The sequence below is a fragment of the Stenotrophomonas sp. NPDC078853 genome, from assembly GCF_044901215.1.
GTDB classification, from domain to species: Bacteria; Pseudomonadota; Gammaproteobacteria; order Xanthomonadales; family Xanthomonadaceae; genus Stenotrophomonas; species Stenotrophomonas lacuserhaii.
The window spans coordinates 57,672-113,953 of sequence record NZ_JBJDOQ010000014.1; the positions used below are offsets into that span (position 1 = coordinate 57,672).

At 66.3% G+C, this 56,282-nt stretch carries 53 protein-coding genes (2 of these 53 cut by a window edge); 19 read left to right on the top strand and 34 right to left on the bottom strand.

Annotation, left to right across the window (positions count from 1 at the left end; translation table 11 throughout):
* The 3 genes from mreD to ACI2JH_RS14440 all read right to left on the bottom strand — a co-directional run.
* Positions 1-468: the 5' portion of a rod shape-determining protein MreD gene (mreD, locus tag ACI2JH_RS14430; RefSeq protein WP_101098910.1), read on the bottom strand. 18 nt of this gene lie to the left of the window's left edge; the window shows 468 of its 486 coding nt (coding positions 1-468); the start codon lies at positions 466-468; its stop codon lies beyond the left edge, outside the window.
* Positions 465-1,424, bottom strand: coding sequence for a rod shape-determining protein MreC (gene mreC / locus ACI2JH_RS14435; RefSeq protein WP_404736550.1), 960 nt, complete (start codon positions 1,422-1,424; stop codon positions 465-467). The genes mreD and mreC overlap by 4 nt, the downstream gene beginning before the upstream one ends.
* Positions 1,425-1,542: 118 nt before the next feature.
* Positions 1,543-2,589 carry a rod shape-determining protein gene (locus ACI2JH_RS14440; RefSeq protein ID WP_057509333.1) on the bottom strand — a complete coding sequence of 349 codons (1,047 nt, stop codon included), beginning with the start codon at positions 2,587-2,589 and terminating at the stop codon, positions 1,543-1,545.
* Positions 2,590-2,959: 370 nt separating this feature from the next.
* On the opposite strand from ACI2JH_RS14440, the gene ACI2JH_RS14445 reads away from it, so the two are divergent.
* A complete protein-coding gene (locus ACI2JH_RS14445) occupies positions 2,960-3,898 on the top strand; it encodes a carbohydrate kinase family protein (protein WP_101098908.1) in 939 nt (312 codons plus the stop codon).
* Between the two features lie 85 nt (positions 3,899-3,983).
* On the opposite strand, the gene ACI2JH_RS14450 is transcribed toward ACI2JH_RS14445, so the two are convergent.
* The 3 genes from ACI2JH_RS14450 to ACI2JH_RS14460 form a co-directional block, all read right to left on the bottom strand.
* Positions 3,984-4,607, bottom strand: a complete 624-nt coding sequence (locus ACI2JH_RS14450) for an HAD family hydrolase (RefSeq protein ID WP_404736551.1) — start codon at positions 4,605-4,607, stop codon at positions 3,984-3,986.
* The gene (locus tag ACI2JH_RS14455; protein ID WP_404736552.1) at positions 4,604-5,332 is read right to left on the bottom strand and encodes a hypothetical protein; all 729 of its coding nucleotides are present in this window, start codon (positions 5,330-5,332) and stop codon (positions 4,604-4,606) included. The genes ACI2JH_RS14450 and ACI2JH_RS14455 overlap by 4 nt, the downstream gene beginning before the upstream one ends.
* A 176-nt stretch (positions 5,333-5,508) precedes the next feature.
* The gene (locus tag ACI2JH_RS14460) at positions 5,509-6,564 is read right to left on the bottom strand and encodes an MBL fold metallo-hydrolase (protein ID WP_404736553.1); all 1,056 of its coding nucleotides are present in this window, start codon (positions 6,562-6,564) and stop codon (positions 5,509-5,511) included.
* Positions 6,565-6,694: 130 nt separating this feature from the next.
* Here ACI2JH_RS14460 and ACI2JH_RS14465 point away from each other — a divergent pair, with 130 nt between their 5' ends.
* Positions 6,695-7,318, top strand: coding sequence for a TetR/AcrR family transcriptional regulator (locus tag ACI2JH_RS14465; RefSeq protein WP_404736554.1), 624 nt, complete (start codon positions 6,695-6,697; stop codon positions 7,316-7,318).
* A 250-nt stretch (positions 7,319-7,568) separates the two neighbouring features.
* Here ACI2JH_RS14465 and ACI2JH_RS14470 read toward each other — a convergent pair whose 3' ends face one another.
* Together ACI2JH_RS14470 and ubiE are read right to left on the bottom strand one after the other, a co-directional pair.
* On the bottom strand, positions 7,569-9,500 hold the full coding sequence (locus tag ACI2JH_RS14470) for a M1 family metallopeptidase (RefSeq protein ID WP_404736555.1): 1,932 nt from the start codon (positions 9,498-9,500) through the stop codon (positions 7,569-7,571).
* A 184-nt stretch (positions 9,501-9,684) separates the two neighbouring features.
* Positions 9,685-10,446, bottom strand: a complete 762-nt coding sequence (ubiE, locus tag ACI2JH_RS14475; protein ID WP_101098903.1) for a bifunctional demethylmenaquinone methyltransferase/2-methoxy-6-polyprenyl-1,4-benzoquinol methylase UbiE — start codon at positions 10,444-10,446, stop codon at positions 9,685-9,687.
* 76 nt (positions 10,447-10,522) lie between these two features.
* Here ubiE and ACI2JH_RS14480 point away from each other — a divergent pair, with 76 nt between their 5' ends.
* From ACI2JH_RS14480 to ACI2JH_RS14490, 3 genes are all read left to right on the top strand, one after another.
* Positions 10,523-10,975, top strand: a complete 453-nt coding sequence (locus tag ACI2JH_RS14480; protein WP_101098902.1) for a nucleoside deaminase — start codon at positions 10,523-10,525, stop codon at positions 10,973-10,975.
* Between the two features lie 172 nt (positions 10,976-11,147).
* Positions 11,148-11,474 carry a hypothetical protein gene (locus ACI2JH_RS14485; protein WP_042615015.1) on the top strand — a complete coding sequence of 109 codons (327 nt, stop codon included), beginning with the start codon at positions 11,148-11,150 and terminating at the stop codon, positions 11,472-11,474.
* A gap of 93 nt (positions 11,475-11,567) precedes the next feature.
* The gene (locus ACI2JH_RS14490; RefSeq protein WP_404736556.1) at positions 11,568-11,978 is read left to right on the top strand and encodes a low affinity iron permease family protein; all 411 of its coding nucleotides are present in this window, start codon (positions 11,568-11,570) and stop codon (positions 11,976-11,978) included.
* Between the two features lie 146 nt (positions 11,979-12,124).
* Here the strand turns inward: ACI2JH_RS14490 and ACI2JH_RS14495 are convergent, their stop codons facing one another.
* The 3 genes from ACI2JH_RS14495 to smeD are packed head-to-tail and all read right to left on the bottom strand — an operon-like array spanning position 12,125 to position 17,898.
* Complete coding sequence (locus ACI2JH_RS14495; protein ID WP_319277293.1) at positions 12,125-13,513, bottom strand: efflux transporter outer membrane subunit; 1,389 nt, start codon at positions 13,511-13,513, stop codon at positions 12,125-12,127.
* Entirely contained in the window at positions 13,510-16,656 is a 3,147-nt protein-coding gene (gene smeE / locus ACI2JH_RS14500) for a multidrug efflux RND transporter permease subunit SmeE (protein ID WP_404736557.1), read from the bottom strand. Before smeE ends, ACI2JH_RS14495 begins: the two co-directional genes overlap by 4 nt.
* Before the next feature lie 12 nt (positions 16,657-16,668).
* Positions 16,669-17,898, bottom strand: coding sequence for a multidrug efflux RND transporter periplasmic adaptor subunit SmeD (smeD, locus tag ACI2JH_RS14505; protein WP_349999389.1), 1,230 nt, complete (start codon positions 17,896-17,898; stop codon positions 16,669-16,671).
* A 178-nt stretch (positions 17,899-18,076) separates the two neighbouring features.
* Between smeD and ACI2JH_RS14510 the strand changes: the two genes are divergently transcribed.
* Entirely contained in the window at positions 18,077-18,727 is a 651-nt protein-coding gene (locus ACI2JH_RS14510; RefSeq protein ID WP_101098897.1) for a TetR family transcriptional regulator, read from the top strand.
* Between the two features lie 68 nt (positions 18,728-18,795).
* Here the strand turns inward: ACI2JH_RS14510 and ACI2JH_RS14515 are convergent, their stop codons facing one another.
* The 14 genes from ACI2JH_RS14515 to ACI2JH_RS14580 all read right to left on the bottom strand — a co-directional run bounded on the left by ACI2JH_RS14515 (position 18,796) and on the right by ACI2JH_RS14580 (position 32,375).
* A complete protein-coding gene (locus tag ACI2JH_RS14515; protein ID WP_404736558.1) occupies positions 18,796-21,366 on the bottom strand; it encodes a fimbria/pilus outer membrane usher protein in 2,571 nt (856 codons plus the stop codon).
* 103 nt (positions 21,367-21,469) lie between these two features.
* Positions 21,470-22,216, bottom strand: coding sequence for a molecular chaperone (locus ACI2JH_RS14520; protein ID WP_182657343.1), 747 nt, complete (start codon positions 22,214-22,216; stop codon positions 21,470-21,472).
* 79 nt (positions 22,217-22,295) lie between these two features.
* On the bottom strand, positions 22,296-22,838 hold the full coding sequence (locus ACI2JH_RS14525) for a fimbrial protein (protein ID WP_182657344.1): 543 nt from the start codon (positions 22,836-22,838) through the stop codon (positions 22,296-22,298).
* Positions 22,839-23,113: 275 nt separating this feature from the next.
* On the bottom strand, positions 23,114-23,665 hold the full coding sequence (locus tag ACI2JH_RS14530) for a fimbrial protein (RefSeq protein ID WP_182657345.1): 552 nt from the start codon (positions 23,663-23,665) through the stop codon (positions 23,114-23,116).
* Positions 23,666-23,996: 331 nt separating this feature from the next.
* Positions 23,997-25,370 (bottom strand): ATP-dependent protease ATPase subunit HslU, encoded by a 1,374-nt coding sequence (gene hslU / locus ACI2JH_RS14535; RefSeq protein ID WP_101098891.1) that lies wholly within the window; start codon positions 25,368-25,370, stop codon positions 23,997-23,999.
* Positions 25,371-25,452: 82 nt separating this feature from the next.
* Positions 25,453-26,004, bottom strand: coding sequence for an ATP-dependent protease subunit HslV (gene hslV, locus ACI2JH_RS14540; RefSeq protein WP_182657346.1), 552 nt, complete (start codon positions 26,002-26,004; stop codon positions 25,453-25,455).
* 106 nt (positions 26,005-26,110) lie between these two features.
* Positions 26,111-26,374, bottom strand: a complete 264-nt coding sequence (locus tag ACI2JH_RS14545) for a fimbrial protein (protein WP_404736559.1) — start codon at positions 26,372-26,374, stop codon at positions 26,111-26,113.
* 38 nt (positions 26,375-26,412) lie between these two features.
* On the bottom strand, positions 26,413-26,718 hold the full coding sequence (locus tag ACI2JH_RS14550) for a hypothetical protein (RefSeq protein WP_404736560.1): 306 nt from the start codon (positions 26,716-26,718) through the stop codon (positions 26,413-26,415).
* 168 nt (positions 26,719-26,886) lie between these two features.
* Positions 26,887-27,807: a tyrosine recombinase XerC gene (xerC, locus tag ACI2JH_RS14555; protein ID WP_269801227.1), complete on the bottom strand. Its 921-nt coding sequence runs from the start codon at positions 27,805-27,807 to the stop codon at positions 26,887-26,889.
* Positions 27,808-27,812: 5 nt separating this feature from the next.
* On the bottom strand, positions 27,813-28,484 hold the full coding sequence (locus tag ACI2JH_RS14560) for a DUF484 family protein (RefSeq protein ID WP_101098889.1): 672 nt from the start codon (positions 28,482-28,484) through the stop codon (positions 27,813-27,815).
* Positions 28,481-29,293 carry a diaminopimelate epimerase gene (gene dapF / locus ACI2JH_RS14565; RefSeq protein WP_182657374.1) on the bottom strand — a complete coding sequence of 271 codons (813 nt, stop codon included), beginning with the start codon at positions 29,291-29,293 and terminating at the stop codon, positions 28,481-28,483. The genes ACI2JH_RS14560 and dapF overlap by 4 nt, the downstream gene beginning before the upstream one ends.
* Before the next feature lie 73 nt (positions 29,294-29,366).
* Entirely contained in the window at positions 29,367-29,645 is a 279-nt protein-coding gene (locus ACI2JH_RS14570; RefSeq protein ID WP_349999396.1) for a lipoprotein, read from the bottom strand.
* Between the two features lie 65 nt (positions 29,646-29,710).
* The gene (locus ACI2JH_RS14575) at positions 29,711-30,136 is read right to left on the bottom strand and encodes a YbaN family protein (protein WP_404736561.1); all 426 of its coding nucleotides are present in this window, start codon (positions 30,134-30,136) and stop codon (positions 29,711-29,713) included.
* Between the two features lie 127 nt (positions 30,137-30,263).
* Positions 30,264-32,375: a S9 family peptidase gene (locus ACI2JH_RS14580; protein WP_404736562.1), complete on the bottom strand. Its 2,112-nt coding sequence runs from the start codon at positions 32,373-32,375 to the stop codon at positions 30,264-30,266.
* A gap of 101 nt (positions 32,376-32,476) precedes the next feature.
* Between ACI2JH_RS14580 and ACI2JH_RS14585 the strand changes: the two genes are divergently transcribed.
* Positions 32,477-33,679, top strand: a complete 1,203-nt coding sequence (locus ACI2JH_RS14585; protein WP_404736571.1) for a pyridoxal phosphate-dependent aminotransferase — start codon at positions 32,477-32,479, stop codon at positions 33,677-33,679.
* Positions 33,680-33,736: 57 nt separating this feature from the next.
* On the opposite strand, the gene ACI2JH_RS14590 is transcribed toward ACI2JH_RS14585, so the two are convergent.
* Both ACI2JH_RS14590 and ACI2JH_RS14595 read right to left on the bottom strand, forming a co-directional pair.
* Positions 33,737-35,839 (bottom strand): prolyl oligopeptidase family protein, encoded by a 2,103-nt coding sequence (locus ACI2JH_RS14590; protein ID WP_404736563.1) that lies wholly within the window; start codon positions 35,837-35,839, stop codon positions 33,737-33,739.
* 69 nt (positions 35,840-35,908) lie between these two features.
* The gene (locus ACI2JH_RS14595; protein ID WP_101098884.1) at positions 35,909-36,187 is read right to left on the bottom strand and encodes a hypothetical protein; all 279 of its coding nucleotides are present in this window, start codon (positions 36,185-36,187) and stop codon (positions 35,909-35,911) included.
* Between the two features lie 218 nt (positions 36,188-36,405).
* On the opposite strand from ACI2JH_RS14595, the gene ACI2JH_RS14600 reads away from it, so the two are divergent.
* Positions 36,406-36,954, top strand: coding sequence for a lipocalin family protein (locus ACI2JH_RS14600; RefSeq protein WP_404736572.1), 549 nt, complete (start codon positions 36,406-36,408; stop codon positions 36,952-36,954).
* 38 nt (positions 36,955-36,992) lie between these two features.
* Here ACI2JH_RS14600 and ACI2JH_RS14605 read toward each other — a convergent pair whose 3' ends face one another.
* From ACI2JH_RS14605 to ACI2JH_RS14615, 3 genes are all read right to left on the bottom strand, one after another.
* A complete protein-coding gene (locus tag ACI2JH_RS14605; RefSeq protein ID WP_101098882.1) occupies positions 36,993-37,682 on the bottom strand; it encodes a methionine ABC transporter permease in 690 nt (229 codons plus the stop codon).
* Positions 37,679-38,686 carry a methionine ABC transporter ATP-binding protein gene (locus tag ACI2JH_RS14610; protein WP_101098881.1) on the bottom strand — a complete coding sequence of 336 codons (1,008 nt, stop codon included), beginning with the start codon at positions 38,684-38,686 and terminating at the stop codon, positions 37,679-37,681. The genes ACI2JH_RS14605 and ACI2JH_RS14610 overlap by 4 nt, the downstream gene beginning before the upstream one ends.
* Before the next feature lie 336 nt (positions 38,687-39,022).
* On the bottom strand, positions 39,023-39,919 hold the full coding sequence (locus tag ACI2JH_RS14615; RefSeq protein WP_404736564.1) for a DMT family transporter: 897 nt from the start codon (positions 39,917-39,919) through the stop codon (positions 39,023-39,025).
* A gap of 79 nt (positions 39,920-39,998) precedes the next feature.
* Here ACI2JH_RS14615 and ACI2JH_RS14620 point away from each other — a divergent pair, with 79 nt between their 5' ends.
* From ACI2JH_RS14620 to ACI2JH_RS14630, 3 genes are read left to right on the top strand one after another with little or no spacing between them, the layout of a single operon-like run.
* Complete coding sequence (locus ACI2JH_RS14620; RefSeq protein ID WP_057508881.1) at positions 39,999-40,481, top strand: YajQ family cyclic di-GMP-binding protein; 483 nt, start codon at positions 39,999-40,001, stop codon at positions 40,479-40,481.
* A 34-nt stretch (positions 40,482-40,515) separates the two neighbouring features.
* The gene (locus tag ACI2JH_RS14625; protein ID WP_101098879.1) at positions 40,516-41,097 is read left to right on the top strand and encodes a DUF1415 domain-containing protein; all 582 of its coding nucleotides are present in this window, start codon (positions 40,516-40,518) and stop codon (positions 41,095-41,097) included.
* Positions 41,094-41,897 carry an SDR family oxidoreductase gene (locus tag ACI2JH_RS14630; RefSeq protein ID WP_404736565.1) on the top strand — a complete coding sequence of 268 codons (804 nt, stop codon included), beginning with the start codon at positions 41,094-41,096 and terminating at the stop codon, positions 41,895-41,897. Before ACI2JH_RS14625 ends, ACI2JH_RS14630 begins: the two co-directional genes overlap by 4 nt.
* Positions 41,898-41,909: 12 nt before the next feature.
* Here ACI2JH_RS14630 and ACI2JH_RS14635 read toward each other — a convergent pair whose 3' ends face one another.
* Positions 41,910-43,943 (bottom strand): M3 family metallopeptidase, encoded by a 2,034-nt coding sequence (locus tag ACI2JH_RS14635; RefSeq protein ID WP_404736566.1) that lies wholly within the window; start codon positions 43,941-43,943, stop codon positions 41,910-41,912.
* Positions 43,944-44,021: 78 nt separating this feature from the next.
* Entirely contained in the window at positions 44,022-45,131 is a 1,110-nt protein-coding gene (locus ACI2JH_RS14640) for a PLP-dependent cysteine synthase family protein (protein WP_182657355.1), read from the bottom strand.
* A 119-nt stretch (positions 45,132-45,250) separates the two neighbouring features.
* Here ACI2JH_RS14640 and gloA point away from each other — a divergent pair, with 119 nt between their 5' ends.
* Both gloA and ACI2JH_RS14650 read left to right on the top strand, forming a co-directional pair.
* Positions 45,251-45,769: a lactoylglutathione lyase gene (gloA, locus tag ACI2JH_RS14645; RefSeq protein ID WP_101098876.1), complete on the top strand. Its 519-nt coding sequence runs from the start codon at positions 45,251-45,253 to the stop codon at positions 45,767-45,769.
* A 97-nt stretch (positions 45,770-45,866) separates the two neighbouring features.
* Positions 45,867-46,295: a VOC family protein gene (locus ACI2JH_RS14650; protein WP_101098875.1), complete on the top strand. Its 429-nt coding sequence runs from the start codon at positions 45,867-45,869 to the stop codon at positions 46,293-46,295.
* A gap of 69 nt (positions 46,296-46,364) precedes the next feature.
* Here ACI2JH_RS14650 and ACI2JH_RS14655 read toward each other — a convergent pair whose 3' ends face one another.
* Entirely contained in the window at positions 46,365-46,796 is a 432-nt protein-coding gene (locus ACI2JH_RS14655; protein ID WP_101098874.1) for a CBS domain-containing protein, read from the bottom strand.
* A gap of 492 nt (positions 46,797-47,288) precedes the next feature.
* Between ACI2JH_RS14655 and ACI2JH_RS14660 the strand changes: the two genes are divergently transcribed.
* Positions 47,289-48,410 carry an NADH:flavin oxidoreductase/NADH oxidase gene (locus ACI2JH_RS14660; RefSeq protein ID WP_404736567.1) on the top strand — a complete coding sequence of 374 codons (1,122 nt, stop codon included), beginning with the start codon at positions 47,289-47,291 and terminating at the stop codon, positions 48,408-48,410.
* Positions 48,411-48,842: 432 nt separating this feature from the next.
* On the opposite strand, the gene glmS is transcribed toward ACI2JH_RS14660, so the two are convergent.
* Positions 48,843-50,681, bottom strand: a complete 1,839-nt coding sequence (glmS, locus tag ACI2JH_RS14665; RefSeq protein WP_101101194.1) for a glutamine--fructose-6-phosphate transaminase (isomerizing) — start codon at positions 50,679-50,681, stop codon at positions 48,843-48,845.
* A gap of 204 nt (positions 50,682-50,885) precedes the next feature.
* On the opposite strand from glmS, the gene ACI2JH_RS14670 reads away from it, so the two are divergent.
* The 5 genes from ACI2JH_RS14670 to ACI2JH_RS14690 form a co-directional block, all read left to right on the top strand.
* Positions 50,886-52,163, top strand: coding sequence for an efflux RND transporter periplasmic adaptor subunit (locus ACI2JH_RS14670; protein WP_042614583.1), 1,278 nt, complete (start codon positions 50,886-50,888; stop codon positions 52,161-52,163).
* Positions 52,164-52,193: 30 nt separating this feature from the next.
* Entirely contained in the window at positions 52,194-52,910 is a 717-nt protein-coding gene (locus ACI2JH_RS14675) for an ABC transporter ATP-binding protein (protein ID WP_042614582.1), read from the top strand.
* Between the two features lie 8 nt (positions 52,911-52,918).
* Positions 52,919-54,223 (top strand): ABC transporter permease, encoded by a 1,305-nt coding sequence (locus ACI2JH_RS14680; RefSeq protein WP_101101196.1) that lies wholly within the window; start codon positions 52,919-52,921, stop codon positions 54,221-54,223.
* A gap of 21 nt (positions 54,224-54,244) precedes the next feature.
* A complete protein-coding gene (locus ACI2JH_RS14685; protein ID WP_101101198.1) occupies positions 54,245-55,459 on the top strand; it encodes an ABC transporter permease in 1,215 nt (404 codons plus the stop codon).
* A 111-nt stretch (positions 55,460-55,570) separates the two neighbouring features.
* Positions 55,571-56,282: the 5' portion of a sigma-54-dependent transcriptional regulator gene (locus ACI2JH_RS14690; protein ID WP_404736568.1), read on the top strand. The gene runs 632 nt beyond the window's last position; 712 of the gene's 1,344 nt are visible here — the first part of the coding sequence; it begins with the start codon at positions 55,571-55,573; its stop codon lies off the right edge, out of view.

Consider the following 56,282-nt stretch of genomic DNA (forward strand, 5'->3'; position numbering starts at 1 on the left):
GAAGCGCACTGCATCCAGCAGCACGAACACCAGCGGCCACAGCGCCATGCCCAGCAGCGGTGCCCACCAGTAGGCCCACGGCAGGGTGGGTTCGCCCACCACCACGTGCACCACGGCACTGACGATGCGGTCGTTGAACAGCAGGCCGCCGATGGCGAGGATCTGCTGGGACATCGGGAAGAAGCGGATGCGGGCGCGGAAGCGCTGCAGGATGAAGGCCATGATCACCAGCCGCAGCGCCTGTTCGCCGAGCACGCCGCCGTACAGGAAATCGGCGATCACGCCGGTGGCGAACGCTACGCCCAGGCCTACCCGGTCGGGGGCTTCGATCACCCAGTAGGCCAGCACCAACGCCAGCCAGTAGGGACGCAGCGGCTGCAGCAGCGCCGGCAGCGGCAACAGCCCCAGCAGCAGCGCCACCACCAGGCTGAGCGGCAGCACCCAGCGGTTGTCACGCAGGCGGCTCACGGTCGCAACCCGGTGGGTTCACGCCGAGCATGGCTCGGCGCTACCGGAGCCGCGGCCGCTTCGGTGGGTGACGGCCGCTGGTCCTCACGCGTGGTGGGTAGTGACGGCGGGATCCGGATCGGCGAGCCCGGCCGCAGCAACAACACATCGCGACCGCGATCCAACGCCGCGGCGGGCTTCAGCTCACCCACCAGGAAGGCATGCGTGTCATCGGGGCGCAGCGCAGCGATGCTGCCCACCGGGAAACCGACCGGGAACCGCCCGCCCAGCCCGGAGGTGACGATCTCATCGCCCACTTCCACGCCCGCACTCAGCGGAATATCGCGCAGTTCAAGCGTATCGCCGCGCCCATAGACGATCAGGCGCACGCCGTTGCGCGCCACCGTCACCGGCACCGCATGGTCCGGGTCGGTCAGCAGCAGCACGGTGGAGGTACTGGCGGTCACGCTGATCACCTGCCCCATCAGCCCGCCGGCATCGATCACCGCCTGGCCCACGTGCACGCCTTCGCGGCTGCCGGCAGCCAGCACCAGGCGCTGCTTCACCGGATCCAGGTCGATATCCAGGATCGGCGCCAACTGCACGTCCAGCCCGCTGCGCTCGGCCACGTTCAACAGTTCGCGCAGCTGCGCGTTGTCCAGCGCGGCGGTCTGCAGGCGGGTCAGCCGCGCATTGGCGATCAGCAGGTTGTTGCGCAACTGGCGGTTCTCGGCCACCAGCTGGCCATGGCTGGCTGCGTTGTCACGCACCTGGTTGCCCAGGCGCCCGGGCAGGCCGGCCAGGTTCCAGGCCGGCTGCACCAGCACGTTGGCCTGGTCACGCAGGCGCGCAAGCCAGCCGGCCTGGTCGTCCAGCACGATCAGGGTGATCGCCAGCACCAGGTAAGCCAGCAGCCGCAGCGGGCTGGCGGCATCGCCGGAGCGGGAAGCAATGGGGGGTCCGGCGTAGGGCGGCACGATGCAGCTTCAGCTAGGAATCAGATGGGAAACACGACGGCGCCCTGCCGGTGCCGGCCCGCCGCGAAGGCGGGCCGCACCCCGGAAGGGCGCGGCGCTCACGTAATGCCGGGGAGACTTACTCCGGCGCAAAGAACTCGTTGCCGTGCATGTCCACCAGCTCCAGCGCACGACCGCCACCGCGGGCCACGCAGGTCAGCGGATCGTCGGCCACCTGCACGTGCAGGCCGGTTTCTTCGGAGATCAGGCGATCCATGTCACGCAGCAGGGCGCCACCACCGGTGAGCACGATACCGCGCTCGGCGACGTCGGCGCACAGTTCCGGCGGGGTCTGTTCCAGCGCCAGCTTGACCGCGCTGACGATGCCGGACAGCGGCTCGTGCAGGGCTTCGAGCACCTCGTTGGAGGTGATCTTGATCATCTTCGGCACGCCCTCGGCGAGGTTGCGGCCGGAGATCTCCATCTCGATCACCTGCGCCTGCGGGTAAGCGCAGCCGAGCTCCACCTTGATCCGCTCGGCGGTGGCTTCACCGATCAGCATGCCGTGGTTGCGGCGCACGTAGTTGGTGATGGATTCATCGAAGCGGTCACCGCCGATGCGCACCGAAGCCGAATAGACGATGCCGTTGAGCGAGATCACCGCCACTTCGGTGGTGCCGCCGCCGATATCGATGACCATCGAACCGCGGGCCTCGGTCACCGGCATGCCAGCACCGATTGCCGCGGCCATCGGCTCTTCGATCAGGAACACGTCGCGCGCACCGGCCTCTTCGGCCGACTCCTTGATCGCGCGGCGCTCCACCTGGGTCGAACCGGCCGGCACGCAGACCAGCACGCGCGGGCTCGGGCGCAGGAAGCGCGACTTGTGCACCTTCTTGATGAAGTGCTTCAGCATCGCCTCGGTGTAGGTGAAATCGGCGATGACGCCATCCTTCATCGGGCGGATGGTGGTGATGTGGCCGGGGGTACGGCCGAGCATCTGCTTGGCTTCGGCGCCGACGGCAGCCACCGAGCGGGTGCCACCGATGGCACGGTCCTGGCGCACGGCGACCACGGACGGCTCGTTCAGCACGATTCCCTGTCCGCGCACATAGATGAGGGTGTTGGCCGTGCCCAGGTCGATGGACAGGTCATTGGAGAACATGCCGCGGAGTTTCTTCAACATCGAGGTGGTGATCCTGAGGGGTGCGCAATTCCGGCCTGGAATGGGGAATCGTGGGCAAAATTTAGACAGACAAGCCTAACAACCCGCCCCCCTGCGGGCAAGGATATTTCCAGCCGGACCCGCGTATTCACTAGCTTTCGGCACGATTGGTACAGGTTGGGCGGCGATCCCGCCCGCCAGCGGCACCGCGCCCCGGCCGGCGTGCCCGATACCCGTCCCGGCACCGGTCCATGACAGTCCCGGCACAGCCCGGCGCTACCCTTCGGCGGCGCCAGCCGGTAACCTTTGCGCCGTCGGGCGCCCATGGGCGCCGTTTGCTTGCCCACCGCCGCGGCCAGCACTCCACTCATTCCCGCATAGGCTTACATCGATGTCCGCTTTGATCTGTGGTTCTCTTGCCTTTGACACCATCATGGTGTTCCCGGACCAGTTCAAGAACCACATCCTGCCGGACAAAGTGCACATCCTGAACGTCTCGTTCCTGGTGCCGCGCATGCGTCGCGAGTTCGGCGGCTGCGCCGGCAACATCGCCTACAACCTGCACCTGCTGGGCGGCCACCCGATCCCGATGGGCACGGTGGGCACCGATTTCGGCCCGTACCGCGAGCATTTCGATGCACTGGGCATCGACCTTTCGCGCGTGCGCGTGATCGAAGAACTGTTCACCCCGCAGGCCTTCATCACCACCGACCACGACAACAACCAGATCACCGCCTTCCACCCGGGCGCGATGATGCGTTCGTATGAAAACCACGTGCGCGACGTACCGGGCGTGAGCCTTGGCCTGGTCGGTCCGGACGGCCGCGAAGGCATGATCCAGAACGCACTGGAATTCCACGAGGACGGCGTTCCCTTCATCTTCGATCCCGGCCAGGCGATGCCGCTGTTCAATGGCCCGGAGCTGCGCACTTTCATCGAACAGGCCGACTACGTGGTGGTCAACGACTACGAGTCCAACCTCCTGCAGGAGCGCACCGGCTGGGACGAGAAGGAAATCGTCAGCCGGGTGCAGGCGTACATCACCACCCGCGGTCCGAAGGGTGCGGTCATCCACACCCCGGAGAAAAGCTACGACATTCCGCCGGCGCACGAGCGCCGCGTAGTCGACCCCACCGGCTGTGGCGATGCGTTCCGCGCCGGCCTGATCTACGGCATCCAGAAGGGCTTCGACTGGCTGACCATCGGCCGCATGGGCAACCTGATGGGCGCGCTGAAGGTCGAGCACCCGGGCACCCAGAACCAGCGCTTCACCTTCGATGAGTTCAACGAACAGTTCAAGCAGCAGTTCGGTTACGCACTGAACGTCTGACCGCGCAGGGTGGTAGCACCGAGCCATCTCGGCGGAATGCCCGAAGCGCCGCTGCGCTCGCCGAGCATGGCTCGGCGCTACCGCGTCACCTTTCCAGCGCGGCCTGCAACGCGCGGCAATCGGCGAAGCGCCAATCGGCCATGCCGGGCCACGGATCACCGGGCGTATTGACCAGCACGGTATGCGTGCCGGCGGCACGCCCTGCGGCCAGGTCCATCCGATGGTCACCCACCATCACCGCCTGCGTGGCGGCGATGCCCCACCGCTCCAGGAAATAATGCAGGCCATCCGGTGCCGGCTTCGGGGCGACCTCGTCGCGACCGATGATGTCCGCATCCTGGAAAAGATCGCCCAGCCCGATCGCATCCAGGGTCAGCTTGGCCACCGCGTGGTCGTTGCGGGTCAGGATGCCCAGCCTGCTTCCCTGCCCGGCCAGCGCGCGCAGCAGATCCACGGCACCCTCCGCCGCTACGGCGGCCTCGGCCAGCACGCGCTCGTGCTCGAACAACCACGCACGTTTGGCATGGGCTTCATCGGCCGGCAGCGCCGCCAGGTGGGCGATGATGTCTTCGTCCATGGCGATGTCCAGCGCGCGCTTGATGGCCGGGAAGTCGTGCACCGCGACGGTCAGCGTGCCATCCATGTCGAATACCCAGTGCCGCAGTCCGTCCAGTCCCGGCTGTACAGCCGGCACCGCGCGCGCACTCATTTCCATGGCATCTGGCTGGCATCCACGCCGCCGGTTTCGAACACCACGGTGCGCGTGCCACCGGCCTTCACCGGAAACTCGATGCTGATCGCCTGTGCCTGCCGCGCCAGCTTCCACAGCGCCGCGTGGTCGGTGATGAACATGGCGATCGCCTCGTCCGTATCCGGGCGCCACGCGGCCATCGCGCGCGGCTTGCCGCCGTCCACGCTCACCTGCACCCGGCAGCCGCCGGGACAGCGGAAATCGCCTGCCTGCAGCACCAGATAGGCGTGCTGTTTCCACTGCGGATGGTCGCGGAACACCAACTGCACCGGCTTTGGACCGCTGCCGTCGACATCCACGCGCTCCTTGCCGTAAATCGACGCGGAGCGCTGGGTTCCCTTGGTGCCAACCGGGATCTGGTTGTACTGCCACAGGCCCTGCATGCGGCGCAGGTTGCGCGCCTGGTCCGACTGCGCCTTGACGTCGGCAAAGCCCGGTTCGATCCGCGCCGCCGCTGCGGTGCCCTTGTAGATGTCCAGCAGCGAGCCGCCATGCATGCGGGCACGCTCCCAGTCCTTGGCCGCCACGGAGGTGTCGTACTGCCGGGCTACCTCGTCGGCCTTGGCTTCCTTCTGCGCCTGCACGGCCGCTTCGGCTGCCTGCTGCGCCTGGCGTTCGGCTTCGGGATCGCTGCAGGCGGCCAGGGACAATGCGCAGGCAGCGGCGAGGATCAGGTGTTTCATCGCGGATTCCGGGGTGATGGCGTGGCTATACAGTACCTGCCAAGAGCGTGACGACCAACGGTCGTCACCCACCAAGACCAACGGTCGTCACCCACCAAGACCAACCGTCGTCACCCACCACGACCAAAGGTCACCCACCACGACCAAGCGTCGTCACCCACCACGGGGCACGGTCGTTACCGGGAAGGGGCCGTGGCCTCGCCAACCTGGCGCCACCAGTGCGTGGAGGGCGCGGGGGCGCCGATATCCAGCGGTTCGCCCATCTGCGGGGCGGTCAGGGTGACGCCGCGTTCGGCCGCCAGCGCAGTGATGCGCTCGAAGGGTTCGGTCCACGGATGCAGGGCCAGATCGAAGGTGCCGTTGTGGATGGGCATCATCACCGCTCCACGTACGTCCAAGTGGGCCTGCAGGCTCTGCTCGGGCTGCATGTGCACGTCCGGCCACTGCGCATCGTAGGCGCCGGTCTCGATCATGGTCAGGTCGAACGGGCCGTAGCGCTCGCCGATGCGGGCAAAGCCATCGAAGTAGCCAGTGTCACCGCTGAAGAAGATGCGGGTATGCCCGGTGTCGATCACCCACGAGGCCCACAGCGTGCGGTTGCCGTCGGCCAGGGTGCGCCCGGAAAAATGCTGGGCCGGGGTCGCGACGATCTTCAGGCCTTCCACGCGGGTGTCCTGCCACCAGTCCAACTGCACCACCTTCGCCACCGGCACGCCCCACCCGATCAAACGGTCACCCACGCCGAGCGCGGTGACGAAGTGCTGCACCTTCGGCGCGAGCGCGAGGATGGCTGCGTGGTCCAGGTGATCGTAGTGGTCGTGGGAGATGATCACGCCGGTGATGGACGGCAGTTCGTCGATGCTCAACGGCGGGGCGTGGAAGCGCTTCGGGCCCATGAAAGACATCGGCGAGGCACGCTCGGCGAACACCGGGTCGGTCAGCCAGAAATGGCCGTCCAGCTTCATCAGCATCGTCGAGTGCCCCAGCCGCCACAGGCTGTCATCGGGCGCTTCGAGCAGGGCCTGGCGGGTCAGCGCCTGCACCGGGATCGGCGCCAGCGGACTGGCATCGGCCGGCTTGTCGAACAGGAACTTCCACATCACGCCCAGCGTGCCGACGAAGCCGAGCGCGCTCTTGCCGACGGGATTGTGGAAGCGCCCGTCGCCGAACTGCGGCGACTGGTCATAGGCGGCAGCCGGGCGGGCACCGCAGGTCAACAGGCCAATGGACATGGGGATCAACACCGTAGAAAGAAGGAGAAGGCGCGGCAGGCGGCGGGTCATTCGGGCTTGCCCTTAAAAGTACACTGGCGAGTCTATTTCCATTTCAGGAAAAGTAAACTGAACGGTGTAAAATAGCCCGATGAGTGCCGATATCCGCCCTACCCGCCAGACCGACCGCAAGCGCGCCGCGATCCTGTCCGCCGCCGTTGCCGAGTTCCGCAGCTTCGGTTTCGCGGCCACCAGCATGGACCGCATCGCCGCTGTTGCGGGAGTTTCAAAGCGTACGGTGTACAACCATTTCGCCAGCAAGGACGAGCTGTTCACCGCCATCCTGTGGCAACTGTGGGAAGCCAGCCAAGCGGTGGAGGCCGTGGCCTACAGCGCGGTGCAGCCGCTGCGGGAGCAGTTGTTGCGGTTCACCCGGCAGAAGATGCGTTTGATGTCCGATGCGAGCTTCATCGACCTGTCGCGGGTGGCGATTGCCGAGCTGGTGCACGCGCCGGAACGGGCCCGGGCGATGATGGACAAGCTGGCGGAGAAAGAAGAAGGGCTGGCGACCTGGATACGCGCGGCGCAGGTCGATGGCCGGCTGGGCGCGGACGTCGCGCCGGGCGAAGCGGCGCATCAACTGCAGGGCATGCTGAAGGCTTTCGCGTTCTGGCCGCAGGTGACGATGGGCCAGGCACCGCTGGCGCCGGAAGCGCAGCAGCGGCTGATGGAAGACTGTGTGGACATGTTCCTGGCGCTGCACGCAAAGGCGTGACGACACGGGCACGTCGGTAGCGCCGAGCCGTGCTCGGCGAGCGCAGCAGCAGATGCACCGCGTGACGACCAACGGTCGTCACCCACCAGACGCTACGGCGTGACGACCAACGGTCGTCACCCACCAGACGCTACGGCGCGACGACCAACGGTCGTCACCCACCAGCCGCTACGGCGTGACGACCAACGGTCGCCACCCACCAGATGCTACGGCGTGACGGCCAGCGGCCGTCACTACCGGCGCCTGCGGCTTACTTGGCTTCGGCCTTGGACAGCATGTCCTGCACCGAACCGGTGGTGATCGGGTGGTAGCCCGGCTTGGCCTTTTCAAACGCCGCCTTGGCCACTTCCAGACCCTCCGGGGTCTTCACCAGTTCAGCGTAGATCGGCATGATCAGCTTGCGACGGCCGACCCGCTCGATGAACTCGGCGGCCGCCGGCGTGGCCTCCGCATAGCCACTGCGGATGGCCAGCGGGTACCAGCGCATGGCGATTTCACCATTGGGCGTACCGGTGAACTTGAACACCCGATCCAGCGCGGCGAGCTTGTCCAGCGGCTGCGTGGCGCCCAGGCCGTCGATGAAGCGCACCCACTCCTGCGTGCTCCACTCGGCGGTCAACTGGTTGGTCGGCATCTTGCCGGTGCCTTCCCAGGCGATGCGCGCGGTGTCCACGTTGCTGAAGTTGCGCGACTGCGCCTTGGCGGCGAACGCCGGAATGCCCGGCTGCTCCAGCCACGCGGTCAGTTCGGCCTCGGTCACTGCGTTGGGATTCTTCGGCAGCAGGTTCTTCTTGAGGTACTCGACGAACTGGTCGGTATTCGCGCTCTGGAACGCATGGTCGTTGAACCAGCCACGCAGGAAGGGATCGAACACTTCACGACCGAAGCGCTGTTCCAGGAACTCCAGGAACCAGGAACCCTTCACGTAGGCGACCTGGCTCAGCGCTTCGTCCGGGTCACGTTCGTTCAGCGGCGGCAGCGCCAGCGCCTGGTCGGCCGGGCTCATGTCCTTCACTTCGGCCAGCAGGTCGGTCTGGTCGATCTGGCGCTCCATCTCGGCCATTTCCTTGCCGTACAGCGCTTCGGTGATGCGGCCCTGCACGTAGGTGGTGAAGCCTTCGTTGAGCCAGATGTCCTTCCAGCTGGCGTTGGTCACCAGGTTGCCCGACCAGCTGTGCGCCAGTTCGTGGGCGACCAGCGAGACCAGCGACTTGTCGCCGACGATCACGGTCGGAGTTGCGAAGGTCAGGCGCGGGTTTTCCATGCCACCGAACGGGAACGACGGCGGCAGCACCAGCATGTCGTAGCGGCCCCAACGGTACTCGCCGTACAGCTTTTCGGCCGCACCGATCATCTTCTCGGTGTCTTCGAATTCCTTGGCGGCCTTGCCGACCATGGTCGGTTCGGCCCACACGCCGGAGCGGCCGGAGATCGGCTCGAACACCAGGTCACCCGCCGCGATGGCCAGCAGGTAGGACGGGATCGGCTGCGGCATCTTGAAGGTGTAGTCGCCATCACGCGCGGCCTTGGGATCGTTGTCGGCGCTCATCAGCACCATCACGTCCGGGCGGCTGGTGACATGCGCGCTGTAGGTGAAGCGCACGCTCGGCGTGTCCTGCAGCGGCACCCAGGAGCGGGCGTGGATCGCCTGCGACTGGCTGAACATGAAGGGCAGTTTCTTGCCTTCGGTCATCGAGGGCTCAAGCCACTGCAGGCCCGAGGCGGTCGGTGCGGTGTGGTAGCTGATCTCGACCCTGGTCGGCTGCGCCGGCGCTTCGATGGTCAGCTTGCTGCCAAATACCTTGTCCACTGGCGCCAGCACGAAGGGAAGCGCGCTGCGCGCACCATCGGCGGCCAGGGCTTCCACCTTGGCCACGTCGAGCGCGCGGGTGTCCAGCACCAGCTGCTTGGCGTCCTTGTCCTTCCACTCCAGGGTGTAGGTCGCGGTGCCGCCGATCTGCCTGGCGTCGAAGTCCAGCTTCAGGTCCAGCGCGATGTCCTTGACGACGACCTTGTCCGGCTCGGCATAGGAACTTTCGTCGTGGCTGCGGTTTTCGGCCTTCACCGGAGCAGCGGGCGCCTTCTGGGCGGTCGGGGCCGTGGCAGCGGGGGCTGCGGGCTCCTGGGAGCAGCCAGCGGCAATGGCCACGGCCAGCGGAATGAGCAGGAACGGGGTACGCATGAATCGAGACCGTTTCAGGGGTAAACGATGATTTTACCCCCGAAGCGGCCCTGGTAGCGCCGAAGGCAGCGGCAGGAGCGACTGCCAACGTTGCTTGCGACGGCCCGGAGGGTGCCGGTCAGGACGACCGGCATAGCCATGCTCGGCGGATCCCTGACGCCGAGCATGGCTCGGCGCTACCCGCTTACAGCTTGTAGCCCGAATGGATGGAGACGATGCCAGCCGACAGGTTCTTGTAGTGGCAGCGCTCGAAACCGGCCTCGCCCATCATCGCCTTCAGTTCATCCTGCGGCGGATGCTTGCGGATGCTCTCGGCCAGGTACTGGTAGCTGTCCGAATCGCGCGCGAACAGGCGGCCCAGCTTCGGCAGCACCTTGAACGAGTGGAAGTCGTAGATCGGCTTGAACCAGTCCAGCGTGACTTCGGAGAACTCCAGCACGCGGGCCTGACCGCCCACCTTCAGCACGCGATGCATTTCGCGCAGCGCAGCATCCTTGTCGGTCACGTTGCGCAGGCCGAAGGCAATGGTCACCAGGTCGAAGCTTGCATCCGGGAACGGCAGCGCCTCGGCGTTGCACTGCACGTAATCCAACCCGGCCACCAGGCCGCGGTTGGTCAGGCGATCGCGGCCGACCGACAGCATCCCGGCATTGATGTCGCCCACCACGACGGCGCCCTCGGCACCCACCCGCTCTTTCAGCAGGGCGGCGATGTCACCGGTACCACCGGCAAGATCGAGCACGCGGTCACCCGGTTTCACCTGCGCGGTCGCCACGTAGTAGCGCTTCCATACCCGGTGCACGCCCAGGCTCATCAGGTCGTTCATCAGGTCGTAGTTGCGCGCGACCGAGGTGAAGACCTGGCCGACCAGCTTCTGCTTGTCCTTTGCATCGACATCGCGGAAGCCGAAATGGGTAGTTCCGGACTTGTAGGGGGATTCGCTCATGGGCTGATTATCGCACCGCGCGGGGTCGGCGGCACCCCCTGCCCGTATCATGGCTGCCTGACTCACGGAGACCCGCATGATCACCACCCCCGATTACCAGGCCCTGCTGCAGACCGCCATCGCCGAAGCCCGCCAAGGACTGGCAGAAGGGGGGGTGCCGATCGGCGCAGCGCTCTACCACAACGATGGACGCCTGCTCGGCTGTGGCCACAATCGCCGCGTGCAGGAAGGCGACCCATCCGTGCACGGCGAGACCGATGCGTTCCGCAAGGCCGGTCGCCAGCGCGGTTACAAAAACACCATCATGGTCACCACGCTGGCCCCCTGCTGGTACTGCAGCGGGCTGGTGCGGCAGTTCAACATCGGCACCGTGGTGGTGGGCGAATCACGCACCTTCCAGGGCGGCATCGACTGGCTGCGCGAGAGTGGCGTGAACGTCATCGACCTGGACAACCAGGAGTGCGTTGACCTGTTGGGCAACTTCATCGAGCGCCACCCGGAGATCTGGGACGAAGACATCGGCGAGTGAGCTTTTCCTGAATAGTTCAGCGCGCAGGCGGGCAGAACCGACTGAACACGCGCGTGTGGCCCGTCGGAAAACGACTGCGCCACGCTGATTGCACGCAGCAATGACGCTGCGTGCACTGCCTGATAGCGATGATCGGAGCTCCCCCGCCACCCTTCATAAGAAGTCAGAACCCATGCGCGCAGATGCACCCAATGTCCCTCCGGTCATCGACGTGGAGGCAGAGCTGAACTACTGGCGCCAGCGACATGCCGATGGCGCGATGGGTCCGGGATCCTTCGGTCACTTCGTGCCGTGGATCAAGTTCGCCTGTGATTCACTGATCACCCATCCCCGCGCCAGCAACGAACAGCGCGAGGAAGCGTTCCAGACCCAATACGCATTGCAGATCATGCCGCGGCTGACCGAAGCGCAGGCACGCGCGTTCATCGAGCAGGTGTGGGACCACGTCTACGTGTCCAGCATGATCCAAAGCGCCGACCGCCCCCGGCTGATCGCCTGACCGAATGCGAGGCAGCGCCGAGCCACGCTCGGCGAGCGCGGAGTACAGCGCGCATCGACACGACGTACACGTTGGCCGGCGTATTCATCCGGCATGAGCCTCAAGTCCGTTTTCAACACGGTTGCCAAGCGCACCGCCTACGCCACGGGCACGCCGTGGACGTTCATCGCCGCTGTGTCGGTAGTGGTGATCTGGGGTGTGACCGGGCCCTTGTTCGATTTCAATGACACGTGGCAGCTGGTGATCAATACCGGCACCACCATCATCACGTTCCTGATGGTGTTCCTGATCCAGCACACGCAGAACGCCGATACGGCGGCGATGCAGATCAAGCTGGACGAACTCATCCGCGTGACCGCTCACGCCAACAAACAGCTGCTGGACCTGGAAGAGCTGGACGAGGAGCGGTTGGAAGAGATCCGCAGGGAGTACGAGCGCATGGCCCGCGAAGCCGGCGATGCGCTGGAACGCGTGCGCGCGTGCCGTGTGGATGACGATGTCTAGAGCGTGACGACCAACGGTCGTCACTACCAGTATCCGGGGTAGCGCCGAGCCATGCTCGGCGAGCGCAGCGGCAACCGCGTGACGACCAACGGTCGTCACCCACCACGGCCAGGAGCTGACGGCCAGCGGCCGTCACTACTCGAAGCTCAGCTGCGCTCGCGCCAGCCGCCGCCCAGCACCTTGTACAGTGTGATGCGGTTGGCCTGCTGCGCCAGCGCCGTCTGCAGCTGACTCTGCTGCGCGCTGTAGGCGGTGCGCCGCGCATCCAGCAGGGTGACGAAGCTGTCCAGCCCGGCGTCATAGCGCGCCTGCGACAACTGCTCGGCCTGCGTGGCGGCCGCCAGCAGCGCCTGCTGCGAAGCCGCCTGTGCGTCCAGGCTGGTGCTCAACGCCAGTGCATCGGCGGTCTCGCGGAAGCCCACCTGGATCGACTTTTCGTACTCGGCCAGTGCGATGTCACGGTCCGCGTTCGCCACTGCCAATCCCGCCCGCAGCTTGCCGCCCTGGAAGATCGGCAGGCTGATCGTCGGCAGGAAACTCCAGACCCGTGTGCCGCTGTCGAACAGGCCGGACAACTCGCCCGAACTGCTGCCCAGCGTGCCGGTCAGCCGTATGCTGGGGAAAAACGCAGCGCGTGCCGCACCGATGTTGGCATTGCCTGCCAGCAGGGTATGCTCGGCGGCCATGATGTCCGGGCGGCGCAGCAGCACGTCACTGGGCAGGTCGGCCGGTGGGGGCGCCAGCGCCACCAGCTGAAGGTCGTTGTTGCCGGCCGGCAACAGCGCCTCGTCCACCGGGCCACCGATCAGCAGCGCCAGTGCATTGCGGTCCTGCTGCAGCTGGCCACGCAGGCGCGCGGCATCGGTACGTGCGGTTTCCACCAGCGTACGCGTCTGCGCCAGTTCCAGCGCCGAACTTCCACCGCGTTCGAAACGCGCCTGCGCCAGCCGCAGCGAGTCTTCATGGCTGGCCAGGGTCGCCTCGGAAATCCGCAGCAGTTCACTGTCCGCACCGAAGGTGAGCCACGCCGTGGCGGTCTCGGCGACCAGGCTCAGCTGCGCATTGCGACGGTTGGCGGCGATCGCGAAGTATTGCTGCAGGGCCGCTTCGCTGAGGTTGCGCACGCGCCCGAACAGATCCAGCTCGAACTCGGTCACGCCCAGCCCGGCGGTGAACTGTTCGCTCACCGGCATGTCGCCGCCGCTGCGCTCCATCTGGCCCTGTACGTTCAGCGCAGGCACGCGGTCGGCGCGCTGGATGCGGTACTGGCCGCGTGCGCGCTCGACGTTGAGCACGGCCACGCGCAGGTCGCGGTTGTTGGCCAGGGCCTGTTCGATCACCTGTTGCAGGCGCGGGTCGGTGAAGAAATCACGCCAGCCCAGTTCGGCGGCGTCGGTCGGCCGGCCCTGCCCCGCCGCGGCCGGCCACTGCGCGGGAATGGACGGGGCGACGTCAGTCCGGTCCGGGACCAGGGAGGCACAGCCCCCCAGGCTCAGGCTGGCGATCAGCGCCAGCAGCAACGGCGTCTTGTTCATGGGGTATCACTCGACTTTGCTGCGTTGCGCAGCGTGCGGTTGAACAGCTTCTGCACCACCACGAAGAACAGCGGGATGAAGAACACGCCCAGCAGGGTGCCGGCCAGCATGCCGCCCAGCACGCCGGTGCCGATGGCACGCTGCGCACCGGAGCCGGCGCCGGAGGCGATCGCCAGCGGCAGCACGCCCAGGCCGAAGGCCAGCGAGGTCATGATGATCGGACGCAGACGATCGCGTACCGCATGCATCGTCGCTTCGATCAGCCCGGCGCCCTTCTCCAGGTTCTCCTTGGCGAACTCCACGATCAGGATCGCGTTCTTCGATGTCAGGCCCACCGTGGTCAGCATCGCCACCTGGAAGTAGATGTCGCGCTCCAGGCCCATCAGCGTGTTGGCCAGCACCGCACCGAGGATGCCCAGCGGGGCCACCAGCAGCACCGAAGTCGGCACGCTCCAGCTTTCATACAGCGCGGCCAGGCACAGGAACACGATCAGCAGCGACAATGAGTACAGCAGCGGCGTCTGCGAGCCGGCCTGGCGCTCCTGGTAGGACAACGCGGTCCACTCGATTTCATAGCCCGGCGGCAGGTCGCCGGCGATGCGTTCGATCTCGTTCATGGCATCACCCGATGCCACGCCGCTCGCCGGCTCGCCCTGGATCTCCATCGCCGAGACACCGTTGTAACGTTCCAACCGCGGCGAACCGAAGTCCCAACGCTTGGAAGCGAAGGCACTGAACGGCACCATCTCACCGGCGCTGTTCTTCACCGACCACACGTTGAAGTCATCCGGATTCATGCGGAAGTCCGCATCGGACTGCACGTATACGCGCTTGACCCGGCCGCGGTCGATGAAGTCATCGATGTAGCTGCTGCCCCACGCGGTGGCCAGCGTGTTGTTGATCGAGGCCATGTTCAGGCCCAGCGCATTGGCCTTTTCCACATCGACATCGATGCGCAGCTGCGGGGTATCTTCCTGGCCGTTCGGGCGCACGTTGGCCAGCAGCTTGCTCTGCCCGGCCGCACCCAGCATCTGGTTGCGCGCGTTGAGCAGGGCTTCGTGCCCCTGCCCGGTATTGTCCTTCAGGAAGAAGGTGTAACCCGAGCCGATGCCCAGTTCCGGCATCGCCGGCGGCGGGAAGGCGAAGATGAAGGCATCCTTGATCTGGCCCAGCGCGCCCATCGCGCGGCCGGTGATGGCGCCCACGCTCTGTTCGTCGTCGCGGTCCTTCCAGTCCTTCAGCTTGACGAAGGCCATGCCCGCGTTCTGGCCCATGCCGGCGAAGCTGAAGCCCTGCACGGCGAAGATCGATTCGATGGCCTCGCTTTCGTTTTCCAGGAAGTGGTTTTCCAGCTTGGCCATCGCCTCCAGCGTGCGTTCCTGGGTGGCACCGACCGGCGTCTGCACCAGCGCCATCAGGATGCCCTGGTCTTCGTTGGGGAGGAACGAACTGGGCAGGCGCACGAACAGGATGCCCATCACCAGCGCCAGCCCGGCGAAGATGCCCATGAAGCGCCACGGCCGGGCGATGATGCCCTTCACCCCGCGCTGGTACTTCTCGCTGGACCTGTCGAAGCCGCGGTTGAAGCCACCGAAGAAACGACCCGACCAGCCCGTGTGGGCGACGTGGTGTTCGCCCTTCTTCAGCGGCTTGAGCATGGTGGCGCACAGAGCGGGCGTCAGCACGATCGCCACCAGCACCGACAGGCCCATCGCCGAGACGATCGTCGCCGAGAACTGCCGGTAGATCACGCCGGTGGCACCACTCATGAAGGCCATCGGCACGAACACCGCCGACAGCACCAGGCCGATGCCCACCAGCGCACCGGTGATCTGGTCCATCGACTTGCGCGTGGCTTCCAGCGGCGACAGCCCTTCTTCGGCCATGATCCGCTCGACGTTCTCCACCACCACGATGGCGTCGTCGACCAGCAGGCCGATCGCCAGCACCATCGCGAACATGGTCAGCATGTTGATGGAGAAGCCCAGCGCGGCCAGGATGCCGAACGTACCCAGCAGCACCACCGGTACCGCGATGGTGGGGATCAGCGTAGCGCGGAAGTTCTGCAGGAACAGGTACATCACCACGAACACCAGCACGATCGCTTCGATCAGGGTCTTGATCACCCCCTTGATCGAGACCTGCACGAACGGAGTGGTGTCATACGGCACCACCGATTCCAGCCCGGCCGGGAAGGTCGCCTTCATGTCTTCCAGCGCGCTACGCACGCCATTGGCGGTGTCCAGCGCGTTGGCGCCGGTGGCCAGGGTGATGGCGATGCCGGTGGACGGCTTGCCGTTGTAACGGGTGACGAAGTCGTAGCTTTCCGCACCCAGTTCAACGCGGGCTACGTCACCCAGGCGCAGCTCGCTGCCATCGGTGCCGCCACGAACCAGGATGTTGCGGAACTGCTCCGGGGTCTGCAGGCGGTCCTGCGCATTGATGGTGGCATTGAGCTGCTGGCCCTTCACCGACGGCGCACCGCCGAGCTGGCCGATCGCCACCTGGGCGTTCTGCGCGGTGATCGCCGCGGTGACTTCATCCACCGACAGCTTGTAGGTGTGCAGCTTGTTCGGGTCCAGCCAGATGCGCATGGCGTACTTGCCGCCGAACACCTGGATGTTGCCCACGCCGGGCACCCGGCTCAGCGGATCGACGACATTGGACCCGACGAAGTCGGAGATGTCATTGGCATCCATGCTGCCATCGTTGGACACGAAGCCGATCACCTGCAGGAAGCCGCTGCTGGACTTGGCCACGTTGATGCCCTGCCGCTGCACTTCCTGCGGCAGCAGCGGCATGGCCAGCTGCAGCTTGTTCTGTACCTGCACCTGGGCGATGTCCGGGTTGGTACCCGATTCGAAGGTCAGGGTGATGGTGGCCTGGCCGTTGGCCGAGCTGTTGGAGGAGAAGTAGATCAGCCCGTCGAGGCCTTTCATGTTCTGCTCGATGATCTGGGTCACCGAGTCTTCGACCACCTTGGCCGAAGCACCTGGATAGGTCGCGGAGATCTCGACCGCCGGCGGTGCCACTTCCGGGTACATCGACACCGGAAGGTTGATCACCGCCAGTGCACCGGCGAGCATGATGATGATCGCGATCACCCACGCGAAGATGGGTCGATCAATGAAGAAACGTGCCATGGAGTTCTCCGCTTACTGCGCGTCGGTGCCGGCCGGAGCCTGGGCGGGTGCGGCGGCGTCGGCTGACGCTGCGGCCGGGGCGGCGGCCTGCGGGGCGGCCGGCCTGGCCGGCTCGCTGCCCTTCTCGGTGGCCTGCACCGGCATGTCCGGCGCGATTTTCTGCAGCCCTTCGACGATCACCTTGTCGCCGGCCTGCAGGCCGTCTTCCACCAGCCACTTGTCACCCAGTGCGCGGCTCACCTTGACGGGGCGCACTTCTACCTTGCCGTCCTTGTTGACCACCATCGCGCTGGTATCGCCCTTGGCATCGCGGGCGATGCCCTGCATCGGCACCAGCACGGCACCATTGCGCACGCCGCCGCCGATCACCGCGCGCACGTACATGCCCGGCATCAGCACGCCTTCGGGGTTGGCCACCTTCACCCGCAGGCCGTAGCTGCCGGTGGTCGGATCCACGCTCACTTCGGAGAACTCCAGCGTGCCCTGCTGGTCGAAGGTGCTGCCGTCGTCCAGCAGGATGCTGACCGGCAGGGTCTGGTTGTCCTGCAGGCGCCCGGCAGCCAGTTCGCGGCGCAGCTGCAGCAGCTCGGCGGCGGACTGGGTCAGGTCCACGTAGATCGGGTCCAGCTGCTGCACGGTGGCCAGCGCTTCGGTCTGGGCGGCACTGACCAGCGCGCCCTGGGTAACCGATGACTTGCCGATGCGGCCGCTGATCGGCGCGGTGATGCGCGCGTAACCCAGCGTCACATTGGCCGCATCCAGCGAGGCCTTGGCAGCTCCTACATCGGCTTCGGCCTGCTTCTGCGCGGCGATCGCGTTTTCCAGGTCCTGCTTGCTGACCGCATCCACTTTGGCCAGTTCGGTGATGCGCGCCGCGCTCAGCTTGGAGGCATTGGCGGTGGCTTCGGCACGGGCCAGCTGGGCGCGCGCATTGTTGGATTGCGCGCGGTAGCTGGCATCGTCGATCTGGTACAGCGGCTGGCCTTCTGTCACCAGGCTGCCTTCGGTGAACAGGCGCTTGCCGACGATGCCGTTGACCTGCGGCCGCACTTCGGCAACCAGGAAGGCGGTGGTGCGGCCGGGCAGTTCGCGGGTCAGCGATACCGATTCGGCCTTCAGGGTGACCACGGTGACCTGGCCGGGGCCCTGCTGTTGGGGCTGGTCATCGCCACCGCCACAGGCGGCCACGGTCGCGGCGATGGCCAACGACAAGGCAAGGGGACGAATACGGGACAGGAGCATGGGGGAGGGTCTCGATGGCAGGAATTCGGTGGCGCCGAGCCGCGCTCGGCGGCCGTGGGCCCGCTGCGCTTCCAGGCGCAGCCGTGACCCTCGGCAATCATGGGCAGGAAATATACATACATGACTGTTTGTTTGTAAAGCGGTATGATCCGTTGATGTTTCGCGCAACTTCTGAGCAATGGCCCGAAAGACCAAAGAGGAAACCCAGGCGACCCGCGAAGGGATCCTCGACGCCGCCGAATCCTGTTTCCACGAGCACGGGGTAGCCCGCACCACGCTGGAGATGATCGGTGCGCGCGCCGGCTACACGCGCGGCGCGGTGTACTGGCACTTCAAGAACAAGATCGACGTGCTGGCTGCGGTGATCGAGCGCGTGCGCCTTCCCTTCATGCAGGAACTCGACCGCGCCGCCACCGAGTCACGTGACACCCCGGTGCTGGATCTGCGCTCGGTGATCCTGGGTTCGCTGATCGACCTGGCGCAGGACGAACGGCTGCGCAACACAATGGAGATCATGCTGCGCAGTGATTCATCGGCCGACAGCAAAGTGTTGGCCGACCTGCAGCAGGAAGGGTTCCGCGATGGACTGGAGCGCATGGCGCGCGCCCTGCGCCGGGCCGCACAACTGGGCCAGCTCAAGCCCGGGGCGAACCCCGAAGTGGCCGCGCGGATGCTGCACGCCACGGTACTGGGCGTGCTGCACGGGGCGATGGTGGAACCGGAGCTGATGGACATCCGCCGCGATGGGATGCTGGCGCTGGACATGACGCTGGCGGCGTATGTCAAAGAAGGCGTATTCGAGGCGGGCAGCGCGCCGGCGCCGCTGTAGCACTGGCCGCGGCCGCGCGCGCCTTGGCGGGATGCAGCCTGCGAAGCCGCGTCCCCGCCCCTGCCCCGTCAGCTTGAGGGCACCGCGCAGTTGGCGCTGATCAGCTCACCGTTGTTGCCCGCAGGCACTGCGTAGTCAATCACGCACTGCTGGCTTTCATCGGTTCCCAGGCGCACCGTCAAGCGGCCCGCTTCTTCGATGCCACGCACCCACAGGCGGCTGGCCTGGCCGACCACGCCCACCACCTCGCCTGCTTCGTTGTAGACATCGAACCCGAACGGCAACGCCCGTCCATCGGCCTGGAAGGCTTCGATCAACGCGCTGCGTCCGTTGCTGGTCGGGACCACCAGCTTGACCACCGCGCCGGCGGTGGGTACGCCGATGACGGACGTGGTCTTCAGCTCCACGTCCAACGGCAATCCCTTCGGATCCACCGTCACCTCATTGCGGCGGAACGGGGTCATGTACGGGACGACAGCGTACCCCTTCGCATTGGTCTTGACGCCCACGGTGCTGTCCAGCGCCGCACCTGCTGCGTCGGGTACCTGCACCAGCGCGATGGTGTCACCGAGCTGCTGGGCGAACGCCACGCCATCGCCATGCAGCACGATGCCACCGGTCGCGCCCAGGCTGAGCCCACGGCTGCCGGAGCTCTGGTTGTAGCCTGCGGTGAGCGTGGCCACCGATGCCTGGTAGCTGACGCCTGCGTCGTAGTTCGCGCCCGTACCGCTGTAGCGGCTGATCGATGCGTTGTAGCCGCCCTGGCGACGCTCGCCGAACGTGCCGGTGACACCGGCACGCTCATCGTCACGGCCATCGCTGCTGCGGTTGATCGCGGTGACCAGGCGCGGCGCGCTGCTGCGCGAACCCAGCGGCACGGTCACGTTCAGATGGAAACTGTTGCCTACGCGGCCTGCCCCGCCACCCAGGCTGCGTTCCAGGCTGCGCTGCGCCGACAGGCTGTAGCTGGCAGGGCCAATCCGGTCGGCGTAGCCCACCGAAAAGTTCGTGCGGCGCTGGTCCTGGCTCCAGTAATCCACGCTGCTGGCGCTGGCATACAGCGACGCTGCACCTTCGCCCAGACGCTGGTTCAGGTTGATATCCAAGCGCGAGCGCTGGCGGGCGAACAGGCGCCCGCCTTCACCATCGGCCATCTGTTGGCGCAGACGCGCCGCATCGCCCAGCGACAGATATCCCTGGGTCGAGAAGCGGTACGCGGCCATCGACAGAGTGGTCCCGGTCGCCGGAATATCCTTGCTGAAAGCCAGCCGGTAGGACTGGCCCTGCATGCGCGAACCCGACGCCGGCAGCGCGCCGCGCAACTGCGTGCGGGCCACCGTGACATCACCGGAGAACGCACCGAGGCGGGTGTTCAGCGCGCCGCCGAGCAGGCCCGCAGCATAACCATCGCTGGCGGTGACCCCAGCAAAACCGGTGAAACGGTTGCTCATCCCCTTGCGCAGGGTGGCTTCCAGCAATGCCGGGGTATCGCGCAGCCACGCGTCGTCCAGCGTGCCCACGGTGACGTTGAAGCGATGCTGGCCGGCGCGCAGCAGCTGCGGCACGGAAGCGAACGGCACCACGAAATGCTGCACACGGCCATCGTTCTCGATGACTTCCACGTCCAGGTCGCCGGCATAGGCGGTGCCGTACAGGTCATTGATCTCGAACGGACCGGCGGCGACGTTGGCCTGGTACAGCACCGCGTCGCGCTGGCGGATCACCACCCGTGCGTTGGTCTGTGCCACGCCGCGCACCGTGGGGGCATAGTCACGCTGCGACTGCGGGAGCATGCGCGGATCGGTCGCCACGCTGACGCCGCGGAAGCTGACCCCGTCGAACAGGTCACCGTTGGTGCTGGCTTCACCGATGGTCAGCTCGGTGCCCCAGGAGGCGATGGAACGCTGGGCGTAGCTGCGCCCAGCGCGGTACGACGTACCTTGGCCGCTGGACTGCGACAGGTACCCATCGTGGCGCACCCGCCAGGCTCCCAGGTTGACCCCGGCGTTGAGCATCGCGCTGGTCGACTGCCTTTGGTAGCCACGGCTCTGGATGCGCTGGTGGATGATGGAATAGCCCAGCGTCGCCGCATCGATGCCGTTATCCCACAGTTCCGGACTGACCCAGCCACGCGGATCACGGGACAGGTACGCCTGCGGGATGCTGACCTCCAGCGTCAGTTCGCTGGCCTCAAAGCGCATGCTGGCCTGTGGGATGAACGTGGAAAGGGACTCGCAGCTGACGGTGTCGGGCAACGGCTGGAGCTGGACCGGTTGGCCATCGCCATCGGTGGCGCTGCCCGGCTGCGGCAGCCGCGCCGGATCCACCCCGAGTACCTCCACCAGTTCCGGTGACAGGCATATGGCAGTCGAGCCGTTGTCCAGCGCGCGCAGCTCCACATCACGGCGCGCGACAACCACGCCATTGACCTTGATGTCGGCACTGTAGATGCCCGGCGCATCCTCGCCGCTCTCGAACCGGCTCAGATCCAGCGCACTGGCCTGCGAACCCTGCAGGAACTGCGCGTTGAACTCCACGTTGGGCGCCGCCCACGCCATGGCAGGAAACAGGGCACCCACCACGGCAAAGGCCAGGCGGCACGGATTCGGCGCTGACGATGTCGGGCTGCGGAACAGCATGGGCGGTCTCCAGGAAGGCATGCAGCGGCGACACCTGCCAGGGGCAGGCATCGGCGGGTGTGACATCGATCGGGGGGGGCGGAGCGGCGGACGATGCGACGGATCAGTTGCCCGCCAGCGGCACGGACTGGCCGATGCTGGCGCCGAAGTCGTTGATGTACTCGAACTGCACGTTGCCGCCCCCTGGACGTGCCGTCAGGCTGCCCAGTGCATAGCGTTGGGTGGACTGCGGCGCGATCATCTGCGGGTCGAGCGCGGGGTGGTCCACGCCCTGCACGCGCAGGCCCAGGGTGCCGACGTGCACGTAATACGGCGTGGGATTGGTGGCCTGCAGCGCCCAGCCCTTGCCATCGGGCACCAGGCTCCACTGCAGCTTCTGCGGCGCCGTGCCGGCGTCGTCCAGTCCGTTGGGGCGGTAGATCAGCTTGATGCGCGTGCGCAGGCTGAATTGCAGGTAGTTACCGGTGGCGATCTCGCCGTCCTGCGGTACCGGCGGGATATCCAGTACGTTGAGGTAATAGATGCTCTCGCGGTCCTGCGGCAGGTCACCGCCGGTAAACAGGATACGCAGCGACTGCGACTTGCCACCGTCCAGGCGGAACACCGGCGGACGCAGCACGAACGGGGTGACGCTCTCTTCCGGCGCGGCCAGTTTGTCACCGGCGTCGGTCCAGGCCTGCACCAGCGCTGCCTTCTGTCCGACGTTTTCCACGCGCACGGTGATCTCGCGCTGGTTGCCGGGGAATATCTGACGGGTGCCGTGCACGATGACGCCCGCGTCGGCCGAAACACTGGCCAGCAGCGAGGCGACAGCTACACAGCAGAGGAGTCCGGTACGGATCAGGTTCATGACAGGTCACTCGTTGCGGGCATGGGCCCAGGGTGGCCGGGGCCCGAAGGCCCCGACCGGTACTACGACGGCCGGTCGATTACTTGTAATCGATGGTGTAGCCGACGCTTGCGTTGACGTTGCCGGCGGTGGCGGCGCCCGTGGCGCGGTATTCGGCGGCGAAGTCGATCTGCTTGGTGGTCGCCAGGTCGATCTCAGCCGAACGCCACGGCGTGGCGAGGTCGATCGGCTTGTCGGCGGCGTCGCGCAGGGCGATCTGCACTTCAGTCGCCGCATCAACGGTGGCTGCATTGTTCAGGTAGCCGTTGCTCTGGTTGGCGTCGCGGTTCGGGTTCAGCTCGATGGCTGCATTGCCGCTGGTGCACTGGGCGTCGGAACCGCCGATCACCAGCGAAACGGCCTTCCTGCCGACCGTGGCACCGGCGCTCCCCAGCGCGGTGGTCGGCACGGTCGGCAGGGTCACGACGGGATCGGTGGTCAGGCCACCATTGTCCGGCCAGGTGATGTCGCAGGTGGTGGCCGTGATCTGGCCATTGAAGGTGATCGTGCCGCTCTGCGCCGAAGCGGAGAACGAGGCACCGATGGCCAGGGCGGCCGAGAGCGCGATAGCGAGCTTGTTCATGGAATCAGATCCTTGGTTGATCGGGTGGGAAAATCTGGTTGGCGGAATCCGGCGTGGGGCGGATGGGGGGCCGGCAGGACTGGCTTGTCCTTGCCACCTAATCTAGTAACCGGGCCGCCGGGATTTAATAGGACGGGGATGAAAGCTGGGCCACGGCGACACGGGCAGGCCCGCAATGGCACCCCGTTACGCGGGGGCCCGCCATCAGACGGGTCTGAACAGCACCGGGTTCGCGGCATCTGATTGGCGAGCCGCGTAGCGCCCGGCCCGGCGGCTCAGGGATAGTTGAGGGTGTAGCGCAGCGGGGCCTGGAAGGCGCCGGGCACGGCATCCTGGCTGTCGGCGTAGTACTCGGCATAGAAAGTGAACTCGGCGCCGCCAGCGGCTGCGGCAACCGGCCTCAGCACGACGCCGCCGGTCAGGTCGATCCGCGCATCCTGCGCATCGCGCAGGGCCACCACGGCGTTGGTACCGCCGCCCACGCCGATCCCCGTACTGCGCAGTCGCCCGTTGAGCAGGTTCGCCGAACGGTCGGTGTTCAGCGCAATCGCCAGGCGATTGCTCGAACACACCGGGTCAGCGCCCCTGATCCGTACGATGATCGGGGTGCGTCCCCTGCTCTGTCCTGACAGCAGCGAGTTCGACGTGATCGTCGGCAGGGTTACGGTCGCGTCATTGCCGACCACACCGTTGAAGGAGACTTCGCAGGTTACGGTCGAGACTGCTCCGTTGAAGGTGATGCCGCCACTCTGGGCCTGCGCCGTGGCGGTCGCGCCGAGCAGGATGAGCGCCAGCGTGAAAGGCAAGCGCATTGATGCAGTTTGCATGGAAGGTGCTCCTAGTTTCGTCCAAGGGCCATTCGCACCCGGGAACGGGCTGTTGCCGGGAAGGCCATCGTCGAGGAGCGCAGCCGCAAACAGACTAGGACGCGACGGAAGGCGCAGCGTCTGCGCCAGTTGTTCTGGATGCGATCACAGCAACAGTGTGAGCAGACGCACGTGCACGCGCGAATCGGCCGCAACGTAGGGCACCAAAGGTTCCGGCCGCGTCAGGGCGAGCACCGGTAGCGCCGAGCCATGGTCGGCGGGCGCAGCGGGCGAAGGCGCATGGCCGCCACGCCGGCAAAAGCAAAGGCCGCCTTTCGGCGGCCTTGCGGTATCAGAGAATGTAGCGGCTCAGATCAGGATCCTTGACCAGCTCACCCAGATGCTTGTCCACGTACGCGGTGTCGATGGCCATCGTCTCACCATCACGATCCGGCGCTTCATAGCTCAATGAATCCAGCAGGCGCTCCAACACGGTATGCAGTCGACGGGCGCCGATGTTCTCCTGCCGTTCGTTCACCAGGAACGCAATCTCGGCCAGCCGGTCGATGGCATCTTCATTGAAGCTGATCTTGACACCTTCCGTCAGCAACAGCGCTTCGTACTGCTTGGTCAACGCTGCCTTCGGTTCAGTCAGGATGCGTACGAAATCAGCCTTGGTCAGGGCCCCCAGTTCCACGCGGATCGGGAAGCGGCCCTGCAGCTCGGGGATCAGGTCACTGGGCTTGGCAAGATGGAAGGCACCGGAAGCGATGAACAGGATGTGGTCGGTCTTGACCGTGCCGTACTTGGTGGACACGTTGGATCCTTCCACCAGCGGCAGCAGGTCGCGCTGTACGCCCTCGCGGGAGACATCCCCGCCACCCACGTTGTCACCGCGTTTGGCGACCTTGTCGATCTCGTCGATGAACACGATGCCATGCTGTTCGCAGGCTTCGATCGCCGCAGTGCGCACCTCATCTTCGTTGACCAGCTTGGCGGCTTCTTCTTCCTGCAGCAGCGGACGCGCCGCCTTGATGGTGAGCGTGCGCTTGTTCGATTTGGCACCGCCCAGGTTGGCGAACATCGACTTCAGCTGCTGGCCCATCTCCTCCATGCCCGGCGGGGTCATGATATCCATGCTGACGTTGGCGGCGATCTCCAGTTCGATCTCGCGGTCGTCCAGCTCACCGTTGCGCAGCATGCGGCGGAACTTGATGCGGGTCTCATTGTCCTGCGAAGACGGTTCGTTGCGCGCCGCTTCCGGATCAAAGCCGATGCCACCGCTGCGACGTGGCAGCAATGCATCCAGGATACGGTCTTCGGCGCGCTCTTCGGCCTGCGTGCGCACGCGCACCTTGGCCTGTTCGCGGTACAGCTTGACCGCAGTGTCGGCCAGGTCGCGGATGATCTGCTCCACGTCCTTGCCCACGTAGCCCACCTCGGTGAAGCGCGTGGCTTCCACCTTGACGAATGGCGCGTTGGCCAACGTCGCCAGGCGGCGGGCGATCTCGGTCTTGCCGACGCCGGTCGGACCGATCATCAGGATGTTCTTCGGCATCACTTCATCGCGCAGCTCGGCCGGCAACTGCATGCGGCGCCAGCGGTTTCGCAGCGCGATGGCCACCGCGCGCTTGGCATCGTGCTGGCCGACGATATGGCGGTCCAGTTCCTGCACGATCTCGCGCGGGGTCATGGAAGCGGAGGTGTTCTCGAATTTGTTGGGCATGGGGTGCTCACGAATGAGGATGGCCGACTGGCGTCGGCACTAGCAGAACGATGGCCGACCAGGGTCAGCACTACCGGTGCGGTCAGAGCTCTTCGACCACCACGTTGCGGTTGGTGTAGATGCAGATGTCGCCTGCGATGCCGATGGCTTCACTGGCGATGGTGCGTGCGTCCAGTTCGGTATGCGCCATCAACGCGCGCGCAGCGGACAATGCATACGATCCGCCGGAACCGATGGCGATGATGCCGTCTTCCGGCTCGATGACATCGCCGGTGCCGCTGATGATCAGCGAGGTTTCCCGGTCGGCCACGGCCAGCAGCGCTTCGAGCTTGCCCAGCCTGCGTTCGGTGCGCCAGTCCTTGGCCAGCTCGACGGCGGCCCGCTGCAGCTGGCCATGCTTTTCAAGCTTGGCCTCGAACAGTTCGAACAGGGTGAAGGCATCCGCCGCTGCACCGGCGAACCCGGCCAGCACCTGGCTGTCACGGCCCAGCCGGCGCACCTTGCGTGCATTGCCCTTCATCACCGTGTGGCCGAGGGTGACCTGGCCGTCGCCGGCGATGGCCACATGCTCGCCGCGGCGGACGCAGACGATGGTGGTGGCGTGGAAAACTGTGGGGTTCTGGCTGGGGTCCATGTGGCCTCCGGTAAGCTGTGCGAAGGACATGGGGCCAGCGCCGGCCGCCATCAAGCGGCTACGGTAGGAAGCCGTTCATCCGGCTGCCCGCTGTCCCACCCTGGGCTCAGTCATACACCAGGACGTACTCCACCTGTGCCGTCACCGTGCCCGGCTGCGCCGCTGCCGTGGCGTGGTAGGTAGCCCACCAGCTGAGCACGCCCATTCCGTTTTCATCGATGGGTATGGGCAGCGAGTTCGCGTTGGTGATCAACTGCACGTCCTGGAACGCGGCGTTGAGCACCACCACGTCCACGTTGCGTGCGGTGCCCTGGTTGCTCAGCCGGCCCGCCTCGTTGCTGTGCCCTACGCTGCGGAACATCGCACGCACGCTGGCCTGCTGGCACGGGTGCTCGCCGCTGCCGACGATCAGATGGAAGGGAATCGTCGTCCCGCGTCGCCCGGCCCGGTCAACAGCGCCTGGCGTGTGGAAGGCAGGCGGACCACCATGTCCGGGCCGGTGCTGGGGACATCGCTGATCCCTTCGACAACGCAGGTCGTGGCAATCACCCGGCCGGTGAGCGAGACGGCTCCGTCCTGCCCCGCCGCTCCCGTTGCCAAGGCGCTCATCGCCAATCCCAACGCCACCTTGATCATCCGCACGAACCTGTCTCCCGATGCCTGTTGCACGTCGCCCAACTGCTTTACCCAGACCGGACGAGTGATGGCCGGCAAGCATCTGGTTTTCGAAGCGCAGGGTGCATAAGACGCGACTGAGGCAGCGCGATGTCCAGACAGATGCACCTCATCCAGCCATCATTGGACGCGTCTGCCACGATGCGACGTCCCTGCTGCTGCGGGGAGGCGTGGCCTGGCAGTCGGTACCCGGCTGGACGCGTCGCGTCAGCCCGGCGCGTCGTCCTCGGAGGATCCGGCGGCAGGCGTGCTGCCACGCTGTCGCTTTGCCCGCGGATGCGCCGCGTCGTACACCTTGGCCAGGTGCTGGAAGTCCAGGTGGGTGTAGATCTGCGTGGTTGCGATGTCGGCGTGCCCCAGCAGTTCCTGCACACCGCGCAGGTCGCCGGAAGATTCCAGGATGTGGCTGGCGAAACTGTGCCGCAGCATGTGCGGGTGCACGTGCTTGAACAGGCCCTGGCGCTGCGCCAGCTGCTTGATGCGTACCTGCACGGCACGCTGGCTGATGGCACCATTGCGCCCAGGGAAAACAGGCGCTGCGGGGGCAGCGTTGGTTTCTGCACGCCACGCTTCCAGCGCCTCGCGCGCGGGGCGCCCGAACGGTACCCGGCGCTGCCGGTTGCCCTTGCCCAGCACGTTGACCAGGCCGCTGGCGAAATCCAGGTCGCGCCAGGTCAGTGCGCACAGTTCGCTCAGGCGCAGGCCGGAGGAATAGAACAGTTCCAGCAGCGCGCGGTCGCGCCTTCCCAGTTCACCATCAGGAGGCAGTTCGACCAGACGCACTGCCTCGTCGGCGTCGAGCACCTGCGGCAGGCGCCGTGGTGCACGTGGGGCCTTCAGTCCAAGCGTCGGATCGACCTGCAGCCGGCCATGCTTGAGCTGCCACGCGTAATACCCCCGGCAGGCGGACAGGCGCCGCTGCAGGCTCTTGGCCGACAACCCCCGACGATGTTCGTCGGCGACGAAGCCGCGCAACTGCTCTCCGTCCAGCGCATCCACGCTGCAGTCGCGCGCCTCGGCCCAGCGCTGCAGCGCGTCCAGGTCACGCCGGTAGGCATCCAGCGTGTGCGCCGACATGCGGCGCTCGACCGTCATGTACTGCAGGAATGCCGGCACCGCATCGTTCACGGCGATCAGCCGAACCGCTTCAAGGCCACGACCAGCGATTCGCCCATCATGCGCAGGAACAGCGTGCCCATGCCCGGGTAGAACCGGTTGGGATCGTGGCTGCCCACGGCGATCAGGCCGACGCCGGGAAGCGGCAACAGCGCCGTGGTCTGGATCTCCTCGGCACGTGCGCCGTACAGCACCGCATTCTTCTCCGGCTGCAGGCGGCCGCAGATCGGCTCGCCGTCTTTCAGGCAATCGCGGAACGGGCCCAGCAGCGGGCTGTCGGCAGCCAGCACCTGCAGCCACGGCGCCTGCTCCAGGCCGGGCACCGGCACGTGCACGACCAGCCGCACCAGGTCGCCATCGAAATCTTCTTCCAGCGTCGCGGCCATCGCGCGCAGCGTATCGGCTGAGCTGTCCTGCTTCATCAACGCCAGGGTCAGCTGGTGGGTGCGCACGGCCAGCCGCTCGTTCACCTGCGCGGTGTGGCCCAGGTCCGCCAGCCGACGCGACAGCTCGCGGTTCTTGTCGCGCAGCACGTCCAGCTGATAGCTGGCCAGCGACGCGGTGGGGCCGTCATCGCGCGGCACCACCAGGGTCAGGGCAAGGTCCGGGAACTGTTTCAGGAAGCCCGGATGCCGCCGCAACCAGGCGGCAACCTCGTGGCCGGCGAGCTTTTCCGTACTGTCACTCATGCATTCCACTCCCCTTCGAAGACGAATGCGCTGGGTCCGGACATCAGCACTGGCTGGCCTTCACCGGCCCACTGGATGCGCAGCTCGCCACCGGGCAGGCTGATCCGTGCATCGGGGCCGAGGCGACCACGCCGCATCAGCGAAACCGCCGCCGCGCAGGCACCGCTGCCACAGGCCAGGGTCTCGCCGACACCACGTTCGTACACCCGCAGCCGCGCATGGTCGTGCTCCAGCACCTGGGCAAAGCCCACGTTGACCGATTCCGGGAACGAGGCATGCTGCTGCAGCGAGGCGCCCAGACGCTCCACCGGTGCGGCATCGACCAGGCCGACTTCGATCACGGCATGCGGATTGCCCATCGACACCGCCCCGAAGCGGACGGTCTCGCCCTGGAGGGGCAGCAGGTATTCATCGCGCGGGCGGGCGAAGCCGATCAGCGGAATCTGCGCCGGTTCAAAGACCGGCACGCCCATTTCCACTGAAAAACGATCCTCGCCCAGCGTACGCACCGTATGCGTGGCCAGCGGGCTGTCGATGGCGAACTCACTGTCCGCGGTATCGCCATTGCGGACCAGCCAGGCGGCCACGCAGCGTGCGCCGTTGCCGCACTGCTGAGAGCTGCTGCCGTCCGAATTCCAGATCCGGTAGGACGCCACCGACGTGGGCGCCCGCGGTGGCTCGATGGTGATGATCTGGTCGCAGCCGACGCCGGTATGCCGGTCGGCCAGCCGCGCGGCCAGCTGCGGCGAAGGCGGCGCGGTGCCGTCGCGCAGGTCGATCATGACGAAATCATTGCCTGCGCCGTGCATCTTGCTGAAACGCAGTGGGGTGCCGTGCGGATGTTGACGGCCAGCGGCCGCCGCTACCGCATCCTGTGCTGCATCACTCATTGTTGTCGCCGGCGCCATCGTCGATCTGCGGCGTCACCGGGTCCGGAACGGTGCTGGGATTGCCCGCATCGGTGTCCTGGGTGGCAGGCGGGGTGGCTTGCCCCTGCGTGGCATCATCGGCGGCGGGCACGTCGACCGGCTCGGCGACTTCTTCCACCGGCACCGGCTTCTGCGGCATTACCAGCGGACCCTTGTTGCCACAGGCGCTGAGGAACAGCAGCGCGGACGCTGCCAGCGGAATCAGGATGAGGGTTCGGCGGGGATTGTTCATGCCCCGAGTGTAGCGCCGAGCCCTGCCCTTCGTCGCCCACCGCGCCCGCCCCGCAGCGGATGGATTCACGCTCCAGCAGGGGGTAGCGGACGCATCCACAACCACCCGCACACCACCATCATGCTGCCGATGGAGATCCCCTTGACCCAGGCCACCGGCACGCACCAGAGCATGATGCCGGCACAGACCGCCATGGTCAGCGTGGCCATCCATTTGCCACGGCGGCTGACCGCCCCGTGCGCCTGCCAGTTGCGGATCGCCGGGCCGAATCGCGGGTGGCCGAGCAGCCAGCCGTGCAGCCGTTCGGAACCGCGCGACGCCGCCCAGGCCGAAATCAGGATGAACACGGTAGTGGGCAGGCCCGGCACGAAGATACCGACGATGCCGGTGCCCAGGCTGGCATAGGCCAGCAACCACCACGCCCATTTGAAGCGCGCCCGGCGCGCAGGCGCCGGGGCGTCATGATCAGCAGGACGGTCAGGCGTGTTCATGCCAGCAAGGATACGGTAGTGACAGCCGCTGGTTGGGTGGGTGACGACCGTTGGTCGTCACGCTCTTCGGCCCGGCACAGTGACGACCAACGGTCGTCACCCACCAGCGGCCGTCACGACCGGGCAATCAGGGGCCCGGAACGCCCAGCTGGTCCAGCACGAACGCATACGATTCGGCCAGTTCCTGGTAACGCTGGAAGCGCCCGGACTTGCCACCGTGGCCGGCTTCCATGTTGGTGCGGAACACGATCGGATGGGTACCGGTATTGTCATCGCGCAGCTTGGCCACCCACTTGGCGGGCTCCCAGTACTGCACCTGCGAATCCCACAGGCCGGTGCCCACGAACAGCGCCGGGTAGGCCTGCCTGGCCACGTTGTCGTACGGTGAGTACTTCAGCATGTAGTCGTAGAACGGCTTCTGCTCCGGGTTGCCCCACTCGTCGTACTCGTTGGTGGTCAGCGGGATGGTCGGGTCGAGCATGGTGGTCACCACGTCGACGAACGGCACCTGGGCGACCATCACCCGGTAGTCCTGCGGCGCCTGGTTGGCCACCGCGCCCATCAGCAGGCCACCGGCGCTGCCACCGGAAGCGGCCACGCGGTCATTGGCCGCCCAGCCCTGCTGCACCAGACCACGGGTGACGTCGATGAAGTCGTTGAAGGTGTTCTGTTTGTTCAGCAGCTTGCCGTCTTCGTACCAGTCGCGCCCCATCTCCTGGCCGCCACGGATGTGCGCGATGGCATACACCACGCCACGGTCGAGCAGGCTCACCGCGGTCTGGTTGAAATAGGGGTCCATCGACATGCCGTAACTGCCGTAGGCGTACTGGAACAACGCGGCGGTCCCGTCCTTCTGGAAGCCCTTGCGGTACACCAGGGAGACCGGCACCTTCACGCCGTCGCGCGCGGTGATCCACACACGGTCGGTTTCATACTTCGACGCGTCATAGCCGATCACCGGCTGCTGCTTCAGTTGGCGGCGCTCGCCGCTCTGCGTGTTGATCTCGAACACCGTGGTCGGGGTGGTCATCGAGGTGTACGCGTAGCGCAGCCACGGCGTATCGGCTTCGGTGTTGTCGTCCAGGCCCATCGAATACGCCGGCTCATCGGCCTTCACGTAATCGGTGCGACCGTCCTTGAACAGCAGGCGGATGCGCTCCAGGCCTTCGGAACGTTCGGCAATGGCGGTGAACGCATCGAACAGTTCGAAGCCTTCGATGTACACCGCCGGGTCGTGCGCGATCCAGTCCTTCCACTGCGCACGCGAGGTCGCATCGGTCGGCGCGGTGACCAGCTTGAAGTTCTTGGCCCCGTCGTTGGTACGGATCACCCAGCGACCATCGAAGTGGTCCGCATCGTATTCCACTTCGCGGTGGCGCGGCGCCAGCACGGTGAAGGTGGTTGGATCGCTGGCCGGCGCATAGCGCTCTTCGGAGGTCACCGTGCTGTGCAGGCCGATGGTGATGAAGCGGTCGTCGCGCGTGCGGCCGATGCCCATGTAGAAGCTGTCGTCCTGCTCTTCGTACACCACCACATCGCTGCTGGCCGGCGTGCCCAGCACGTGCTTCTTCACCCGCACCGTCAGCAGGGTTTCCGGATCGTTCTCCACGTACAGCACGGTGCGGTTGTCATCGGCCCACACCAGGTTGCCGGACGAACCGGTGATGGTGTCCGGCAGCACCTCACCGGTGCGCAGGTCCTTGAAGCGGATGACGTACTGGCGACGGCCCACGTCATCGTCGGCCCAGGCCAGCAGCTGGTTGTCCTGGCTGACCTCCATCGTGCCGACGCTGAAGTAGCCCTTGCCGGCCGCCATCTGGTTGACGTCCAGCAGGATCTCTTCGGCCGCCTGCATGTCGCCCTTGCGGCGCGCATGGATGGGATAGTCCTGGCCGGTCTCGAAACGGCTGTAGTACCAGTACCCGCGCTCCCGCGCCGGTACGCTGGAATCGTCCTGCTTGATGCGCGCGACGATCTCCTTGTACAGGGTCTCCTGCAGCGGCTTCAGCGGCGCCACCACCTGGTCGGTGTAGGCGTTCTCGGCCTGCAGGTAGGCCAGCATCGCCTTGTCTTCGCGCTTGTCGTCGCGCATCCAGTAATAGTCGTCGTTGCGGCTGGCACCGAACGGGGCCTTGACCACGTGCGGGCGCTTTTCGGCGTCCGGCGCGACGGGCGGGGGGGCGGCGTGGGTGGTGGTGGTCATCAGGCTCGCAAGCAACAGGCAGAGGGTGGACTTCACGAAGTAAGGCTCCTGGGACGGGATTGCAACGGCTTCCTTGAACCGCCAGTCTGGGCGTACGGGTGGCAGTGGACAAGCCTGCCGTTGGTCACCGGCGTACCATGGGCGGCATGAGCCCCCTGCATGACGACAAGCGACCGGCCTACAGCCGGCGCAGCCACGATATCGCCCCCTTCCACGTGATGTCCCTGCTGGCGCGTGCGCAGGCGCTGGAACAGGCCGGCCACGATGTGATCCATCTGGAAATCGGCGAGCCGGACTTCACCACCGCCGCACCGGTGGTGCGTGCCGGGCAGGTCGCACTGGCCGCCGGCCACACCCGCTATACCGCCGCGCGCGGCCTGCCTGCGCTGCGCGAAGCGATCGCCGGTTTCTACCGCCGCCAGTACCACCTGGATATCGACCCGCAGCGGATCCTGATCACCCCGGGCGGTTCCGGCGCGCTGCTGCTGGCCAGCAGCCTGCTTGTGGACCCGGGCAGGCAGTGGCTGCTGGCGGACCCGGGTTATCCGTGCAACCGGCATTTCCTGCGTCTGGTGGAAGGCGGCGCGCAACTGGTGCCGGTCGACGCCGGCACGGCTTACCAGCTCACTCCAGACCTGGTGGCCACGCACTGGAACGAACACAGTGTCGGGGCGCTGCTGGCCTCGCCCGCCAATCCCACCGGCACGGTGTTGTCGGCATCGGAGCTGGCGGCGCTGTCGCAGGCGCTGCACGCGCGGGGTGGGCACATGGTGGTGGATGAGATCTACCACGGCCTGACCTACGGCATGGACGCGGCCAGCGTGCTGCAGGTCGACGACTCGGCCTTCGTGCTGAACAGCTTCTCCAAATACTTCGGCATGACCGGGTGGCGACTGGGCTGGCTGGTGGCACCGCCGGCCGCAGTGCCGGAACTGGAGAAGCTGGCCCAGAATCTGTACATCAGCGCCTCCAGCATCGCCCAGCACGCCGCGCTGGCGTGCTTCGAAGACGAAGCGATGGCGATCTTCGAACAGCGCCGCGAAGCCTTCCGGCAGCGACGTGATTTCCTGCTGCCGGCGCTGCGCGAACTCGGTTTCCGCATCGAGCTGGAACCGCAGGGCGCGTTCTACCTGTACGCGGATGTCAGTGCATTCACCGACGACGCGCAGGCGTTCTGCGCGCATTTCCTGGAAACCGAGCACGTGGCGTTCACCCCCGGCCTGGATTTCGGCTTCCACCGGGCCAACCAGCATGTGCGGCTGGCCTATACGCAGGAAATCCCACGCCTGCAGGAAGCGGTGGAACGGATCGCGCGCGGGCTGCGTACGCTGCCCCGGTAGTGACGGCCGTCACTACTGAAAGAAAAACGCCGCCCGGAGGCGGCGTCTTTCATTCCGTCATTTACCGCCCAGGCGCTCCCACAGGAAGCTGTAGGCCAGTGCGGACATGTGCGCGGCCTGCGCATTGTTCGCCGCACCGCCATGACCGCCTTCGATGTTCTCGTAGTAGGTCACGTCCTTGCCGGCGTCGATCATCTTCGCCGCCATCTTGCGCGCATGGCCCGGATGCACGCGGTCATCGCGGGTGGAAGTGGTGAACAGCACCGGCGGGTACGTCTTCTTCGCATCGAACAGGTGATACGGCGAGAACGTCTTGATGTACTCCCAATCGGCGGTGTCCGGATTGCCGTATTCGGCCATCCACGAGGCACCGGCCAGCAGATGGCTGTAGCGCTTCATGTCCAGCAGCGGCACCTGCACCACCACCGCACCGAACAGCTCCGGGTACTGGGTCAGCATGTTGCCGGTCAGCAGGCCGCCATTGCTGCCGCCCTGCACGCCCAGGTGCCTGGCCGAAGTGATCTTCCGCGCGACGAGATCGCGCGCGACCGCGGCCATGTCCTCATACGCCTTGTGGCGGTTCTGCTTCAGCGCGGCCTGGTGCCAGCGCGGCCCATATTCGCCGCCGCCACGGATGTTGGCGACCACGTACACCCCGCCCTTTTCCAGCCACGCACGGCCCATGCCGCCGGAATAATTCGGGGTCAGCGAGATCTCGAAACCACCATAGCCGTACAGCAGGGTCGGGTTCGAACCATCGCGCGGCATGTCCTTGGCGTGCACCACGAAGTACGGCACGCGGGTGCCGTCCTTGCTGGTGGCGAAGTGCTGTTCGATGACCTTGCCTTCGGCATCGAAGAACGCCGGCATCGTCTTCAGCACCTCCGGCTTGCTGCCGATCTCGGCCAGCGCCAGGGTGGTCGGGGTCAGGTAATCGGTGGCGGTCACCCACACGGCGTTGCTGTCGTTGCTGTCCACCGCGCCGACACCCAGCGTGCCGAATGCCGGCGCACCGACGAACTCACTGCCGGTCCAGCCGTTGGCGCCGGGGGTCAGCACGCTGAGTCGGTTCTTGACGTCGTCCAGCACGTTCAGCACCACGTGGTCCTTCGTCCACACCGCACCGGCCAGCGAGGTGGTGTCGGTCGGGGCGAACAGCACGTCGAAATCGCGCTTGCCGGCGAGGAAGTCCTCCAGCCTGGCCGCCAGCAGCGAGCCGGCCGCGTAGGTCTTGCCACCCACCGTCCACGGCTCGCGCAGCTCCAGGCTCAGCCACTGCTTGTGCAGGCCCTTTTCAGCCGAGTTCGGCGCCTCAATCTTGCTCAGCTTGCCATCGTCGGCGCGCAGGTACAGCTCGTTGTTGTAGAAGGCCAGCGTGCGGCTGACCAGGTTGCGTTCGAAGCCCGGGGTGTCATCGTGAACGGCCGCGATGTACATGTCGTCCGGCTTGCCTTCATACACCACCTGCGCCGACGCCAGCGGCGTGCCGCGCTTCCACAGCTTGGCTACCCGTGGGTAACCGGAGGTGGTCATCGAGCCATCGCCGAAATCGGTATAGACGAACACGCTGTCACGGTCGACCCAGCCCAGCCCGCCCTTGGATTCGGGCCGGAAGAAGCCATCGGTGACCCAGCTGCGGCTGGCCAGGTCGAACTCACGGGTGACATCGGCATCGGCGCCGCCACGCGACAGCGCGATCAGGCAACGGTCGTACTCCGGCCGCAGGCATTCCACGCCGTGCCACACCCAGTTCTCGCCTTCGGCCTTGTTCAGCGCATCCAGGTCGATCACCGTTTCCCACTGCGGCGACGCCTTGCGGTACTCGGCCAGGGTGGTGCGGCGCCACAGCCCGCGTTCGTGCTGCTTGTCTTTCCAGAAGTTGTAGTAGTACTCGCCGATCTTCTCCACGCCGGGAATCTTGGCGTCCGAATCGAGCACTTCACGGATGCTGGCTTCCATCTGGGCGAACGCTGGCGACTGCGCAAGACGGGCTTCGGCCTTGGCATTCTGCTCTTTCACCCATGCCAGCGGCTTGTCACCGGCAACCTCTTCCAGCCAGGCGTACTGATCATTCTGTTCAGTTTCAGCGGCCACGGCGGTCCCCACCGAGGCAGCGGTCATCATGCCGGCCAGCAGGCAGGCGGAAGCGAGTCGTGACATTGCGGTTCCAGGCAGTCATAAGCTGCAGAACGCTATCACAGGGCCTGCGCCCTGCCCCCGTGTCGAAGGTCAGGCCGTACGGACCGCGCGCGTTCCCCGCCGCCGCGCCTGCACGCGCCGGCGTTGCCAACGCGGCAGGGGGAAGCGCAGCAGCGACCACCAGGCCACCAGCGGCATGCCCAGCAGCCACAGCGGCATCCAGCCAAGCCAGCCGGTGCTGCCGCGCGCGGCCGGCCACACCAGCACCATCGCCAGCCCGGCCAGCGCGGCGTGCCTGACGCATCGCAGCAGGCGCGGGTCCGGACCGGTGTCCGGCGAAGGAGAGCGGGCAGGCTGACGTGGGCGCATGGAGGTCTCCGAAGGCGAAAAAGGGTTTCGAGTCGCCACCTTGCCCCTGTCGTTTCTCACCAGCTGCGACATCTCACGGTCAGACACCATTGACGAATCCCTCGCGCGCATTCGACCATGCTTGCGCAAGCCCTCCTGGAGCCCGCTTTCCCATGCCGTCGATCCGCCCGTTGTGTGCTGTCCTGCTGACCACCCTGATCGTCGGGCCGGGTTGTGCGATGTTCCGTTCCAGCGCGTCCAGCGCGCCGGATCCGGTGGCCGTGGCCGATCAGGACGATCGGGGGGCGCCGATCAACCTGCAGCGCTTCATGGGCACCTGGTATGTGATCGGGCGCGTGCCGAATTTCATTGAACGCGGCCATGTCGCCAGCGTCAATGAATACACCCTGCGCGAGCCGCAGAAGATCGGCATCACGTATCGCTATCGCGATGGCTTCAGTGAACCGCTGCAGGAAATCCAGGCGCGCGCCTCGGTCGACGAAGACAGCGGCAACCACGACTGGCGCACCTGGTTCTACCGCGTGGTACCGACCCATTCGCGCGTGCTGGAAGTGGCACCGGATTATTCATGGGCGCTGGTCGGCTATCCCGGCCGTGAGATGGCGTGGATCTTCGCGCGCAAGCCCGAAATGGAAAACGGTCTGTACAAGAAGCTGGCCGAACGCCTGCGCGACGAGTACGGGGTAAACACCGACAAGCTCAAGCGGGTGCCGCAGCAGCGCAGCCAGGTCGACAAACTCGGCTACGAAGTGCCCAACCAGCGCTGAGCGTCGGCCACCGCGCCGGGCACGACCCGGCGCTGGGGTCATTTCCGGCTGTAGTGCGCGACCAACCTGTCGCCCAGCATCTGCAGCAGCTGCACCAGCACCAGCAGCAGCACCACGGTGACCAGCGCCACGTCGGTATGCGAGCGCTGGTAACCATCGCGGAATGCGAGATCACCCAGGCCACCGGACCCGATCGCACCGCCCATCGCCGTGAAACCGATCAGTGCCACGGTGGTCACCGTCGCGCCGGCGATCAGGCCCGGGCGGGCTTCGGGCAACAACACGCGGCTCACCAGCTGCCAGGTGGTGGCGCCCATTGCCTGAGTGGCCTCGATCACCCCGCGGTCCACTTCGCGCAGCGCCGTCTCCACCAGCCGCGCGTAGAACGGCGCTGCCCCGATCACCAGCGGCACGATGGCACCACGCACACCCAGCGAGGTGCCCATGAGCCCCAACGTGACCGGAATCAGCACGATCATCAGGATGATGAAAGGCACCGAACGCAGCAGGTTCACCACCAGCGCCAGCGCCCCGTAGGCAACCGGCCTGCGCCGCAGTTGTGGTGAGCCGAACAGGTACAGCAGCACGCCGAGCGGCAGGCCGATGGCCAGGGTCAGCGGCAGCGACCCGGCCAGCATCAGCAGCGTGTCGACGGTGGCCTGTCCGATATCGGCCCATTTGCCGGCGTCCAGGTGGCGGAAGAAGCCGCCGTTGCTTGCGAAGATCATCGGCGCAATTCCTCTACGTGCACGCCGGCAGCGGCGAATGCCTGTTGCGCAGCAGCCTGGTCGCCGCCGACCAGCGACACGATCAGCTGCCCGTACGGGGTGTCCTTGATGCGGTCGATGCGGCCTGACAGGATGTTGTAATCCACGCCGGTCTGGCGGGCGACGCTGCCCAGCAGCGGTTGGTAGGTGTCAGCACCAAGGAACGTCAGCCGCACGATGGTGCCGCCAACGGTATCGAAATCACCGTGCAGCGTGCCCTCGTCGATGTGCTCGGATTCGCTGACGAAACGGCGCGTGGTCGGATGCTGCGGATGCAGGAACACATCGGTGACCGGCCCCATCTCCACCAGTTCACCAGCATCAAGCACTGCCACGCGGTCGCAGACCCGACGGATCACATCCATTTCGTGGGTGATCAGCACGATGGTCAGGCCCAGTTCCCGGTTGATCTTCGACAGCAGCCCAAGCACCGAAGCGGTAGTCTGCGGATCCAGTGCACTGGTGGCCTCATCGCACAGCAGGATCCGTGGGCCGGTGGCCAGCGCGCGCGCGATGCCGACCCGCTGCTTCTGCCCACCGGACAGCTGTGCCGGGTACTTGTCCGCATGCGCCTGCAGGCCGACGGTCTGCAGCAGTTCGGCCACCCGGGCGTCGATCTGCGCCCGTGGCGTGCCGGCCAGCTCCAGCGGGAAGCCGACGTTGGACGCTACGGTGCGCGAGGACAGCAGGTTGAAGTGCTGGAAGATCATCCCGATGCGCCGACGCAGCGCACGCAGGCCGGCTGCATCCAGGGCGGTGACGTCTTCCCCTTCGATGAGCAGGCGGCCGCCGCTGGGCTCCTCCAGCCGGTTGATCATGCGGATCAGGGTCGATTTGCCCGCGCCGGAGTGGCCGATGATGCCGAACACTTCGCCGGACTCGACGGTCAGGTCCAGGGGCTGCAGCGCACTGACGGCGCGGCCGGCCACGGCATAGGATTTGTGCAGGCGCTGGAACTCGATCACGGCAGCAGCTCACCGGATGGGCGTTGGAGGGGGGCGTGCAGCCTACCAGCGCGGACGGTCTTCCGCCTATGCCGGTGAGACGAATGATATTCCGGATGGTTCTAAGCCACGTGACAGGCCTCCCGCGCGGCGAACTGCCGCCTTCGCCATGGCCGGTCCCAAGCCCGCCCCGCCCGGCCGCCGCCCCCAAGAACCAGTGGAGGCGCGGACTGCGCGATAGGAGGCGACGGAATCAGGTGTTCCTGGCCGGGCTGGCGAGGATCGAGACCGTGGTGGGCGACGACAAGCGGGCGCTGCATAGCACCGGCAGCCTCGCCTCGGAAATGCCCACCGGCCTCAAGGATGATCCAGTGGCTTCGGTGGCTGCTGGCGGTTCACCCGCTCACGGTGCAGCAGGTACAGGCCTGACGCCACGATGATGGCCGCGCCACTCCAGGTCCACGCATCAGGCAACTGCTGCCAGAACAGCAGATCCCAGCCGATCACCCAGACCAGTCCGGTGTACTCCAGTGGCGCGATCATCGACGCTTCGCCCAGCTGGAAGGCCCGGGTCAGCGCGATCTGTCCCAGTGCGCCGGCCAGTCCCATGCCAGCCACCAGCGGCGCATCGGCCAGCTGCATCGGCACCCACTCCGGCCAGGCCAGTGCACCGGCCCCGATCCCCATGATCACCAGGAACCACACCACCATCGACTGCGAGGTGTCGGTGCGGGTCAACAGGCTGACGGTGATGGCGGCCACCGCATACGCCGTGGCCGCCAGCAGCACCATCAGCCCGGGGATGGAAATGAACCCGTCCACGCCGGGCCGCAGCACCACGATGACCCCGAGCAGGCCGATGCCGATGGCCACCCAGCGCCGCGGCCCGACACGCTCGCCCAGCAGCGGCACCGACAGCGCGGCGATGATCAGCGGGGCGACGAAATAGATGCTGTAGGCCGTTGAAAGCGGCAGGTCGCGCAGCGCGAAGACGAAGCAGCCGATCATCACCATGCCCAGCACGCCGCGCAGCAGGTGCAGGCCCCAGCGCTTTGGAATCAAGGAACGCGGCCCGGCACTGGCAAGCACCCAGACCAGCACGAACGGCAGCGAGGCGGCGCCGCGCAGGAAGGTCACCTGCAGCGAAGGGTATCCGGCCGCCAGCTGCTTCATGCCCGCGTCCATCAGCGAGAAACAGGCGACAGCGGCAACCATCCAGATGACGGCGCGCGAAGGGGAGGCGGGGGCGTTCATGGCCCATTATCGCCCTGCCACGCCGACCTTCCAAGGCGGGTTGGGTAGAATGGGGGGCACTGAATCCAGGAGTTTCCCCATGCCCTCTTTCGACGTCGTCTCCGAAGTGGACAAGCACGAGCTGGTCAATGCGGTCGACCAGGCCAACCGTGAACTGACCACGCGCTTTGATTTCAAGGGCGTGGCCGCGAAGTTCGAGCTGGAAGACAGCGTGATCTCGCAGAGCGCTCCCAGCGAGTTCCAGCTGCAGCAGATGACCGACATCCTGCGCGCCCGGATGGCCGCCCGCCAGATCGACACCAAGAGCCTGGAATTCGGCGAGGTGGAAACCAACGTCGCCGGCGCGCGGCAGAAGATCACCGTCAAGCAGGGGATCGAGCAGAAGATCGCCAAGAAGATCGCCGCCACGCTGAAGGAAGCCAAGCTGAAGGTGGAAAGCCAGATCAACGGCGACAAGCTGCGGGTGAGCGGCAAAAAGCGCGATGACCTGCAGGACGCGATGGCCCTGCTGCGCAAGAACGACTTCGAACTACCGCTGCAGTTCGACAACTTCCGCGACTGATCGCCGACTTCTCCGCCAGCCTGCCGAGCCCGCCATGACCGATTCCGTTGTTACCTCCGAAGGGCTGCCCGCCGAAGACCCCGTTGCCGCTACCCGCCTGTGGCTGGAGCGCATCGTCATCGGCCTGAATCTGTGCCCCTTCGCCAAGGCGGTCTATGTCAAAGAACAGGTGCGCTATGTGCTCAGCGATGCCACCACGCCCGAAGCGCTGGTGGAGCAGTTGGCGGAAGAACTGGTGCTGCTGCGCGATGCTTCGCCCGAACAGATCGACACGACCCTGATCATCCATCCGGACGTGCTGACCGACTTCCTGGACTACAACGATTTCCTCGACAACGCCGATGCGGCGATCGAAGCATTGGATCTGCAGGGCATCCTGCAGGTGGCCAGCTTCCACCCGCAGTACCAGTTCGAAGGCGTTGCGCCGGACGATGCCAGCAACTACACCAACCGCGCGCCCTACCCGACCCTGCACCTGCTGCGCGAAGACAGCGTGGCACGTGCGGTGGATGCCTTCCCGGACCCGGATGTGATCGTGGAGCGCAACATCCAGACCCTGGATCGCATCGGGGTGGAGGGCTGGTGGCGGCGCCTGCGCGGGCAGGACCTGTCATGAGCATCGTGCCCGCGGTTGGAGCGTGGCCCGCCGCGCCCCTGGCGGGCAAGGTGGTGCTGGTGACCGGGGGTGCCAACGGCATCGGCCGCGGCATCGCGCAGGCCGTGCTGGGCGCGGGCGGCCAGGTGATGATCGGCGACCTCGACGTGGCAGCAGGCAAGGCCTGCCTGGCCGAATGGGATCGCCCTGCCGACGCCGCCTTCCGCAAGCTGGACATCACCGCCGAAGCCAGCGCGCGCGGCTTCGTCGCGGCCGCGCTGAAGCGCTTCGGCCGCATCGACGGGCTGGTCAACAATGCGGGGATTGCCGGTGCGCACGGCACCGCGCTGGCCGACATGGAGTGGGCGGAATGGCAGCGTAGGCTCTCCTCGCTGCACGGCACCTTCCTGTGCAGCAAGCACGCCCTGCCCGCACTGGCGGCCGACGGGGGCGGGGCGATCCTCAACATCGCATCGACCCGCGCCCAGCAGTCCGAACCCAACAGCGAAGCCTACGCCGCCGCCAAGGGCGGACTGCTCGCTTTCACCCATGCGCTGGCGCTCAGTGCGGGCCCGGCAGTGCGGGTAAACAGCATCAGCCCCGGATGGATCGCCACGGGCGCCTGGCAGGCGCCCACGCGCCGGCGCACGCCGAGGCTGTCCCGTGCCGACCACGCGCAGCATCCGGTAGGCCGGGTCGGCCAGCCCGAAGACATCGGCGCCCTGGCGGTGTACCTGCTGTCGGACATGGCGGGTTTCATCACCGGCCAGGACCACATCGTCGACGGCGGCATGACCCGCAGGATGATCTACGTCGACTGAAAAGCAGCCGCGTCAGCCGGCCATGCCTGAATGCCGCAACAGCGCATCGATGCTTGGCGCGCGGCCGCGGAAGGCCTGGAAGTTTTCCGCGGCGCTGCGGCTGCCGCCGCGCCCGATGATCTCATCGCGGAACCGCGCACCGGTCGCCGCCACCGCGTCCGGCGCCTCCTCGAAGGCCGCATAGGCGTCCGCACTCAGCACTTCGGCCCACTTGTAGCTGTAATACCCCGCCGCATAGCCACCGGCGAAGATATGGCTGAACTGGTGCGGGAAGCGATTCCACTCCGGCGGATGGTTCACCGCGACCTCCTCGCGCACACGCTCCAGCAAGGCCAGCACGCTGTCCTGCTGCGGTTCGAACTGGCTGTGCAGCAGCATGTCGAACAAGCCGAATTCCAGCTGTCGTACCGTGGCCATGCCGCTGTGGAAATTGCGCGCCGCCAGCATTTTCTCGTACAGCGCGCGCGGCAACGGTTCCCCGGTTTCCACGTGCGCGGTCATGCCCTGCAGGTGGCTCCACTCCCAGCAGAAGTTTTCCATGAACTGGCTGGGCAGCTCCACCGCATCCCACTCCACGCCGTTGATGCCTGCCACGCCCAGTTCGCCGATACGCGTCAGCAGCTGGTGCAGGCCGTGGCCCATTTCGTGGAACAGCGTGGTGACCTCGTTGTGGCTGAAGGTCGCCGGCGCGCCATCGGCACCGCGGCCGAAGTTGCAGACCAGGTAGACCAGCGGCGTCTGCACGCTGCCGTCGGCGCGCACGCGACGGTTGCGGCAATCGTCCATCCACGCGCCGCCGCGCTTGCCTTCGCGTGCATACAGGTCCAGGTAGAACTGCCCCACCAGCGCTCCCTGCGCGTCTTCCAGGCGGAAGAAGCGGACGTCGTCATGCCACACCGGCGCGCTGTCCGGCTGCACCCGCAAGCCGTACAACTGCTCGATCACGGCAAACAGTCCGCCCAGCACCTTGGGTTCGGTGAAGTACTGTTTTACATCCTGCTCGGAGTAGCTGTAGCGCGCCTGTTTCAGCTTGTCCGCGGCAAAAGCCAGGTCCCAGGCCTGCAGGTGGTCCAGGCCCAGCGTGTCACGTGCGAACTGCTCCAGTTCCACGCGATCCTGGCGGGCGAAGGGCTTGGCACGCGCCGTCAGGTCGCGCAGGAACGCCAGCACGTCGGCCGGGTCCTGCGCCATCTTGGTGGCGATGGAATAGTCTGCATAAGAGGCGAAGCCAAGCAGTCCAGCCAGCTCCGCGCGCAGTGCAAGGATGCGGTCGATGTTGCCGCTGTTGTCCAGTGAGCCCTCTCCAAATTCCGAAGCGCGCTGCGCACTGGCGCGATACAGGGTCTCGCGCAGGTTCCGGTCTTCGGCATAGGTCTGCACCGGCAGGTAGCAGGGCATCTGCAGGGTCAGTTTCCAACCGTCCTTGCCGTCCTTTTCGGCGGCGGCGCGCGCCGCGGCCCGGACATCCTGCGGCAGGCCCGCCAGGCGCGCTTGGTCCTGGACGAGCAACGCCCAGGCGTCGGTAGCGTCGAGCACATTCTGCGAGAACCTGGCCCCCAGCGCAGACAGTTCTTCCTTGATGGCGGTGAAGCGCGCTTTGTCGGCGCCATCGAGTTCCGCGCCACCCAGGCGAAAGTCCCTCAGGGTGTTGTCCAGCACCTTGCGCCGTGGCGCATCGAAGCCGGTGGCGCCGGCGCTGGACGCCAGCGTCTGGTACTGACGGAACAGTGCCACGTTCTGGCCCAGTGCGGTGCCGAAGTTGGTGATCCGCGGCAGGTTCTGGTTGTAGGCCTCACGCAGCGCCGGCGTGTTCATCACCGCCTGCAGGTGACCAACCTGGCCCCAGGCCCGCCAGAGTCGCTCGGTGGCATCGTCGAGCGGGACCACGAAGGATTCCCACGACACCGGCTGCACCCGTTCGGCGGCGACGACGGCGGCTTCCGCGTCGGCCAGCAGCACGTCCAGCGCCGGTCCAATGTGCTCAGGCCGGATCTCGGCGAAACGCGGCAGGCCGGAGAAATCAAGCAACGGGTTGGTGGCGGTCATGGGGGCTCCAGTAGCAGGTGCCACGCGCGGTGGCATGCTGCTGGATATGGCGCCGCGCCGCCCGGATGGCAAGGGGGGTCAGATCGTTTCCAGGCTGCTCACCGGCAGCGCCGGCAAGGCGCCCCCTGCCAGTACCGCTGCAAGCACTGCATCGGCGCCCACCACGTCGATCCCCATCCGTTCGTACCAGGAAGGATCGTAATAGCTGTGCGCGTAACGCTCGCCGCTGTCACACAGGATGGTGACGATGCTGCCACCGCGACCTGCCTCACGCATCCACTGCGCGGCCTGCAGTACGCCGATGAAATTGGTGCCGGTGGAACCGCCGACACGGCGCCCCAGGCGGCGGCTGACCTGGCGCATTGCCGCCAGCGCCAGCGCATCGGGCACCTTCACCATGGCGTCCACGCTGGTCGGGATGAAGCTGGGCTCCACCCGCGGACGGCCGATGCCTTCCACCCGTGAACCGCCTTCGCAGGTCAACTGCCGCCACGGCTCACCGGCCAGCGCGGCGCGGTAGCCGTCATAGAACACCGACACTTCAGGATCCGCGCAGAGGATGCGGGTGTCGTGCCGACGGTAGCTGACGTAGCGCCCCAGCGTGGCCGCGGTACCGCCGGTGCCTGGGCTGCAGACGATCCATTCCGGGATGGGATGCGGCTCTTCGGCCATCTGTTTGAAGATGGATTCGGCAATGTTGTTGTTGGCGCGCCAGTCAGTGGCCCGCTCGGCGAAGGTGAACTGGTCCATGAAGTGGCCGCCGGTCTCGCGCGCCAACTGCTCGGAGGCGGCATTCAGGCCGCACGCGCTCTGCACCAGATGACAGCGGCCGCCGTGGAACTCGATCGCGGCGATTTTCTCCGGCGAGGTGCTGGCCGGCATCACCGCGATGAAGGGCAGGCCGAGCAGGCGCGCGAAATACGCTTCGGATACCGCCGTCGAACCACTGGAGGCTTCGATCACCGGCCGTCCCGCGCGCAGCCAGCCGTTGGCCAGCGCGTACAGGAACAGCGAACGCGCGAGGCGGTGCTTGAGGCTGCCGGTGGGGTGGCTGGACTCGTCCTTGAAGTACACCTCGATGCCGTCGAACCCGGGCAGGTCCATCGGAATCAGGTGGGTATCGGCCGAACGGTTGAAATCGGCCTCGATCTTGCGGATGGCGGCAGCCACCCATTCACGCTGCGACATGGCGGAATCGTTGTCCGTGGTGGAACGGTGCGGTGGACGCATTCTACGCCGGACCGTCATCCGCCGGTCGGTAGAATGGGTCATCGCGCCATTCCGGGCGCCGCCATTGAAGGATCCCTATGACCCTTGCCGAACTGCAGACCGTCCCGGGCGTCGCTGCCCAGCCGCCGGCGGAAACCGCCGGCTTCGTTTTCAACCACACCATGCTGCGGGTGAAGGACGCCACCGCCTCGCTGGATTTCTACACCCGTGTGCTGGGCTACCAGCTGATCGACAAGCGCGACTTTGCCGAGGCCCGGTTCAGTCTGTACTTCCTGGCGCTGCTGCCGGCAGGCACACCGGTGCCTGAGTCGGACGCCGAGCGCCGCCTGTGGATGGCAGGCATGCCGGGGGTGCTGGAACTGACCCACAACCATGGCACCGAAGCGCAGGACGGCCCGGTGTACCACGATGGCAACAGCGATCCGCGCGGCTTCGGCCACATCTGCGTGTCCGTGCCGGACATCCAGTCGGCCTGCAAGCGCTTCGACGACCTGCAGGTGCCCTACCAGAAGCGCCTGGAAGACGGCCGCATGAAGCACCTGGCCTTCATCAAGGACCCGGACGGCTACTGGGTAGAGATCATCTCCAACGCCTGACGTGAAAAAAGGGGACGGAGGGGATTAAGTCATTTCTGGCACAATCGAGCCGCAAGCGACTTAATCCCCTCCGTCCCCTTTTTCATGGAGCGTGAGCATGGAAACCAACGAGCTGCATCGCGGGCGATTGATCGACCACATCCAGCTGATCGTGCGCGATCTTGCCGCCAGCCGACGCTTCTACCAAGCAGTGTTCGACACCATCGGCATCCCCATCGCCGGCGAAGGCGAGGACTACTTCTGGGCCGATGAGCTGTTCATTTCCAGCGCGGAGAGTGACGCCGCCGCCGGCCAACTGACCGGCCGCCACCATCTGGCCTTCCAGTCACGCGACCGTGCCACCGTCGAGGCGTTCCACAAGGCAGCCCTTGCCGCCGGCGGCAAGGACAATGGCGCGCCGGGCGAACGGCCCTATCATCCCGGCTATTACGCCGCGTTCGTGCTGGACCCGGATGGCAACAACATTGAAGTGGTCCATCACGGTGAAGCGCGCTACAGCGCCGATTCGGTGAAGGTCACCTTCTGACGGTCTCCACGGCCTGAAACGAAGAAGCCGGGCGCTGCCCGGCTTCCCATGTCGCGATGTGCCGAGGGGTCAGTGCGCGGCCAGGTAGATGTCCTGCAGCACGGCCTTTTCCAGCTCCAGCTCGCCCAGCAGGTTCTTGACGATATCGCCGAGGCTGAGGATGCCGACCAGCGTCGCGCCTTCGGTCACCATCAGGTGGCGGCGTCGCGAATACGTCATCAGGGACATCGCCTGCTTGAGCGTGGCCTCCGGCGCGATGCCTTCCAGGCCCGTCGACGGTACGCTGGAAATCACCCGGCGGCCGGCCTGCGGACCGTCATCGGCCAGGCTGCGCACGATGTCCTTCTCGGAAATGATGCCGACCGGGGCACCGTCTTTGGTCACCACCAGGGCAGCGATCTTGTTCGCGCTCATCTTGTGCGCGGCAGCACCGATCGTATCCTCGGAATCGATGGTGATGACAGCTTCTTTCTTGGATTGCAGCAGCTCGCGGACGTTCATTCTTGTTTCCTGTTGCAGGTCACTGATTCGAAAAATGTGCTCTGCCGATGCGCCCCCTCCCCGGGGACCGACCTTCCAGCGCACGTCTGGTGCAGCGCGAACGGGGCAGGTTCAATCGCTCAACCCCACCCCGGCAGGTTCGATTCTACGACTGCGACCATCGGTCACTACCGGCATCGATGACACAGTGCATCGTGGAACCAACCAACAGTCCAGAGAATGGCACTGCCGTAGAAACCGCTGCTGAACACAGCCTACGAAGTGCGCTCAAGATGCGTCGCCCTCTGCCGAGATGCGGACAGAACACCGGAGTTGTGTCCCAGTTGCAATCCGGCGTCTGTCATGACACACGCCGCGCACCCTGTTTGGACGCTGCACCCATGGCATGCAGCGTCCTGCCGCAGCGTGGTGGTTTCAGCCTGCGCCGCCCCCCATGGTTAGGGCAGTCCACGACGCCACGCGTCGCGCTCCCCCTCCTCCACGGATGTCCCCATGTCCCACCTGTTCTCCCCGTTCCAGCTGAAAGGCGTGACCCTGCGCAACCGCATCGCGGTACCGCCGATGTGCCAGTACAGCGCCACCGATGGCGTGCCCAACGCCTGGCACCTGGCGCACTACACCGGACTGGCCCGCGGCGGTGCTGGCCTGGTCATCGTGGAAGCCACCGGCGTATCGCCGGAAGGCCGCATCACTCCCGGCTGCCTGGGCCTGTGGAACCAGGCGCAGGCTGACGCACTTGCCCCGATTGCCGCCGCCATCGCCGAGACCGGTGCGGTACCGGGCATTCAGATCGGCCATGCTGGCCGCAAAGCCAGTGCCAACCTGCCGTGGGAAGGTGACGACCATATCGCCGATGACGACGCGCGCGGCTGGCCGACTCTGGCGCCCTCGCCGATTGCCTTCGGCGGCGGTCTGTCCAAGCTGCCGCAGGAAATGACGGTCGAGGACATCAAGCGCGTGCAGGCTGACTTCGTCTCCGCCGCCGAACGCGCGCGCGATGCCGGATTCAAATGGCTGGAACTGCATTTCGCACACGGTTACCTGGCGCAGAGTTTCTTCTCCGCCCATGGCAACCAGCGCGATGACACCTATGGCGGGAGCTTCGACAACCGCGCCCGGTTCCTGCTGGAAACGGTGGCCGCGGTACGCGCGGTATGGCCGGCCGAGCTGCCGTTGACCGCGCGCATGGGCGTCATCGAATACGACGGGCGCGATGAAGAAACCCTGGCCGAATCCATCGAACTGGTCCGCCAGATGCGCGAACGTGGGCTGGACCTGCTCAACGTCAGCATCAACTTCGTCATCCCGACCGGCGTCGTGCCGTGGGGTACTCCCTCGTTCCTGGCGCCGATTGCCCAGCGCGTGCGCGATGAAGCCGGCATCGCGGTGGCGGTTGGCTGGTGCGTGGATGGCGCTGAAGCAGCCGAAACCATCGTGCTGGAGCAGCAGAGCGACCTGGTGATGATCGGCCGCGCGCACTTGGCCAACCCGCATTACCCGTACCAGCTGGCGCAGGAACTGGGGGTTGAAAACCCGGCCTGGACCACCCTGCCGGCGCCGTACGCGCACTGGCTGGCGCGCTACCGCGGGCCGGGCCGCGCTTCGGCGCAGTAAGCAGGGCTTGACGTCAACGTCAACGTCAACGTCAACTTCAAAAGCCTGCGGTTCTGCTTGTTGGGCGGGGCGGGGTGGGTTCGCGGGGGACGGCAAGAGCCGCTCCTGCGGGCCTCGTTTCGCGCCATCCATGGCGCTCTACGCCCCCGCCAACCCACCCCGCCCCACCTTCGACAGGTCCATGGTTGCCTGGGTGCTCTGGTAGCGCCGACCCATGGTCGGCGGAATGTTCCCGCCAACGGCCCGCTGCGCTCGCCGACCATGGGTCGGCGCTACCGCTTTTCATCTTTTTCTTGCGCGGGTGGCGGCCACCGGAACCTGTCAGGGGGTCGGGCGGGGAGGCTGTGCGGGGTCTTGAGCGGCAGGAGCCGCGAAGAGCCAGCAACAAAGCCGCCCGCGAGGGACTGGCCCCCGTTCCCTTTCCCGGGGGATTTACTCGACCGTTACGCTCTTGGCCAGGTTGCGTGGCTTGTCCACGTCGGTGCCGCGCGCCAGGGCGGTGTGGTAAGCGAGCAGCTGCACCGGGATGGTGTGCACGATCGGGCTCAGCACACCGGCATGGCGCGGCGTGCGGATAACGTGCACGCCTTCGGATTCGACGAAGTGGCTGTCCTGGTCGGCGAACACGAACAGCTCGCCACCACGCGCGCGCACTTCCTGCATGTTGGATTTCACCTTCTCCAGCAGGCTGTCGTTGGGCGCGATCACCACCACCGGCATGTCTTCGTCCACCAGCGCCAGCGGCCCGTGCTTGAGTTCGCCGGCCGGGTAGGCCTCGGCGTGGATATAGGTGATTTCCTTCAGCTTGAGCGCGCCTTCCAGCGCGATCGGGTAATGCAGGCCGCGCCCCAGGAACAGCGCGCTGCTCTTGCGTGCGAAGCGCTCGGCCCACGCGGCGATCTGCGGCTCCATGTTCAGCGCGTGCTGCACGCTGCCCGGCAGGAAACGCAGCTGCTCCAGGTAGTCCGCTTCCTGGGCGGCATCGACACGACCATGCAGCTTGCCCAGCACTACGGTCAGCTGGAACAGCGCCGCCAGCTGGGTGGTGAACGCCTTGGTCGAGGCCACGCCGATTTCGGCACCGGCCCGGGTGTAGCAGACCAGCTCGCTGGCGCGCGGGATCGCACTTTCCGGCACGTTGCAGATGGACAGCGTGTGCAGGTGTCCCAGTGACTTGGCGTACTTGAGCGCTTCCATCGTATCCAGCGTTTCGCCGGACTGGGAAAGGGTAACCACCAGGTGCTTCGGATCCGCGTACGCAGCGCGGTAGCGGTATTCGCTGGCGATCTCCACGTTGCACGGCAGGCCGGCGATCGATTCGATCCAGTAACGCGCGGTCATGCCGGCGTAGTAGCTGGTGCCACAGGCCAGGATCTGCACTCCGGTGATGCCCGACAGCACCGCTTCGGCGTTCTTGCCGAACAGTTCGGCCGGGAATCCACCCGCGTCGATCGCCGCTTCGATGGTATCGCCCAGCGCGCGCGGCTGCTCATGCACTTCCTTCTGCATGAAATGGCGATACGGACCGAGTTCCAGCGAGGCCAGCGAGACATCGGACAGGTGCTCGCCACGATCGATCGGCTGGTCATGCGCGTCATACACCTGCACGCCATCGCGGCGCACGTCGGCGGTGTCGCCCTCTTCAAGGAAGATCACCCGGCGCGTGGAGGAAATGATCGCCGATACATCGGAGGCGACGAAATTCTCGCCTTCGCCCAGGCCAACCAGCAGCGGGCAGCCCATGCGGGCGCAGACGAAGTGCTCCGGCTCGGCCCGGCTCATCACCGCCAGCGCATAGGCGCCGGTCAGTTCCTTGACCGTGCGCTGCAGCGCGGACAGCAGGCTTCCGCCATCCTTCAGGTGATGGTGCATCAGGTGGGCGATGACTTCGGTATCGGTCTGCGATTCGAACACGTAGCCCAGCGCGCGCAGTTTCTCGCGCTGCGCTTCGTGGTTTTCAATGATGCCGTTGTGCACCAGCGCCACGCCGTCGCTGATGTGCGGGTGGGCGTTGGCCTCGGTGACGCCACCATGGGTTGCCCAGCGCGTATGCCCGATGCCGAGCACGCTGTTGAAGCCTTCGGCACCGGCGGCAGAGGCCATCTCCGAAACGCGCCCGGTGCGGCGTACGCGGCGGATCTCCGCTTGGTCTCCAGGCTCAAGCACGGCGATGCCCGACGAATCGTAGCCGCGGTATTCCAGCCGCTTCAGGCCTTCGATGAGCACCGGCACCACATCGCGATCAGCGATCGCACCCACGATTCCGCACATAGTCCCGCATCCCTTGGTGTTGATCCGCACATTCTAGCGTGGCTGTCCGCCCTGGCCGCCTGGCCGCTTAACGAAAGTGTCCGCGCGCCTGTCCGCGGACACACGGACACCCGCGCGGAAATCGCAACTGCTTGATCGTAAAGGGATGAAAAGTTGGCATGCTCCCTGCTTCCCTACAGGCAGTCCGACCACCCAGGCCCTTCGATGATCCGTGACACTTCCGCCCAGGACCAGATCGTTTCCACCGCCACGCCCGGTTCGGCCGCCAGCACCTGGCGCCGTTACCGCTGGCCGGCGCTCGCCGCGCTGCTGGTGCTGGCTGGCATTGCCTTTGCCGTGCATGGCTGGCTCAACGCCAGCCGCTCGTTCGACAGCAGCCGGGTGCGCATCGCGCAGGTGGAGCGCGGCGACCTGGTGCGCGACATCGCCGCCGACGGCCGGGTGATCGCGGCCAACAGCCCGGTCCTGTACGCGATCTCCGCCGGCACGGTCACGCTGAAGGTGGTGGCCGGTGACGTGGTCAAGAAGGGCCAGGAGCTGGCCTTGATCGACAGTCCGGAACTGCGCAGCAAGCTGGCACAGGAAGAGGCCACCCTGGCCGGGCTGGAAGCCGAATCCAGCCGTGCCGCACTGGATGCCACCCTGACCCGCGCCAAGTCGCGCAAGGACACCGACCAGGCCGGCATCGAGAAAGTCGCCGCCGAGCGCGACCTGCAGCGCTACCAGCGTGGTTTCGACGGCGGCGCGGTGCCGCAGATCGACCTGGCACGCGCGCAGGACGCCTTGAAGAAAGCCGACATCAACCTGGTGAACGCCCAGGCCGACACCCGCCTGCAGGGCCAGGGCGCCGACCTGGACGCGCGCAACAAGCGCCTGCTGGCCGACCGCCAGCGCGCGGTGGTGGCCGAGGTCAAGCGCCAGGTGGACGCGCTGACCCTGCGCGCCCCGTTCGACGGCCAGGTCGGCCAGGTGCAGGCGGTGCAGCACACCAACCTGGTCGCCAATGCGCCGGTGCTGGGCGTGGTCGACCTGTCCAATTTTGAAATCGAGATCAAGGTGCCGGAAAGCTTCGCCCGCGACCTGGCGATCGGCATGCCGGCGCAGCTGACCAGCGGCAGCGGCCAGCCGTTCGCCGGAGAGATCAGCGCGGTGTCGCCGGAGGTGGTCAACGGCGAGGTCAACGCGCGCGTGCGCTTCGCCGACAAGCAGCCGGCCGGCCTGCGCCAGAGCCAGCGCATGTCCGTGCGCGTGCTGCTGGATACGCGCAAGGACGTGCTGAAGGTGGAGCGTGGCCCGTTCGTCGAACAGGGCACCGGCAATGCTTACGTCATGGACGGCAGCACCGCCGTGCGCCGCCCCGTGCAGCTGGGCGTGAGCAGCCTGGGTGAAGTGGAGATCCTGTCCGGCGTGCAGCCGGGAGATCGCATCGTGGTCGCCGGCAGCGACCTGTTCAAGGACGCCGAGCGCGTTTCCATCAACTGACACCACCCCTTACCGAATCTGGAGAGAACCATGCTTGAGATGCGCGCTGTCGCCAAAGTGTTCCGCACCGAACAGGTGGAAACCCATGCCCTGCGGTCGCTTGACCTGCTGGTCAACGAGGGCGAGTTCGTCGCCGTGACCGGTCCGTCCGGCTCGGGCAAGACCACGTTCCTCAACATCGCCGGCCTTCTGGAAACCTTCACCAGCGGCACCTACCTGCTCGATGGCCAGGATGTCAGCAAGCTCGGCGACGATGCGCGCAGCCGCCTGCGCAACCAGAAGATCGGCTTCATCTTCCAGGGCTTCAACCTGATCCCCGATCTCAACCTGTTCGACAACGTCGATGTGCCACTGCGCTACCGCGGCATGTCCGCGGCCGAACGCCGCGAGCGCATTGAAAAGGCATTGAGCCAGGTCGGCCTGGGCTCGCGCATGAAGCACTATCCCAGTGAGCTGTCCGGCGGCCAGCAGCAGCGCGCGGCGATCGCCCGCGCACTGGCCGGCAGCCCGCGCCTGCTGCTGGCCGATGAGCCGACCGGCAACCTGGACAGCACCATGGCGCGCGGGGTGATGGAGCTGCTGGAGGAAATCAATGCCGCCGGCACCACCATCGTGATGGTCACCCATGATCCAGAACTGGCCGCGCGTGCGCAGCGCAACGTGCACATCGTGGACGGCCAGGTGACCGACCTGCTGCGTGAGCCGGTGCTGGCCACCGCGCGGCGCATCGCCGCCGTCAACGAGTGAGGTCGGCCATGTTCGCTTACTACGTCCGCCTGGCCGTACGCAGCTTCCGCCGCAACAAGGTGCTGACCGCCTTGATGGTGGTGGCCATCGCACTGGGCATCGGCGCTTCGATGACCACCCTGACGGTCTTCCACGTACTGTCCGGCGATCCGATCCCGGGCAAGAGCGACCGCCTGTTCTACGTGCAGCTGGATCCGCGCCCGAAGTCGGGGTATGTCCCCGGTGAAGAGCCCGAAGAACAGATGACCCGCTTCGATGCGGAGGCGCTGCTGCGTGACAAACGCGCGCAGCGCCAGGCCGTGATGACCGCCGGCGGCGCCACGATCGTGCCGGAGAGCAGCACGCTGAAGCCGTTCTCGGTGGATTCGCGCTACACCTCGGCCGACTTCTTCCCCATGTTCGAGGTGCCGTTCCAGTACGGCAACCCCTGGACCGCCGCCGACGACGAGGGACGCGGTCGGGTGGTGGTGCTGTCCAAGGCGCTCAACGACAAGGTGTTCAACGGTGCCAACAGCGTAGGCCGCAACCTGACCGTCAGTGGCCATTCGCTGCGCGTGGTCGGCGTGCTGAAGGCCTGGCAGCCCCAGCCGCGCTTCTTCGACCTGTCCTTCAGCGCCTACGGCCAGGAAGAAGACGTGCTGATGCCGTTCTCCACGTCGGTCGACCTGAAGATGGGCAGCACGGGCAACATGAACTGCTTCGGCGACGGCTCCCCGGACGGCTCCAGCTCCGACCTCAACGCCCCCTGCACCTGGCTGCAGTACTGGGTCGAACTGGACCCGGCCAAGGCCGATGACTTCCGCCAGTACCTGGTCAACTATTCGGACCAGCAGCGGGCAGCGGGTCGATTCCAGCGCCCGGCCAATACCCGCCTTTCCAGCGTGATGGAATGGCTGGACTACAAGAAAGCCGTTCCCAGTGACGTGCGCCTGCAGGTCTGGCTGGCCCTCGGCTTCCTGGTGGTATGCCTGATCAACACCGTCGGCCTGTTGCTGGCCAAGTTCCTGCGCCGCAGCGGCGAGATCGGCGTGCGCCGCGCCCTCGGTGCCAGCCGTGGCCAGATCTTCCTGCAGTGCGTGGTGGAAGCGGGCGCGGTCGGCGTGGCCGGCGGATTGCTGGGCATCGTACTGGCGTTGATCGGCCTGTATGCCGTGCGCCAGCAGCCGGTGGAATACGCAAAGCTCGCCCATCTGGACGGCAGCATGCTGGTGCTGGCCATCGGCCTGACCCTGTTCGCCAGCCTGGCCGCCGGCATGCTGCCAGCGTGGCGCGCCATGCAGGTCACCCCGGCCATCCAGCTCAAGTCGCAGTAAGCACGTCAACGAGGAATCACCATGGACATCCGCCCCATCCTCAGCACGCTGCGCCGGCACAAGACCGCCGCCTCGCTGATCGTGCTTGAAGTCGCACTGACCTGCGCCATCGTCTGCAATGCGCTGTTCCTGGTCAGCCAGCGCGTCGAGAAAATCAGCCAGCCCAGCGGCCTGGCCGAAAAAGAACTGGTGGTCGTGCGGGTCAGTGGCATCGGCAAGCAGACCGATGCCATGGCGCGCACCCGTGAAGATCTGGCATCGCTGCGCGCGATCCCCGGCGTCACCAGCGTGACCCGGGCCAGCCAGCTGCCGTTCCGCACCAGTTCGTCCAACAGCGGTATCTCGCTCACGCCCGAACAGGAAAAGCCGACCATCCATTCCACCATGTACTACGTCAACGAAAACGCGCTCCCTACGCTGGGGTTGAACCTGGTGGCCGGACGTGACTTCCAGCCCGGCGAATTCGTCGATCGCGAAGAAGCCATGAAGGCCTTCCCCAACGACAAGGCCGTGGCGGGCATCTTCAGCAAGGCCGCTGCCGACCGGCTGTCGCCGGGCACGTCCGCTGTCGGCAAGACCTTCTACATCGGCACCCAGCCGGTGCATGTGGTGGGCGTGGTGGAGTATCTGGCGACGCCTACCGGTTGGGACGACAACACCGACATGTCCTTGCTGCTGCCGATGCGTACCGCGTTCACTGAGGGGCTGTACCTGCTGCGTACCGATCCGCAGCGCCGGCAGGAAGTGCTGAGCGCTGCGTTGGCGGCGCTGGAACGCAACGATCCGAACCGGCTGGTGCGCGAGAAGCTCACCTACGAAGAGCAGCGCGACAGCTACTTCAAGAACGACCGGGCGATGGTCGGCCTGCTGATCACCGTGTGCGTGGCCCTGCTGGTAGTGACCGCGCTGGGCATCGTCGGCCTGGCCAGCTTCTGGGTGCAGCAGCGCAGCAAGCAGATCGGCATCCGCCGCGCACTGGGTGCGACGCGGGGACAGATCCTGCGCTACTTCCAGACCGAGAACTTCCTGCTGGCCACGGTGGGTATCGTGCTGGGCATGCTGGCCGCCTACGCGATCAACCTGGCGCTGATGAACACCTATGAGCTGCCGCGCATGCCGCTGGTCTACCTGCCGGTGGGCGCGGTGCTGCTGTGGCTGCTGGGCCAGGTGGCGGTGTTCGGGCCGGCACGGCGCGCCGCCGCAGTACCGCCGGCGGTGGCCACCCGCGGCAGCTGAGGCATACCCGCCCCGGCTTGTATATCCTGCTGCCATGATGTCCGTAGCGCCGTGCCCTGCCCGGCGCCTGCATTCGGCCGAGCACGGCTCGGCGCCAACTGAAGCTGCCGCATGCCCGCGATCCTGATCATCGACGACAACACCAGCGTGGCCACCGCGCTGGACGTGCTGTTCTCGCTGCACGACATCGATACCCTGCAGGCGACGTCGCCGGAACAGGGGCTCGCGCTGCTGCGCGACCATCCGGTGGACCTGGTGATCCAGGACATGAACTTCACCGAGGACACCACCTCCGGCGAAGAAGGTGAGGCATTGTTCGCCCGCATCCGCCAAGCCCATCCGGACCTGCCGGTGATCCTGCTGACCGCGTGGACCCACCTCGGCACGGCGGTGGAGCTGGTGAAGGCCGGCGCGGCCGACTATCTGCCCAAGCCGTGGGATGACCGCAAGCTGCTGACCACGGTCAACAACCTGCTGGAACTGTCCGAGGCGCGCAGCGAGCTGGATCGTCGGCGTCAACGCGAGCAGCGCCAGCGCAGCGCCCTGGAGCAACGCTACGATCTGTGCGGTGCGGTATTCGCCGATCCTGCCAGCGAGCGCGTGATCGCGCTGGCCTGCCAGGTCGCGCGGTCGGCGCTGCCCGTGCTCATCACCGGCCCGAACGGCGCCGGCAAGGAAAAGATCGCGCAGATCATCCAGGCCAATTCCGCGGCGGCGAAGGGCCCGTTCGTGACGGTCAACTGTGGCGCATTGCCGGCCGAGCTGATCGAAGCGGAACTGTTCGGTGCCGAGGCAGGTGCCTACACCGGAGCCAACAAGGCGC

Coding starts and splice junctions, on each gene's coding strand:
- ACI2JH_RS14440 (WP_057509333.1), bottom strand. CDS start 2,589: ATGTTGAAGAAACTCCGCGGCATGTTCTCCAATGACCTGTCCATCGAC.
- ACI2JH_RS14445 (WP_101098908.1), top strand. CDS start 2,960: ATGTCCGCTTTGATCTGTGGTTCTCTTGCCTTTGACACCATCATGGTG.
- ACI2JH_RS14450 (WP_404736551.1), bottom strand. CDS start 4,607: ATGAGTGCGCGCGCGGTGCCGGCTGTACAGCCGGGACTGGACGGACTG.
- ACI2JH_RS14455 (WP_404736552.1), bottom strand. CDS start 5,332: ATGAAACACCTGATCCTCGCCGCTGCCTGCGCATTGTCCCTGGCCGCC.
- ACI2JH_RS14460 (WP_404736553.1), bottom strand. CDS start 6,564: ATGTCCATTGGCCTGTTGACCTGCGGTGCCCGCCCGGCTGCCGCCTAT.
- ACI2JH_RS14465 (WP_404736554.1), top strand. CDS start 6,695: ATGAGTGCCGATATCCGCCCTACCCGCCAGACCGACCGCAAGCGCGCC.
- ACI2JH_RS14470 (WP_404736555.1), bottom strand. CDS start 9,500: ATGCGTACCCCGTTCCTGCTCATTCCGCTGGCCGTGGCCATTGCCGCT.
- ubiE (WP_101098903.1), bottom strand. CDS start 10,446: ATGAGCGAATCCCCCTACAAGTCCGGAACTACCCATTTCGGCTTCCGC.
- ACI2JH_RS14480 (WP_101098902.1), top strand. CDS start 10,523: ATGATCACCACCCCCGATTACCAGGCCCTGCTGCAGACCGCCATCGCC.
- ACI2JH_RS14485 (WP_042615015.1), top strand. CDS start 11,148: ATGCGCGCAGATGCACCCAATGTCCCTCCGGTCATCGACGTGGAGGCA.
- ACI2JH_RS14490 (WP_404736556.1), top strand. CDS start 11,568: ATGAGCCTCAAGTCCGTTTTCAACACGGTTGCCAAGCGCACCGCCTAC.
- ACI2JH_RS14495 (WP_319277293.1), bottom strand. CDS start 13,513: ATGAACAAGACGCCGTTGCTGCTGGCGCTGATCGCCAGCCTGAGCCTG.
- smeE (WP_404736557.1), bottom strand. CDS start 16,656: ATGGCACGTTTCTTCATTGATCGACCCATCTTCGCGTGGGTGATCGCG.
- smeD (WP_349999389.1), bottom strand. CDS start 17,898: ATGCTCCTGTCCCGTATTCGTCCCCTTGCCTTGTCGTTGGCCATCGCC.
- ACI2JH_RS14510 (WP_101098897.1), top strand. CDS start 18,077: ATGGCCCGAAAGACCAAAGAGGAAACCCAGGCGACCCGCGAAGGGATC.
- ACI2JH_RS14515 (WP_404736558.1), bottom strand. CDS start 21,366: ATGCTGTTCCGCAGCCCGACATCGTCAGCGCCGAATCCGTGCCGCCTG.
- ACI2JH_RS14520 (WP_182657343.1), bottom strand. CDS start 22,216: ATGAACCTGATCCGTACCGGACTCCTCTGCTGTGTAGCTGTCGCCTCG.
- ACI2JH_RS14525 (WP_182657344.1), bottom strand. CDS start 22,838: ATGAACAAGCTCGCTATCGCGCTCTCGGCCGCCCTGGCCATCGGTGCC.
- ACI2JH_RS14530 (WP_182657345.1), bottom strand. CDS start 23,665: ATGCAAACTGCATCAATGCGCTTGCCTTTCACGCTGGCGCTCATCCTG.
- hslU (WP_101098891.1), bottom strand. CDS start 25,370: ATGCCCAACAAATTCGAGAACACCTCCGCTTCCATGACCCCGCGCGAG.
- hslV (WP_182657346.1), bottom strand. CDS start 26,004: ATGGACCCCAGCCAGAACCCCACAGTTTTCCACGCCACCACCATCGTC.
- ACI2JH_RS14560 (WP_101098889.1), bottom strand. CDS start 28,484: ATGAGTGACAGTACGGAAAAGCTCGCCGGCCACGAGGTTGCCGCCTGG.
- dapF (WP_182657374.1), bottom strand. CDS start 29,293: ATGCACGGCGCAGGCAATGATTTCGTCATGATCGACCTGCGCGACGGC.
- ACI2JH_RS14570 (WP_349999396.1), bottom strand. CDS start 29,645: ATGAACAATCCCCGCCGAACCCTCATCCTGATTCCGCTGGCAGCGTCC.
- ACI2JH_RS14575 (WP_404736561.1), bottom strand. CDS start 30,136: ATGAACACGCCTGACCGTCCTGCTGATCATGACGCCCCGGCGCCTGCG.
- ACI2JH_RS14585 (WP_404736571.1), top strand. CDS start 32,477: ATGGGCGGCATGAGCCCCCTGCATGACGACAAGCGACCGGCCTACAGC.
- ACI2JH_RS14590 (WP_404736563.1), bottom strand. CDS start 35,839: ATGTCACGACTCGCTTCCGCCTGCCTGCTGGCCGGCATGATGACCGCT.
- ACI2JH_RS14595 (WP_101098884.1), bottom strand. CDS start 36,187: ATGCGCCCACGTCAGCCTGCCCGCTCTCCTTCGCCGGACACCGGTCCG.
- ACI2JH_RS14600 (WP_404736572.1), top strand. CDS start 36,406: ATGTTCCGTTCCAGCGCGTCCAGCGCGCCGGATCCGGTGGCCGTGGCC.
- ACI2JH_RS14605 (WP_101098882.1), bottom strand. CDS start 37,682: ATGATCTTCGCAAGCAACGGCGGCTTCTTCCGCCACCTGGACGCCGGC.
- ACI2JH_RS14615 (WP_404736564.1), bottom strand. CDS start 39,919: ATGAACGCCCCCGCCTCCCCTTCGCGCGCCGTCATCTGGATGGTTGCC.
- ACI2JH_RS14620 (WP_057508881.1), top strand. CDS start 39,999: ATGCCCTCTTTCGACGTCGTCTCCGAAGTGGACAAGCACGAGCTGGTC.
- ACI2JH_RS14625 (WP_101098879.1), top strand. CDS start 40,516: ATGACCGATTCCGTTGTTACCTCCGAAGGGCTGCCCGCCGAAGACCCC.
- ACI2JH_RS14630 (WP_404736565.1), top strand. CDS start 41,094: ATGAGCATCGTGCCCGCGGTTGGAGCGTGGCCCGCCGCGCCCCTGGCG.
- ACI2JH_RS14635 (WP_404736566.1), bottom strand. CDS start 43,943: ATGACCGCCACCAACCCGTTGCTTGATTTCTCCGGCCTGCCGCGTTTC.
- ACI2JH_RS14640 (WP_182657355.1), bottom strand. CDS start 45,131: ATGTCGCAGCGTGAATGGGTGGCTGCCGCCATCCGCAAGATCGAGGCC.
- gloA (WP_101098876.1), top strand. CDS start 45,251: ATGACCCTTGCCGAACTGCAGACCGTCCCGGGCGTCGCTGCCCAGCCG.
- ACI2JH_RS14650 (WP_101098875.1), top strand. CDS start 45,867: ATGGAAACCAACGAGCTGCATCGCGGGCGATTGATCGACCACATCCAG.
- ACI2JH_RS14655 (WP_101098874.1), bottom strand. CDS start 46,796: ATGAACGTCCGCGAGCTGCTGCAATCCAAGAAAGAAGCTGTCATCACC.
- ACI2JH_RS14660 (WP_404736567.1), top strand. CDS start 47,289: ATGTCCCACCTGTTCTCCCCGTTCCAGCTGAAAGGCGTGACCCTGCGC.
- glmS (WP_101101194.1), bottom strand. CDS start 50,681: ATGTGCGGAATCGTGGGTGCGATCGCTGATCGCGATGTGGTGCCGGTG.
- ACI2JH_RS14670 (WP_042614583.1), top strand. CDS start 50,886: ATGATCCGTGACACTTCCGCCCAGGACCAGATCGTTTCCACCGCCACG.
- ACI2JH_RS14675 (WP_042614582.1), top strand. CDS start 52,194: ATGCTTGAGATGCGCGCTGTCGCCAAAGTGTTCCGCACCGAACAGGTG.
- ACI2JH_RS14680 (WP_101101196.1), top strand. CDS start 52,919: ATGTTCGCTTACTACGTCCGCCTGGCCGTACGCAGCTTCCGCCGCAAC.
- ACI2JH_RS14685 (WP_101101198.1), top strand. CDS start 54,245: ATGGACATCCGCCCCATCCTCAGCACGCTGCGCCGGCACAAGACCGCC.